The organism is Nocardioides sp. Leaf374 (assembly GCF_916862475.1).
Lineage (GTDB): Bacteria > Actinomycetota > Actinomycetes > Propionibacteriales > Nocardioidaceae > Nocardioides > Nocardioides kribbensis.
Window position 1 is genome coordinate 1 of record NZ_CAKASO010000031.1, and the last position, 50,418, is coordinate 50,418.

Annotated in this window: 45 protein-coding genes; 15 read left to right on the forward strand and 30 right to left on the reverse strand. The window is 75.1% G+C overall.

Translation table 11 applies throughout. The features are described from left to right. The first annotated feature begins 345 nt into the window (after positions 1-345). A complete protein-coding gene (locus LPA27_RS13710; protein ID WP_228942802.1) occupies positions 346-1,902 on the forward strand; it encodes an SCO7613 C-terminal domain-containing membrane protein in 1,557 nt (518 codons plus the stop codon). Positions 1,903-1,941: 39 nt separating this feature from the next. Here LPA27_RS13710 and LPA27_RS13715 read toward each other — a convergent pair whose 3' ends face one another. After that, positions 1,942-2,748 carry an alpha/beta fold hydrolase gene (locus tag LPA27_RS13715; RefSeq protein WP_228942803.1) on the reverse strand — a complete coding sequence of 269 codons (807 nt, stop codon included), beginning with the start codon at positions 2,746-2,748 and terminating at the stop codon, positions 1,942-1,944. A gap of 132 nt (positions 2,749-2,880) precedes the next feature. Here LPA27_RS13715 and LPA27_RS13720 point away from each other — a divergent pair, with 132 nt between their 5' ends. Then, the gene (locus tag LPA27_RS13720) at positions 2,881-5,763 is read left to right on the forward strand and encodes a sensor histidine kinase (RefSeq protein ID WP_228942804.1); all 2,883 of its coding nucleotides are present in this window, start codon (positions 2,881-2,883) and stop codon (positions 5,761-5,763) included. Here LPA27_RS13720 and LPA27_RS13725 read toward each other — a convergent pair. Both LPA27_RS13725 and LPA27_RS13730 read right to left on the reverse strand, forming a co-directional pair. After that, positions 5,712-6,092, reverse strand: a complete 381-nt coding sequence (locus LPA27_RS13725; RefSeq protein WP_228942805.1) for a response regulator transcription factor — start codon at positions 6,090-6,092, stop codon at positions 5,712-5,714. The genes LPA27_RS13720 and LPA27_RS13725 overlap by 52 nt on opposite strands. After that, complete coding sequence (locus tag LPA27_RS13730; protein ID WP_228942806.1) at positions 6,083-7,153, reverse strand: winged helix family transcriptional regulator; 1,071 nt, start codon at positions 7,151-7,153, stop codon at positions 6,083-6,085. The genes LPA27_RS13725 and LPA27_RS13730 overlap by 10 nt, the downstream gene beginning before the upstream one ends. A 147-nt stretch (positions 7,154-7,300) precedes the next feature. Here LPA27_RS13730 and LPA27_RS13735 point away from each other — a divergent pair, with 147 nt between their 5' ends. The 5 genes from LPA27_RS13735 (at position 7,301) to LPA27_RS13755 (ending at position 12,770) form a co-directional block, all read left to right on the forward strand. Further along, the gene (locus LPA27_RS13735) at positions 7,301-8,524 is read left to right on the forward strand and encodes a TerC family protein (RefSeq protein WP_228942807.1); all 1,224 of its coding nucleotides are present in this window, start codon (positions 7,301-7,303) and stop codon (positions 8,522-8,524) included. 110 nt (positions 8,525-8,634) lie between these two features. Beyond that, the gene (locus LPA27_RS13740) at positions 8,635-9,609 is read left to right on the forward strand and encodes a lipid kinase (protein WP_228942808.1); all 975 of its coding nucleotides are present in this window, start codon (positions 8,635-8,637) and stop codon (positions 9,607-9,609) included. Positions 9,610-9,693: 84 nt separating this feature from the next. After that, complete coding sequence (locus LPA27_RS13745) at positions 9,694-10,041, forward strand: hypothetical protein (RefSeq protein ID WP_056863355.1); 348 nt, start codon at positions 9,694-9,696, stop codon at positions 10,039-10,041. Between the two features lie 4 nt (positions 10,042-10,045). Further along, positions 10,046-11,482: a hypothetical protein gene (locus LPA27_RS13750; RefSeq protein ID WP_228942809.1), complete on the forward strand. Its 1,437-nt coding sequence runs from the start codon at positions 10,046-10,048 to the stop codon at positions 11,480-11,482. Positions 11,483-11,600: 118 nt separating this feature from the next. Then, positions 11,601-12,770 (forward strand): Glu/Leu/Phe/Val family dehydrogenase, encoded by a 1,170-nt coding sequence (locus LPA27_RS13755; protein ID WP_228942810.1) that lies wholly within the window; start codon positions 11,601-11,603, stop codon positions 12,768-12,770. A 79-nt stretch (positions 12,771-12,849) separates the two neighbouring features. On the opposite strand, the gene LPA27_RS13760 is transcribed toward LPA27_RS13755, so the two are convergent. The 3 genes from LPA27_RS13760 to purF all read right to left on the reverse strand — a co-directional run bounded on the left by LPA27_RS13760 (position 12,850) and on the right by purF (position 15,940). Continuing rightward, positions 12,850-13,038 (reverse strand): DUF3073 domain-containing protein, encoded by a 189-nt coding sequence (locus LPA27_RS13760; protein WP_056863354.1) that lies wholly within the window; start codon positions 13,036-13,038, stop codon positions 12,850-12,852. A gap of 256 nt (positions 13,039-13,294) precedes the next feature. Further along, on the reverse strand, positions 13,295-14,374 hold the full coding sequence (purM, locus tag LPA27_RS13765) for a phosphoribosylformylglycinamidine cyclo-ligase (protein ID WP_056863353.1): 1,080 nt from the start codon (positions 14,372-14,374) through the stop codon (positions 13,295-13,297). Positions 14,375-14,395: 21 nt separating this feature from the next. Further along, positions 14,396-15,940: an amidophosphoribosyltransferase gene (purF, locus tag LPA27_RS13770; protein WP_056863352.1), complete on the reverse strand. Its 1,545-nt coding sequence runs from the start codon at positions 15,938-15,940 to the stop codon at positions 14,396-14,398. 267 nt (positions 15,941-16,207) lie between these two features. Here purF and LPA27_RS13775 point away from each other — a divergent pair, with 267 nt between their 5' ends. Next, on the forward strand, positions 16,208-18,058 hold the full coding sequence (locus tag LPA27_RS13775) for an ATP-binding protein (RefSeq protein WP_228942811.1): 1,851 nt from the start codon (positions 16,208-16,210) through the stop codon (positions 18,056-18,058). A gap of 18 nt (positions 18,059-18,076) precedes the next feature. On the opposite strand, the gene LPA27_RS13780 is transcribed toward LPA27_RS13775, so the two are convergent. The 5 genes from LPA27_RS13780 to LPA27_RS13800 all read right to left on the reverse strand — a co-directional run bounded on the left by LPA27_RS13780 (position 18,077) and on the right by LPA27_RS13800 (position 24,241). Continuing rightward, positions 18,077-18,547, reverse strand: coding sequence for a (2Fe-2S)-binding protein (locus LPA27_RS13780; RefSeq protein WP_056863350.1), 471 nt, complete (start codon positions 18,545-18,547; stop codon positions 18,077-18,079). Positions 18,548-18,560: 13 nt separating this feature from the next. Beyond that, on the reverse strand, positions 18,561-20,927 hold the full coding sequence (locus LPA27_RS13785) for a molybdopterin cofactor-binding domain-containing protein (protein ID WP_056903344.1): 2,367 nt from the start codon (positions 20,925-20,927) through the stop codon (positions 18,561-18,563). 160 nt (positions 20,928-21,087) lie between these two features. Further along, the gene (locus tag LPA27_RS13790; RefSeq protein WP_056903343.1) at positions 21,088-22,254 is read right to left on the reverse strand and encodes a PucR family transcriptional regulator; all 1,167 of its coding nucleotides are present in this window, start codon (positions 22,252-22,254) and stop codon (positions 21,088-21,090) included. Between the two features lie 171 nt (positions 22,255-22,425). Then, on the reverse strand, positions 22,426-23,790 hold the full coding sequence (locus LPA27_RS13795) for a dipeptidase (protein ID WP_228942812.1): 1,365 nt from the start codon (positions 23,788-23,790) through the stop codon (positions 22,426-22,428). Between the two features lie 76 nt (positions 23,791-23,866). Continuing rightward, positions 23,867-24,241, reverse strand: a complete 375-nt coding sequence (locus tag LPA27_RS13800; RefSeq protein WP_056903341.1) for a sterol carrier family protein — start codon at positions 24,239-24,241, stop codon at positions 23,867-23,869. 206 nt (positions 24,242-24,447) lie between these two features. On the opposite strand from LPA27_RS13800, the gene LPA27_RS13805 reads away from it, so the two are divergent. Continuing rightward, a complete protein-coding gene (locus LPA27_RS13805) occupies positions 24,448-25,296 on the forward strand; it encodes an SCO6745 family protein (protein ID WP_228942813.1) in 849 nt (282 codons plus the stop codon). Between the two features lie 80 nt (positions 25,297-25,376). Beyond that, complete coding sequence (locus LPA27_RS13810) at positions 25,377-26,255, forward strand: DNA-formamidopyrimidine glycosylase family protein (protein WP_228942814.1); 879 nt, start codon at positions 25,377-25,379, stop codon at positions 26,253-26,255. A gap of 29 nt (positions 26,256-26,284) precedes the next feature. Here LPA27_RS13810 and LPA27_RS13815 read toward each other — a convergent pair whose 3' ends face one another. After that, positions 26,285-27,808, reverse strand: a complete 1,524-nt coding sequence (locus LPA27_RS13815; protein ID WP_228942815.1) for an MFS transporter — start codon at positions 27,806-27,808, stop codon at positions 26,285-26,287. Positions 27,809-27,861: 53 nt separating this feature from the next. Between LPA27_RS13815 and LPA27_RS13820 the strand changes: the two genes are divergently transcribed. Continuing rightward, positions 27,862-28,467, forward strand: a complete 606-nt coding sequence (locus tag LPA27_RS13820; RefSeq protein ID WP_228942816.1) for a TetR family transcriptional regulator — start codon at positions 27,862-27,864, stop codon at positions 28,465-28,467. A gap of 69 nt (positions 28,468-28,536) precedes the next feature. On the opposite strand, the gene LPA27_RS13825 is transcribed toward LPA27_RS13820, so the two are convergent. The 4 genes from LPA27_RS13825 to purL all read right to left on the reverse strand — a co-directional run bounded on the left by LPA27_RS13825 (position 28,537) and on the right by purL (position 32,964). Then, entirely contained in the window at positions 28,537-29,448 is a 912-nt protein-coding gene (locus LPA27_RS13825; protein ID WP_228942817.1) for an alpha/beta hydrolase family protein, read from the reverse strand. A gap of 47 nt (positions 29,449-29,495) precedes the next feature. Further along, complete coding sequence (gene arfB / locus LPA27_RS13830; RefSeq protein ID WP_056863342.1) at positions 29,496-29,918, reverse strand: alternative ribosome rescue aminoacyl-tRNA hydrolase ArfB; 423 nt, start codon at positions 29,916-29,918, stop codon at positions 29,496-29,498. A 30-nt stretch (positions 29,919-29,948) separates the two neighbouring features. Then, positions 29,949-30,515 (reverse strand): dihydrofolate reductase family protein, encoded by a 567-nt coding sequence (locus tag LPA27_RS13835; protein ID WP_056903336.1) that lies wholly within the window; start codon positions 30,513-30,515, stop codon positions 29,949-29,951. A 139-nt stretch (positions 30,516-30,654) separates the two neighbouring features. Continuing rightward, positions 30,655-32,964, reverse strand: coding sequence for a phosphoribosylformylglycinamidine synthase subunit PurL (gene purL, locus LPA27_RS13840; protein WP_228942818.1), 2,310 nt, complete (start codon positions 32,962-32,964; stop codon positions 30,655-30,657). Positions 32,965-33,192: 228 nt separating this feature from the next. Here purL and LPA27_RS13845 point away from each other — a divergent pair, with 228 nt between their 5' ends. Beyond that, the gene (locus tag LPA27_RS13845; protein ID WP_228942819.1) at positions 33,193-34,746 is read left to right on the forward strand and encodes a glycoside hydrolase domain-containing protein; all 1,554 of its coding nucleotides are present in this window, start codon (positions 33,193-33,195) and stop codon (positions 34,744-34,746) included. 181 nt (positions 34,747-34,927) lie between these two features. On the opposite strand, the gene LPA27_RS13850 is transcribed toward LPA27_RS13845, so the two are convergent. From LPA27_RS13850 to LPA27_RS13865, 4 genes are read right to left on the reverse strand one after another with little or no spacing between them, the layout of a single operon-like run. Continuing rightward, on the reverse strand, positions 34,928-35,371 hold the full coding sequence (locus LPA27_RS13850) for a DUF3817 domain-containing protein (RefSeq protein ID WP_228942820.1): 444 nt from the start codon (positions 35,369-35,371) through the stop codon (positions 34,928-34,930). Next, the gene (purQ, locus tag LPA27_RS13855) at positions 35,368-36,045 is read right to left on the reverse strand and encodes a phosphoribosylformylglycinamidine synthase subunit PurQ (RefSeq protein WP_056903333.1); all 678 of its coding nucleotides are present in this window, start codon (positions 36,043-36,045) and stop codon (positions 35,368-35,370) included. Before purQ ends, LPA27_RS13850 begins: the two co-directional genes overlap by 4 nt. After that, positions 36,042-36,296: a phosphoribosylformylglycinamidine synthase subunit PurS gene (gene purS / locus LPA27_RS13860; protein ID WP_056863336.1), complete on the reverse strand. Its 255-nt coding sequence runs from the start codon at positions 36,294-36,296 to the stop codon at positions 36,042-36,044. Before purS ends, purQ begins: the two co-directional genes overlap by 4 nt. Positions 36,297-36,305: 9 nt before the next feature. After that, positions 36,306-36,590 carry a hypothetical protein gene (locus LPA27_RS13865; protein ID WP_228942821.1) on the reverse strand — a complete coding sequence of 95 codons (285 nt, stop codon included), beginning with the start codon at positions 36,588-36,590 and terminating at the stop codon, positions 36,306-36,308. 134 nt (positions 36,591-36,724) lie between these two features. On the opposite strand from LPA27_RS13865, the gene LPA27_RS13870 reads away from it, so the two are divergent. Continuing rightward, positions 36,725-37,240, forward strand: a complete 516-nt coding sequence (locus LPA27_RS13870) for a general stress protein (protein ID WP_200918983.1) — start codon at positions 36,725-36,727, stop codon at positions 37,238-37,240. A gap of 31 nt (positions 37,241-37,271) precedes the next feature. Here LPA27_RS13870 and LPA27_RS13875 read toward each other — a convergent pair whose 3' ends face one another. The 7 genes from LPA27_RS13875 to LPA27_RS13905 all read right to left on the reverse strand — a co-directional run bounded on the left by LPA27_RS13875 (position 37,272) and on the right by LPA27_RS13905 (position 43,656). After that, positions 37,272-37,430, reverse strand: a complete 159-nt coding sequence (locus LPA27_RS13875; protein WP_228942828.1) for a hypothetical protein — start codon at positions 37,428-37,430, stop codon at positions 37,272-37,274. A 32-nt stretch (positions 37,431-37,462) separates the two neighbouring features. Beyond that, positions 37,463-39,019 carry a long-chain-fatty-acid--CoA ligase gene (locus LPA27_RS13880; RefSeq protein WP_056903332.1) on the reverse strand — a complete coding sequence of 519 codons (1,557 nt, stop codon included), beginning with the start codon at positions 39,017-39,019 and terminating at the stop codon, positions 37,463-37,465. A 47-nt stretch (positions 39,020-39,066) separates the two neighbouring features. Continuing rightward, entirely contained in the window at positions 39,067-39,492 is a 426-nt protein-coding gene (locus LPA27_RS13885; RefSeq protein WP_056903331.1) for an SRPBCC family protein, read from the reverse strand. Between the two features lies 1 nt (position 39,493). Continuing rightward, positions 39,494-40,396 carry a phosphoribosylaminoimidazolesuccinocarboxamide synthase gene (locus LPA27_RS13890; protein WP_228942822.1) on the reverse strand — a complete coding sequence of 301 codons (903 nt, stop codon included), beginning with the start codon at positions 40,394-40,396 and terminating at the stop codon, positions 39,494-39,496. Positions 40,397-40,438: 42 nt separating this feature from the next. Next, positions 40,439-40,963 (reverse strand): hypothetical protein, encoded by a 525-nt coding sequence (locus LPA27_RS13895; protein ID WP_228942823.1) that lies wholly within the window; start codon positions 40,961-40,963, stop codon positions 40,439-40,441. A gap of 58 nt (positions 40,964-41,021) precedes the next feature. Beyond that, positions 41,022-42,953 (reverse strand): 4-alpha-glucanotransferase, encoded by a 1,932-nt coding sequence (malQ, locus tag LPA27_RS13900; RefSeq protein ID WP_228942824.1) that lies wholly within the window; start codon positions 42,951-42,953, stop codon positions 41,022-41,024. Positions 42,954-43,059: 106 nt separating this feature from the next. After that, the gene (locus LPA27_RS13905; RefSeq protein WP_056863329.1) at positions 43,060-43,656 is read right to left on the reverse strand and encodes an antibiotic biosynthesis monooxygenase; all 597 of its coding nucleotides are present in this window, start codon (positions 43,654-43,656) and stop codon (positions 43,060-43,062) included. A 120-nt stretch (positions 43,657-43,776) separates the two neighbouring features. Here LPA27_RS13905 and LPA27_RS13910 point away from each other — a divergent pair, with 120 nt between their 5' ends. After that, entirely contained in the window at positions 43,777-45,252 is a 1,476-nt protein-coding gene (locus LPA27_RS13910; protein WP_228942825.1) for an MFS transporter, read from the forward strand. 72 nt (positions 45,253-45,324) lie between these two features. On the opposite strand, the gene purB is transcribed toward LPA27_RS13910, so the two are convergent. From purB to purD, 3 genes are all read right to left on the reverse strand, one after another. Continuing rightward, a complete protein-coding gene (gene purB, locus LPA27_RS13915) occupies positions 45,325-46,743 on the reverse strand; it encodes an adenylosuccinate lyase (RefSeq protein WP_056903328.1) in 1,419 nt (472 codons plus the stop codon). 70 nt (positions 46,744-46,813) lie between these two features. Then, positions 46,814-47,476 carry a hypothetical protein gene (locus tag LPA27_RS13920; RefSeq protein WP_228942826.1) on the reverse strand — a complete coding sequence of 221 codons (663 nt, stop codon included), beginning with the start codon at positions 47,474-47,476 and terminating at the stop codon, positions 46,814-46,816. A gap of 499 nt (positions 47,477-47,975) precedes the next feature. Then, positions 47,976-49,229 carry a phosphoribosylamine--glycine ligase gene (purD, locus tag LPA27_RS13925; RefSeq protein ID WP_056904184.1) on the reverse strand — a complete coding sequence of 418 codons (1,254 nt, stop codon included), beginning with the start codon at positions 49,227-49,229 and terminating at the stop codon, positions 47,976-47,978. Between the two features lie 229 nt (positions 49,230-49,458). Between purD and LPA27_RS13930 the strand changes: the two genes are divergently transcribed. Continuing rightward, positions 49,459-50,418 (forward strand): serine/threonine-protein kinase (locus LPA27_RS13930; protein ID WP_228942827.1); only part of this gene is annotated, 960 nt, incomplete at its 3' end.

Below are 50,418 nucleotides of genomic sequence, written 5' to 3' on the forward strand. Positions count from 1 at the left end.
AGGAGCAGCGCCTGCACGCCGAGCTGGCCGAGACCCGCGACGCCCTGCAGCGGTCCTACCTGCGCCCGTCGTACCGGGCTGTGGACCACGACCCACGGCCCGGCGCTGCTGGTCACCGCCGCGCTCGCGCTGCTCCCCGTCGTCTGGTCCCCGGCCCGCACCACCGGGGCCTCCACCGGGACGCCTCCCGGGTCCGTCGCCGCTCCCGACGTCCCCGCCGATGGCGGCGCCCCTGACGCGGGCGACACCTCCCGCCGTGGCCACGCAGGCCGCGCCGCCCACCCGGGCCGCGCGGACCACGCAGACCACCCGGGCCGCCGACCGACGCGGCTGCACGCCTGCGTCGTGCTGGCGGGCGCCCTGGCCTCCCTGGCCCTCGTCCTGCCGGCCCTCGACGAGGGGCCCACCGGAGTCACCCTGGCCGCCGGCGCGGTCTGCGTCGCGTGGGCCCTGGCAGCGCGGGGCGTGCCGGCCCCGTGGCGGGTCGCGGTCACCGTGCCCGCCGTCGTCGCGGCCGCACCGGTCGCCGTCACCGCCGCGACCTTGGCCGCGGCCGCCGTGGTCAGGCTGCTGGCGGTCGGCGAGCCGCTGAGCCGATCCGCCGGTGTGCGGCTCTCGGGCGAGCTGCCCGCCCCGGCGTGGCTGGTGCTGCCCTCCGCGCTCGCCCTCGGTGTGCTCGCCGCGACGCTGACGCGCCCGGGCACTCGGCCGGACGTCGCCGCCACCCCGACCCGCGCCCTCCGCGACCCGGCCCTCCGGCGCGGTGCGGCCGCGGTCACGCTGATCGCCGCGGTGCTGGTCGCGCTCACGAGCGCCCCGCTGGCGGCCGTGGTGCTCCTCCTCTGCGTCGCCGGTGGCCTGCTCACCCTTCCCGCCACCCGTCACGCCGCCGGCACCGCCGCCGGCACCGCCCCCGGCGCCGGCACCCACGAGACCCGGGACCTCCACGACACCGACGTGGGTCTGGCGCTGCTCGTCGTGGCCGTCGTGGCGGCCCTCCCCAGCGCCGCCCTCGGCGCCGTGGCCGCCGTCGCGGCCCTCGGCGTCTCCCTGGTCGCGGCCCACCGGCGCCCCGCCCCGCCGTCGCTCGTGGTGCTCACGGCCGCCTGTGGGTGGGCGGTGTGGTCGGGCGGTGACGCCGCAGGGCTGGGCGCCACCACGCTGGGCCCCGCCGTCGTGGTGGCCGTCGGGGCGCTCGCCCTGTGGCGGGCCCGGCCCGTGGTCGAGCTGACCGCGCTGACGACCGCCGTCCTCGCCTCCGCCGCGGCCGTCGACGCCGCGGCCGACGCGGCCGGTCGCGACGGCGCGGGGTCGACGTACGACGCGGCGGCGGCGGTGGCCCTCCACCTCACGCTGGTCGGCGCCCTCGTCGTGGCCGCGGCGCTGCTGCGGGTCGAGCGACGACCGGCCGGGTGGCTGGGCGGCACGCTGCTCACGGCCGCCAGCTGGGTGCGGCTGGCCGACGCCGGGGTGACCCAGCCGGAGGCCTACGCGCTGCCGGCCGCGCTGGCCCTGCTCGTGCTGGGTGCGCACCGGCTGCAGAGCGACCCCGCCGCCTCGACCCGGTCGGCGCTCGGCAGCGGCCTGCTGCTCGCCACCGTGCCCAGCCTGCTGCGGGTGCTGGTCGACGACCCGGTCAGCCCCCGCGCCCTGCTGCTCGGGCTCGCCTGCCTGGGCCTCGTGCTGCTCGGGGCCCGGCTGCGCCTCGCCGCTCCCCTGGTGGTCGGGGTCGTCGTCGGCGGCGTGCTCGTGCTGGCCGAGGCGGCGCCGTGGGCGGCGCAGACCCCGCAGTGGGTGCTGCTCGGCCTCACCGGGACGCTGCTGACCGTGGTCGGCGTGACCTGGGAGCGCCGGCTCGCCCAGGTGCGCGCCGGGTCGGCCTACCTGGCCCGGCTGCGCTGACCCGCCCGCCGGTGGGCCCGGCCCTCCCAGCGTCCCCTCTCAGCCCCCGAGGAGCGCGGCCACCTCGGCGGGCCGCTCCAGCACGGTGAGGTGGCCGGTCGCGGGCAGCACGTGGAGCGACGTCGGCAGGTGGTCGGGCCGCAGCCGCGCCATCTGCGTCGCGCGCTCGGGCGGGGTCTCCCCGTCCTCCTCGCCGAAGAGCAGCACGACCTCGCGGGGGTGGCCGGCCACCACCGCGGACGTGTCGGGCCGCGCGGCGACCGCCCTCGCGACCCAGGCGACGCCGTCGGGGTCGGCGCCCAGGATCAGCCCCCGCACCAGGTCGGCGAGCCCGGGCTGCTCGCGGCGGGCGGTCGGGCCGAGCCCTCCCTCGACCGAGTCGAGCAGCGAGGTGGTCGACCGGCTGGTCTCGACCTCCTCGGCCGTCGCCCGCCGCTCGGCGGGCACGTCGGGCTCGATGGGCCACGGGGTCGTGCTGGCGAGCACGAGGCGACCGACCCGCTCGGGTGCGAGGCCGGCCAGGCGCAGGGCGGCGTAGCCCCCGGTCGAGATGCCGAGCACGTCGGCCCGCTCGACCCCGGCGGCGTCGAGCACGGCCAGCAGGGCGGCGGCGACGTGGTCCATCGACGCCTCCTCCGTCGGCACGGCGCTGCGTCCCAGCCCCGGCAGGTCGACCACCAGCACCCGCGCGCCCTGCGCCAGCAGGGGGGCCAGCCGCTCGAAGATCCGGCCTGACAGCGGGAAGGCGTGCAGCAGCAGCCAGGTGCGCTCGCCCCCGCCCAGGTCGTCGTACGCCGGGAGCGCCCCGGTCGAGGTCGGGGCCGGGGGCGGCGTCGTCGTGTCCACCGCTCGATCATGGCGGGCGCCCGAAACCCGACGGCGCTCGCCAGCCCCGGGTGGGCGACGCCGCAGGCGTCTCGACGTGAAGGTTCTGTGTAGGAGCCTCACGTCGGACTCGGCGGGGCCGACGATGGTCGGGTGACCACGTCCGCTGCTCTCGGACGCCGCGGGCCGTCGGCGCGCGGCGGCAGCCCCGACACCCTGCTCACCCTGCTGGCCCTGGCCGCGACCTTCGCCCTCAGCGTCGCGTCGGTGACCCTGCGTCCCGAGGGCGCGCCGGTGGCGGCGTGGTGGCCCGCCGCCGGGGTCTCGGCCCTCGTGGTGGCCCTCTCGCCGGTACGCCGGTGGGCGCTGCTGGCCGCGGCCCTCGTGGGCCTGTCCTTCGCGGCCAACCTGGTCGGCGACCGGCCACCGGGGCTGGCGTTGATGTTCGGCGTCACCAACACCGCCGAGTCCCTGGCCGTCGCGCTCCTGCTCGGGGCCCACCGCCGTCGCCCCGTCCTGGCCAGCTTCGAGGACCTGGGTCGGCTGTTCCTCGCCGCGGCCGGGGGCGCGGCCGTGGCGGGTGTGCTGGCCGGCACCGCCGTCGAGCTGGTCGGCACGGGATCGCTGCTCGCGGTCGCGCGCACCGTGATGGCGACCCACGCGGCGTCGGTGCTGATCGTCGTGCCCCTCGGCCTCCTGATGGCCGGGAGGCTCACCGAGGGTGGGCCGGCGCGCGTCGCATCGTTCGAGGTGCTGGTGCAGTCGCTGGCCGCGGCCGCCACCTTCGGCGTCGTGTTCGGCGCCACCCACGAGTACCCGATCGCGTTCCTCCCGCTCCCGCTGCTGGCCTGGGCCGCCGCACGGTTCCCGGCGCGCGTCGCCGGCGGCCAGATGCTCGCGGCCGGTGTCGCGGTGACCGTGCTGAGCGACCTGGGCCGCGGTCCGTTCGGGGACCTCAGCGGCCCGGCCACCACGCTGGCGGCGCTCCAGCAGAGCTACCTCGTCATCCTCGTCCTGGTCACCCTCCCCCTGGCCATCGCCACCAGCCAGCGCGCCGCCGCCCTCCGGGTGGTCGTCGGCGAGCGCGAGCGCTACCGCCGCGGGATCCGGGAGTCGCTCATCGGCATGGTGCTGCTGCGCCACACCGACGGGGACCTCGTGGTCGTCGAGCTCAACGACGCGGCCGCCGACCTCCTCGGCGTCCCCGAGGCCGAGCTGGTGGAGCGGCCCTGGACCCGGGGCCTGGCCGCCTCCCAGCGCGCACTCCTGCGCTCGGCGGTGGGGTCGCTGGAGGCCGGGCACTCCCCGACCTGGGAGAGCGAGCTGTGGCTGGAGACCTCTCCGCCACGCTGCGTGCGGCTCGGCCTGTCGGTGGTGCCCGACGCCGCCGAGGGCCGGCTCGTGGTCGCGCAGCTGGTCGACCTCACCGCGGCCCGCACCTCCCAGGCCGAGCTCACCCACGAGCGCGACTTCACCCGCGCCGTGCTCGACAGCGTCGGCTCCCTCGTCGTCGTGCTCGACGCCGACGGAGGTGTGCTCCAGGTCAACACCGCCACCGAGTCCAGCACGGGGGCGCGCGCGACGAGCCTCGTCGGGGCGCCGGCGACGGCGGCGCTGGTGTGCCCCGACAGCGCGGCCGCCTTCGAGGCGGCACTCGCGGCGTGCCTGGCCGGGGAGACCGGCGCGGTGCACGAGCTGCTGTGGCGCGGGCGATCGGCTCGCCGCGAGGTGCTGACCACGCTGGCGCTGCTCCGGCACGACACCGGCGCCCCGCTCGTGGTGATGACCGGGCTCGACGTGACCGACCAGCGCCACACCGCGCACCAGCTGCAGACCGTGCTCGACGCCACCTCGGGCGCGATCATCGTCGGCACCGACGCCGCCGGCCTCATCACCTTCTTCAACCGGGGCGCCCAGGAGAGCCTGGGGTGGAGCGCGGAGGAGGTCGTCGGGCGCATGACCAAGCTGGCGCTCCACGACCCCGAGGAGGTGGCCGGTCACGCCCGCCGTCTCGGCGTCGCTCCCACGTTCGAGGTCTTCACCGCGCTCGCCCAGCAGCCCGACCCGCCCGAACTGGACTGGACGCTCATCCGCAAGGACGGCGGTCGCCTCACCGTCAGCCTCACCGTCAACCTCCTGCGCGACGCCTCCGGCGCGGTGACCGGCGTGGTCGGCGTGGCCCAGGACGTCACCGAGCGCCGTCGCAGCGAGCAGGCGCTCGAGATCGCCCTCGAGCACGAGCGGCAGGCGGTGAGCCGGCTCTCGGAGCTCGACCGCATCAAGACCGACTTCGTGGCCTCCATCAGCCACGAGCTGCGCACGCCGATGACCAGCGTGCTCGGCTTCACCCAGGTCCTCGACTCCGAGGCGGCCGGGCCCCTCTCCGAGGAGCAGCACGCCCTGCTGGGGCGCGTCGACCGCAACGGTCGCCGCCTGCTGCGCCTGATCGAGAACCTCCTCGACCTCTCCCGCATCGAGTCGGGCGCCATCTCCATGGCCCGCGAGCACCTCGACGTGCACCGCGTCGTGATCTCGGCGATGGAGGCCTGCTCCGAGCTCGTCCGGGCCCGGTCGATCGAGCTGGTGCACGACCTGGACACCCCGCCCGCCGAGGTCGTCGGCGACTTCGACCAGCTGGAGCGCGCCGTGATGAACCTCGTCGGCAACGCCGTGAAGTTCACCCCCGACGGCGGCCACGTCACGCTCACCGTGACCACCGTCGGGTCCGAGGCCGTCATCGAGGTCAGCGACGACGGCATCGGGATCGACCAGGCCGACCTGCCTCGGGTGTGGGACCGGTTCTACCGCTCGGCCAGCGCCTCCGACGCCGCCATCGAGGGCACCGGGCTGGGCCTGAGCATCGTCCGCTCCATCGTGGAGGCCCACGGCGGGCGCGTCGACCTCGACTCCGCGCCGCGCGCGGGCACGACCGTGCGCCTCGTCCTGCCGCTCGCCTGCTCCCCGAGCGAGCACGGTGCGACGCCTCAGGCCGGTCGACCGTCGGCGACGAGCCGGCCGACCCTCTTCACGAAGTAGCCCACGTCGAAGGGCTTGGCGATGTAGTCGTCGGCGCCGCTGTCGATGCCGGCCCTGACGTCGTCGGCGCGTGCCCGGGCCGTCAGCAGCAGCACCGGCAGGTCGGCGGTGGCCGGGTCGGCGCGCAGCGCCCGGGTCACGGCCAGGCCGTCGAGGTCGCCGGGCATCGCGATGTCGAGCACGGCGACCGCCGGGCGCCGCTCGCGGCAGGCCGCGAGGGCGGCGTCGCCCTGGCCGACGCCGACCACCTCGTGCCCGGCCTGGCCGAGGATGAGCGTGACCAGCTCCCTGAGGTCGGGGTCGTCCTCGGCCACCACGATCACCGCCACGACGACCCCCCTGCCTCCCCGACCGGCACGGCGGGCGCGAGCACCCCGGGGTCGCGGACGCAGCGCCCCTCCAGCTCCACCGCATGGGTCGCGACACGGGCCAGCAGCTGCTCGAGACGGTCGAGCAGGTCACCGGGCGCCTGGGCGGCGCCGGCCGGCGCGACCACCGCGCCGCGCAGCAGGTAGACCGTCACCCGCACCGAGCTCAGCAGCGTGCTGAGCTCGTGGACGAGCTCGCGTGCCCCCAGCCGACCGGGCCCGGCCTGCTCGAAGGCCCGGGTGTCGGCGGTGGCGCTCGGCACGGCGATCCAGCGGTAGCCCGTGCCGCTCTCGGTGCGGATGAAGGTCGGCGCGGTCGCGTCGTCGCCGAGCTTGGCCCGCAGCGAGCGGATGTGGGCGCGCAGGGCGTCGCGCGTCTCGTCGCCGTGGCTCTCGTCCCAGGCCGAGCGCAGCAGCCCGCGATGGGTGAGCAGGACCCCCGGGCGGGTGGCCAGCGGCTCGAGCAGCCGCCACTCGGTCGGGGTCAGCCGCACCTCGCGACCGTCGCGGCGCACGCTGCGCTCGTGCAGGTCCACGACCAGCGGACCGAAGCGCAGCAGCGGTCCGGTCAGTGCCGCGTCGGGGTCGGGCTCGGCCCCGCACCGCCGCTCCAGGGCCCGCAGCGCCGCCGCGAGCAGCGCGTCGCCGCACCCGAGGTCGCGGACGTCGTCGGCGCCCGCGTCGAGCAGCCGCGCCGCGAGGAGCTCGCCGGGCGCCGCGACGTCGTCGTCGCCGTCGTCGTCACCGTCGAGGTCACGGCCGAGGTCGGAGTCGCGGTCGAGGTCGGCCAGCACCAGCACGGGCAGCGAGGACCACGCCCGCAGCTCGGCGAGCAGGGGTGTGACCCACCCGCCGTCGGTGCGCTCGGCGGCCACCACCACGCACCGCGGACCCGTCGTGGCCACCGCCTCCAGCGCCGAGCCGCGGTCGGCCGTCGCGGTCCGTCGGTCGGCGGACTCGATGCGGGCCGCCACGGCGTCGGCGCGGTCCTGCCCACCGGCGACGACGAGGATGTGGGGCATCGAGCCAGGCTAGTGCCCCGCCGGGCCCGGCGGGGCGCTTCGGGCCTGCTCCACACGCCCAACCGGGGGAGCGCAGCCGCCGCCCGCCGACCCTAGGCTGTCCGCGCCGGCACACCGCCGACCCACCGAGCAGATGGAGCGTTGACGATGGAAGTCCCCACCTGGGTCTGGACCCTCACCGTGGTCGGCATCATCGGCATGCTGCTCTTCGACTTCGTGTTCCACGTGCGCAAGGCCCACGTGCCGACGCTCAAGGAGGCCTCGGTCTGGTCGGCGCTCTACGTCGGCATCGCCGTGCTGTTCGGCCTCGGGGTGCTGTGGTTCGGCGGCGGCACGATGGGCGGGGAGTACTTCGCGGGCTACATCACCGAGAAGGCGCTCAGCGTCGACAACCTGTTCGTCTTCCTGATCATCATGACCAGCTTCCGGGTGCCGCGCGAGGACCAGCAGAAGGTGCTGCTCTTCGGCATCGTCTTCGCCCTGATCGCCCGCACCGGCTTCATCTTCCTGGGCGCGGCCCTGATCAACCAGTTCGCCTGGGTCTTCTACTTCTTCGGCCTCATCCTCATCCTGACCGCCGGCAACATGCTCAAGGGCGAGGCCCAGGGCGGCCACGACGAGGACGAGCAGAACTTCGTGGTGAAGCTGGCGCGCCGCTTCATCCGCACCTCCGAGGAGTTCGACGGCGACAAACTGACCACCGTGGTCGACGGCAAGAAGATGCTCACCCCGATGCTGCTGGTCATGGTGGCCATCGGCGGCACCGACATCCTCTTCGCCCTCGACTCCATCCCGGCGATCTTCGGCCTCACCCAGAACACCTTCATCGTCTTCACCGCCACGGCCTTCTCACTGCTGGGGCTGCGCCAGCTGTTCTTCCTCATCGAGGGCCTGCTCGAGCGCCTGATCTACCTGTCCTACGGCCTCGCGGCGATCCTGGCCTTCATCGGTGTGAAGCTCATCCTCCACGCGCTGCACGAGAACAACCTCGGCTTCATCAACGGCGGCGAGCACGTCGACGTCACCGAGATCAGCACCGGGGTCTCCCTCAGCGTGATCCTCGGCATCCTCGTCGTCACCGTGGTCGCCTCCCTGGTCAGCAAGAAGGGTCGGGCCAAGACCGCGATCGGCAACGCCCAGCGCCACGTCGACGCCTACCTCGACCTCGACTACACCGCCGACACCGCCGAGCGCGAGCGCATCTTCGGCAAGCTGATCCAGGAGGGCGAGCAGATCAAGGCCCTCGGCCCGAAGTACCGCCGCATGGTGCGCGACGAGCCGGGTCTCATGGCCAAGATCGAGAAGGCCCGCCAGCAGCACGAGGAGACCGTCACCGACGGTCGCCAGCGCAACCCCCTCACCGAGGTCTGAGCGCGGGCCCGTCGGTCCGGAGCGGACCGGCGGGCGGCGCGGAGGGGCGGCACAGCGCGGGCACAGCCGCGTCTCATCGGGTCCTCATCGAGGCGACCTACCCTCGTGCCATGGCACCCGAGCCCACCCCCGGTCCCCCGGCCCCGCGTCGCCGTACGACGGTCGTGGTCAACGCCGGCTCCCGCAGCGGCGCCGCGGCGCGCGACCGGCTGCCCGCCCTGCTGGCGCGCCACGACCTCGCCGACGCGCGGGTGCTGAGCGTCACCACCGGCGCCGAGCTCGCCGCCACCCTCGAGCGGGCCCTCGCCGAGGGTCCCGACCTGCTCGTGGTGGGCGGCGGCGACGGCAGCGTCTCGTGCGCCGCGGACCGCGTGGCCGGGTCCGACGTCGTGCTCGGCGTGCTGCCGCTCGGCACCGCCAACGACTTCGCCCGCACGCTCGAGATCCCGTCGGCGCTGGAGCAGGCCGTGGAGCACCTCGCGACGGGCAAGGTCGTCGACGTCGATCTCGGCCGCTGCGACGGGCGCGGCTTCCTCAACGTCGCCTCCCTCGGGCTCTCGGTCGGGGTCACCCAGCGCCTGCGCCCCGGCCTGAAGAAGCGCCTCGGCCCGCTGGCCTACCCCGTGGCGACGCTCGGGGCCTACCGCGGCCACGAGCCCTTCACCGCCCGGCTGGAGTTCCCCGACGGCGACCACGACACCCTCGCGCTGCACGACCTGATGCAGGTCGCGGTCGGCAACGGCCGCCACTACGGCGGCGGCAACGCCGTCGCGCCCAACGCCTCGGTCGACGACCACCTGCTCGACGTCTACGCCATCGAGCGCGGCCGGCTGCGCGACCACGTCTCGATCGCCCGCTTCCTCAAGGACGGGTCGTTCGTGGAGCACGAGAAGGTCCACCACCTCACCACCCGTCGGGTCCGCGTGGTCACCGACGAGCCGCTCCCGGTCAACCTCGACGGCGAGATCGCCGCGACCACGCCCGCGACCTTCGAGGTCCAGCGCAACGCCCTGCGCGTCGTCGTGCCGCAGACCAGCCGCGCCGCCGAGCTCGACGGGCCCCGCGCCGCCGCCGACCAGGGCTGAGCGCTGCGACCACGGCCGAGCATTGTGACCAGGGCTGAGCGCTGCGACCCGGGCCGGGAGCGGGGCCCGTAGGCTGGAGGGGCCATGAGCACACCGACCCCGCCGGCCCCGCGCCGCGCCCGCCACCTCATCGACCCGGCCAACCCGCCGGCACCGCCGTCGAGCCGGTCGCTGACCAACGTGCAGCAGTGGGTCATGTCGGTGCTGGCCGTCACCACGATCATGCACCTGTCGGTGGGGCTGGTGATCTCGGCGTTCTTCCTCGACGACTCCGAGGTCTCCGCCCGGGTCGGCCTCAACGTCATCGGCGCCGCCTTCGGCGTGGTCGCGGTGGCCGCCGGGCTGGCCATCCACCGTCGCTCCCCGCTCAGCCCGTGGCTGCTGCTCGGCACCCTGCCCGGCGTCGTCGGGCTCGTGCTCGTGCTCGCCTGACCCCGTGGGCGGCGCGACGGGCCTGCCCCGCTTCGAGGTGGCGGCCCGGCTGCGACCGGTCGACCTCGTCTCCCCCGGGTCGGTGCTGGTCGACGACGCCGCACCGGGCCCCGCCTCGGCCCACCCCACTCCCCACCCGGCGCCCTACGCCGCCGTGGAGGTCGAGCTGCCCGCGGCGGGGACGGCGCCCGGCCGGGACGCCCCGGTGCGCCTCGCCCTCGCCTCCGGCGACGACGAGCTGGGAGCGCTGTGGGACCCCGCCACCGGGGAGGTCTCCCTCGAGCTGCGCGTCGGCGCCACCACGTCACGTCACCTCAGCCGGCGGCACGGCCGGCCCAAGCAGCGCCCCGTGCGGCTCGGCCTGACCCTCACCGGGGTCCACCTCGCCGTCCACACCCACGACGGGCGGGCCTGGACCACCCGCGCCCGGGTCGACCTCGGCGCCGAGCGCGCCGCCGACCGCGGCGGGGCGGGCCGGGTCGACACGCGCGACGAGCGGTGGCTCGCGGCTCTCGTCACCACCCACTCCGGCCCCGTCGCGCGGGTGCGCGCCGGCGGCTTCGGCCAGCTCGGTCTGCGCGACCTGCGGCTGGTCGGCCACGCCGACGGCTCGGCGTACCGGCCCGGGGGCGACCTGCTGCTCAGCGCCACCAGCGCCGGGCCCGGCTTCTTCGACACCGCCCACACCTCGGTGTGGTCCCTCGACCCCGCCACCCTGGCACTCACCCACCGCTCCGACCTGTTCTTCCGACGGCCCGACCGGCCCGGGGCCTTCGGCGACCACGCCACCCACCTCGTGCGCGACGGCGAGCGCTGGCTGGTGGCCACGAGCACGTGGGGCGACTTCGACCGGCGCCGCGACGACGCGAGCGTCGCCGTCACCCTCGCCCGCCCGGACGGCGACGTCGACCTGCTCTCGGGCCGCCACCTGCTCGACACCGAGCCGCTGGCCCTCCCGGTCGACGGCCTGCGCGCGGCCGGGGTCCGCTCGGTCGGGGTGTGGGACCCCCACCTCGTGCGCGACGGCGACGGCTGGCTGGTGGGCTTCGTCTCGGCCCGGCGCTTCTTCGACTTCCACCCCGCCCTCGCCACCGGGCCCGCCCTCGAGGCCCTCACCCTGCGCGCGGTCTCCGCGCGGCGCCGCGCCACCGAGGGCACCACGCTGCTGCGCGTCGACGGCGCGTGGCGGGTGCTGGTCAGCGACGGGCGCGACGGGCGCCGGGGCCAGCGCCAGCAGCACGCCGTGCTCGACCTCGACCTCGCCAAGGTCGGCGTGCTCGACGCGCCCTACCCCACCAACATCCCCTGGCCCACGCTCGTCGACCTGGGCGAGGAGGGCTGGCTGATGGTCGCCTTCGACGGCACGCCGTACGCCGGGCCGCTGCCGGGCTACGGCACCCACGGGCGGGTCGTGGTGGCCCGGTCGGTCGCCGGGACCTGAGCCGCGGGGGCCGCTAGCCTGGGACGTGACCCGCGCCACCCCTGCGGGTCGTCCGTCAGCGCCACACCACCTCGTGGCCCGAGCAGAGAGCGGCCCCACCATGCCGACCAGTCCCACCATGACGACCAGCCCCACCACGACCGGCAGCCCCACCACGACCGGCAGCCCCACCACGACGACGCAGCCCGGCCCGGCGCAGCCGGCGTCGGTGCCCCTCGACGTCTTCGAGGCCGGCGCCGAGCACGAGCAGGTCGTCTTCGCCCAGGACCCCGCCACCGGCCTGCGCGCCGTCGTCGCGATCCACTCCACCGCCCTGGGTCCCGCCCTCGGCGGCACCCGGTTCCACCCCTACGCCTCGACCGCCGACGCCGTCCGCGACGTGCTCGCCCTCTCCCGCGGGATGTCCTACAAGGCGGCGCTGGCCGGGCTCGACCTGGGCGGCGGCAAGGCCGTCATCATCGGCGACCCCGCCACCCTGAAGTCCGAGGCCCTGCTGCGGGCCTACGGCCGCTTCGTGCAGACCCTCGGCGGTCGCTACAACACCGCCTGCGACGTCGGCACCTTCTCCGAGGACATGGACCACGTGGCCCGCGAGTGCGACTTCGTCACCGGCCGCACCCAGGCCCACGGCGGGGCCGGCGACAGCTCGGTGCTGACCGCCTACGGCGTCTTCCGGGGCATGCTCGCCTGTGCCGAGCACGTGTGGGGGTCGGCCACCCTGGCCGGACGCACCGTGGGCGTCGCCGGCGTCGGCAAGGTCGGACGCCACCTCGTGGAGCTGCTCGTGGAGGACGGCGCCGACGTCGTGGTCACCGACGTGCACGGCCCGGCCGTCGACGCAGTGCTGGCCGCGCACCCCGGGGTCCGCGCCGCCGCCTCGACCGCCGAGCTCGTCGCGCTGCCGCTCGACGTCTACGCACCCTGCGCGCTCGGTGGCGCGATCGACGACGACGTGCTCGCCGTGCTGCGCGCGAGCGTGGTGTGCGGCGCCGCCAACAACCAGCTCGCGCACCCCGGGGTCGACAAGGCGATGCTCGACCGAGGAATCGTCTACGCGCCCGACTACTGCGTCAACGCCGGCGGCCTCGTGCAGGTCGCCGACGAGCTCGACCCGCGTGGCTTCTCCTTCGAGCGCGCCCGCGCGCGGGCCCACCTGATCGGCGACACCACCCGCCGGGTGCTGGGACTCGCCGACACCGACGGGGTCTCCCCCGCCGTCGCCGCCGACCGGCTCGCCGAGGCCCGCATGCGCGACGTGGGTCGCCTGCGAGGCATCTGGGTCGGCTGAGGCCGAGAGCGACACCGGGCACACGCAGACGGCCGCCGGGCAGGGCCCGGCGGTCGTCTGGTGCGTGCGTCAGACGGAGTCAGTCACGACGCGGGTCGGCGTAGTCCGACCACTTCTCGAGCTCTTCGGGCTCGAGCTCGTCGGTGCTGTCCTGGTGGTTCTCGCCATGCAGCTCGTTGGCCAGCGCCCCGAAGTCCGTCTCGTGAGTGCGGTACTTCAGGTCGCGGGCGACCTTCGTCTGCTTGGCCTTAGCTCGGCCGCGCCCCATAGGGTCAGCCCCCTCGCACGCTCGGCCGGGGCCCATGGCTCCCGGGCTGTCTCTCGAATACTCGTGGCGCCAACGCTACCTGCTGCCCGGTCGTTCCCGCACACCAGTCCGGTGTTTCGGACCACCGATCTCGTCGGTCCGCCCCGCCGCGGGGCCGCCGACGGTGGATCGTGTCGTCGAAATCACCGTGGCCGGGCGAGCCGGGCCGTGCCGGGCCGGGCCGGTCCGAGCCCCGGTCCGACCCCGCCCGGAGGCCTCACCAGCCCGGGTGCTGGCCCGTCAGCAGGACGCGTCCGCCGTCGGTGTCGCTGCTGCTCACGTGGCCCGCGACCCAGGCCCGCACGCCGTGGCCGGCGAGCACGCCCACGGCCCGGTCGACCTCGGCGGCCGGCAGCATCGCCACCATGCCGACGCCGCAGTTGAGGGTGGCCTCGAGGTCGGGCTGCGAGACGTCGCCGACGCGCCGCACCAGGTCGAAGATCGGCTGCGGGGTCCAGGTCGCACGGTCGAGCACGGCCACGAGCTCCTCGGGCATGACCCGCTCGAGGTTGGCCGCCAGGCCACCGCCGGTGACGTGCGACATCGCGTGCACCTCGACGCTGTCGGCGAGGTCGAGGCAGGCCTTGGCGTAGATCCGGGTGGGGGTGAGCAGCTCCTCGCCCAGGGTGCGGCCGAGCTCGGGCACGTCGCGGTCCAGCGCCCAGCCGGCGCCGCCGTCGGCGGGGGCGCCGAGCAGCACGTGGCGCACCAGGGAGTAGCCGTTGGAGTGCAGGCCGCTGGCCTCCATGGCCAGCACCACGTCGCCGGGGCGCACCCGGCCCGGGCCGAGGAGGCGGTCGGCCTCGACCACGCCGGTGGTCGCGCCGGCCACGTCGTACTCGTCGGGGGCCAGCAGGCCGGGGTGCTCCGCGGTCTCGCCGCCGATGAGGGCGCAGCCGGCCTCCAGGCAGGCCTCGGCGATGCCCTTGACGATCGCGGCGATGCGCTCGGGCACGACCCGGCCGGTGGCGATGTAGTCGGTCATGAAGAGCGGCTCGGCGCCGCAGACCACGAGGTCGTCGACGACCATGCCGACCAGGTCGAAGCCGATGGTGTCGTGGACGTCCATCGCCTGGGCGATCGCCACCTTGGTGCCGACGCCGTCGGTGGAGGTGGCCAGCAGGGGCCGCTCGTAGCGGGTGAGGGCGGAGGCGTCGAAGAGGCCGGCGAAGCCGCCCAGCCCGCCGATCATCTCCGGGCGCCGGGCCTTGTCGACCCACACCTTCATCAGCTCGATGGCCTTGTCGGCCGCCTCGATGTTGACGCCCGCCTCGGCGTACGCGTTGGACTCGCTCACGGGTGACCTTCCGGGGTGGTGTCAGGGGTTGTTGAGCACGGGCAGCGCCTTGCCCAGGGTCGGCGAGGAGAGGGTGGTCTCCAGCAGGTGCTTGCCCAGCAGGTTCTCGTCGGGCAGCGGCACGGGGTACTCGCCGGTGAAGCAGGCCTGGCAGAGCCGCTCGGCGGGCTGCTTGGTGGACTGGATCATCCCGTCGAGGGAGATGTAGCCCAGGGTGTCGGCGCCGACGCTGGCGGCGATCTCCTCGGGGCTGAGGCCGTTGGCGATCAGCTCGGCGCGGGTGGCGAAGTCGATGCCGTAGAAGCAGGGCCACTTCACCGGCGGTGAGGAGATCCGCACGTGCACCTCGCGGGCGCCGGCCTCACGCAGCATCCTGACCTGGGCGCGCTGGGTGTTGCCGCGCACGATCGAGTCGTCGACCACGACGATCCGCTTGCCGCGGATCATGTGCTCCAGCGCGTTGAGCTTGAGCCGGATGCCGAGCTGGCGCAGCGTCTGGCTGGGCTGGATGAAGGTGCGCCCGACGTAGGCGTTCTTGACGAAGCCCTGACCGAAGGGGATGCCGCTCTCCTCGGCGTAGCCAGCAGCGGCCGGGGTGCCCGACTCGGGCACCGGGATGACCAGGTCGGCCTCGACGGGGTACTCGCGCGCCAGCTGGCGGCCCATCTCCACGCGCGACTCGTGCACGCTGCGCCCGGAGATGGTGGCGTCGGGGCGGGCGAGGTAGACGTACTCGAAGACGCAGCCCTTGCGGTCGGGCTCGGCGAAGCGGTGCGAGCGCAGGCCGTTCTCGTCGATGACGATCATCTCGCCCGGCTCGACCTCGCGCACGACGGAGGCGCCGATCGTGGCCAGGGCGGCGTCCTCGGAGGCCACGACCCAGCCGCGGTCGAGGCGGCCCAGCACCAGCGGGCGGATGCCCTGGGGGTCACGGGCGGCGTAGAGGGTGTTCTCGTTCATCCACACGAAGCAGAAGGCGCCGCGCAGCAGCGGGAGCACCTCGAGGGCACGCTGCTCCAGGGTGGAGTCGGGGTGGTGGGCCAGCAGCGCCGTCACCAGGCCGGTGTCGTTGGTGGAGTGCTCCACCGGGCGCTGGTGCAGGTCGAGCTCGTCGTCGGGGCCGGGCAGCGCCTCGACCATCTCGCGCAGCTCGTGGGAGTTGATGAGGTTGCCGTTGTGGCCCAGGGCGATGGACCCGTCGACGGTGGGCCGGAAGGTGGGCTGGGCGTTCTGCCACGTGCTGGCCCCGGTGGTGGAGTAGCGGGAGTGGCCGATCGCGAGGTGGCCCTTGAGCGAGTCGAGGGTGGTCTCGTCGAAGACCTGGGAGACCAGGCCCATGTCCTTGTAGACCAGGATCTGGCGGCCGTTGGAGACCGCGATGCCGGCCGACTCCTGCCCGCGGTGCTGGAGGGCGTAGAGACCGAAGTAGGTCAGCTTGGCGACGTCCTCCCCCGGGGCCCAGACGCCGAAGACGCCACACGCGTCCTGCGGTCCTTGGTCCTGCGGGTCGAGGGCCGTCGTGAGCCGGCCGTCCCCACCCCTGCGCGCGCTGCTGATGAAGGGCACGGCCCCCAGTCTAGGGCCCTCCCGGGGCGGCCGCCGACCATCGCCCAGCCCGCGGCGGCCGCGGCGCACGACACCCGGCGCGGCTCGCGCCGAGCCCCCTCCCCAGGTCGGGTGCCGCCCGGACTAGGCCGATCGACCCACCCGGCCCCGGACCGAACGGACAGGAACCGGGCCTGGCCTGGGCCGATCCCGGGTCAGCGCAGCCCCCTCACCCCTACTCTCGGGAGGAGCGCCCCACCGCCGGCGGGCGCTCGGAAGGGGTGCAGGGTGACGACGTGGCGCGCAGCGCTCGACGAGCCGACGCACGCTGCCCGCACGCTCGCGACCCGCCCCGCCGACGCACCCCGCCCCACGCCCAGCCCGGCCGGCGACGGGCTCCAGGTCGTCGCCGAGGGCGTCACCCGCATCGCCGGCTTCGGCGTGGCCGCCCTGTCGCTGGTGCGCGACGTCGACCAGCTCGAGGTGGTGGCGGTGGCCGGCGACGAGGACGCCGCGGGCGCGCTCCTCGGCACCCGCACCACGGTCGCCTCCCTCGAGGCGGAGATGGAGATCGCCGACGCGTGGGGGGCGCTGCGCTTCGTGCCCCAGGAGCGCCTCGACCACCTCGACCCCGACCTGACCGTCGACGGCTGGGTGCCCGAGCTCGTGCCGCTCGAGGGCCCCGACGCCTGGCACCCCCTCGACCTGCTGTGCGCCCCGCTGCTCGCCCCCGACGGCCGGCTCATCGGCCTGCTCTCGATGGACCTCCCCCGCGACGGTCGCCGCCCCGGGCCCGCGGCGCGCCGGGTGCTGGAGGAGTACGCCCGTCAGGCCGCCCACGCGGCGCTGCTCACGCTCCAGCGCGAGGAGCTGGCCGAGCAGGTGCGCCTCGCCGGCACCGCCCGCGAGATCGTCCGCAACGCCAGCAGCCACCACGGGCTCGCCCAGATCCTCGAGGAGACCGGCTCGGCGCTGGTGGAGGGCTTCGGCGCCGCCGGCATGTGGATCCAGGTCTTCGACGCCGACGACCGCGGCGCCAGCGTGCTGCTCGCCGTCGACGGCAGCGAGGTGGTGCTGCCCGCGCGCCTGGTGCGCGTCGCCGAGGCCGCTGCCCGCGAGTGCTGGTCGCGCCAGCGGGTCGAGGTCATCGACACCGGTCGGGAGCGCCACGCCGAGCTGCCCGCCGGCGACCACGCCGCCGTCGTGGCCTTCCTCGACTCGATCGGGGTCGGCTCCATCATGTTCGTGCCCATCGGCGCCGGCCCGGAGTGCCTGGGCAACCTCGTGCTCACCCGCGCCGCCACCTGCCCGGAGTGGACCGACGTGCAGGTCGAGGCCGTGCTCGACATCGGTCACGACCTGGGCCGGGTCGTGCTCAACGCCCGCGGCTTCGAGCGCGAGCACCGGCTGGTCAAGGAGCTCCAGGCCCTCGACGTCTACAAGACCCGCCTCATCGCCACCGTCTCCCACGAGCTGAAGAACCCCCTCACCTCCGTGGTCGGCCACCTCGAGCTGCTCACGGTGCTCGACGAGCTGCCTGCCCGGGCCACCGCCTCGCTCGCCGCGATCGGTCGCGGCACGACCAAGCTGGCCCGCGTGGTCGACGACCTGCTGCTGCTCTCGCGCGTGGGTGACCCCGAGCGCCTCGTCGAGGCCGAGCGCGTGGACCTGCTCGGCGTGGTCGCCGAGGCCCACGACCTGGTGCGGGTGGAGGCCCAGCGCCGCGAGGTCGCCCTCGCGCCGCCCCGGGCCGACGGCGCACCGGCGCGGCTGGTGGTCGAGGGCGACGCCGACGAGCTCGAGCGGGCGGTCACCAACCTGCTGGGCAACGCGGTCAAGTACAGCCCCCCGGGCAGCGAGGTGCAGGTGGTCGTGGGCTCGCGGCGTACGTCGGGATCGGCGGAGGTCGTGGTCGACGTCGTCGACCAGGGCATCGGCATCTCGGCCGAGGACCGCGGTCGGCTGTTCGAGGAGTTCTTCCGCTCGACCAACCCCGAGGCGCTCAGCCGCCCGGGCACGGGCCTGGGGCTGGCCATCGTGGCCCGCATCGCCGCCGGGCACGGCGGACGCGTCGAGGTCGCCTCCGAGCTGGGCCGCGGGAGCACGTTCTCGCTGTGCCTGCCCGCGGCCGCGCTCTGAGGCGACCCCGACTGCTGCTCACATGTCGCGGGCGCCCTGCAGGATCGCCTCGCGGATGCGGGTGTAGGTGCCGCACCGGCAGATGTTGCGGATGGTGTCGAGGTCGCGCTCGGTGATGCTGCGACCCTCGCGACGCACCTTGCGCACCAGCGCCACCGCGGCCATGATCTGGCCGGGCTGGCAGTAGCCGCACTGCGCGACGTCGCGGTCGATCCAGGCCTGCTGCATCGGGTGGAGCTTGCCGCCGTCGGCCAGCCCCTCGATGGTGGTGACGCGGTCCTTGGGCTTGAGGTCGCCCACCCGCACCGAGCAGGGGTTGAAGGCGCGGCCGTTGATGTGCGACGTGCACGCCTTGCACACGTTGATGCCGCAGCCGTACTTGGGGCCGGTGACCCCGAGCAGGTCGCGCAGCACCCAGAGCACGCGCACGTCGTCGTTCACGTTCACCGTGACCGGCTTGCCGTTGAGGATGAAGGTCTGCTTCGCCATGTCGGGCTCCTGGTCAGTAGGTGAGCTTGAGCCCGTTGGTGGGCGAGGGGGGCACGGGCGGCACGAACGACTTCGGCTTGAAGGCGATCGGGTCGTCGTGGTTGATCGGGAACCGCTTGGGCAGCGTGCCGGTGGCGCGTGCGTAGGCACAGGCCACCGCGGCCGCCGTCGAGCCCACCGCGGCCTCGCCGACCCCGCCCGGGGTGTCGGAGTCGGTCTCGATGATGTGCACCTCGACCTCGGGCGGCACGTTCCACTGGCGGGTGTAGAAGTAGTTGTCCCAGCTGGCCTCCAGGAAGCGCCCGTTCTTGAAGTGGCAGGAGCTGGTGAGGGTCAGCGCGATGCCGTCCATCACCCCGCCCTGCATCTGGGCCTCGACGCCGCGGGGGTTGATCACCAGGCCGCAGTCGACGGCCACGACGACCTTGGTCACGCGCGGGCCGGTCACGGTCTCGGGACCGAGGTCGCGGTTGACCGTGGAGGGACGGGTGTCGATCTCGACCAGGATGGCCGTGGCGCCCTTGTACTCCTTGTGGATGGCCACGCCCTGGGCCACGCCGGCGGGCAGCGAGCGACCCCAGTTGCCCTCCTTCCCGACCTTGTCGAGGACGGCCTTGACCCGGTCGTTCTTGAGGAACTTCATGCGGAACGCCAGCGGGTCCATCCCCACCTTCTTCGCCAGCTGGTCGATGGTCAGCTCGGCGGCCACGGCGACGTCGGGAGAGTAGATGTTGCGCATGGAGCCGGTCCGGAAGCGCTGGTCGGTCTCGTTGAGCAGCTGCGTCACGACACCGAAGTCGTAGGGCAGCTCCTGGGTCAGGGTGAAGATCGACTGCGAGAAGGTCAGGCCGCCGAGGTAGCGACCGACCTCGGTGGGCAGCTCGTCGGCGGTGGCGGTGAGGATCTCGCCGAGCCCGTGGCTGAAGTCGGTGACGACGCTGGTGTGGCGCTGCTCGAAGCTCAGCACCTGGTCCTCGCCGGTCAGCCCGCCCTTGAGCACCGTGGCGCGCACCCGGGAGGTGGCCATCGGGTGCAGGCGACCCTGGCGCGGCTCGTCGGCGCGGTGCCACATCAGCTTCACGGGCACGCCCATCGCCTTGCTGATCTCGGCCGCCTCCAGGGCGTGGTCGCCGAAGAGCTTGTGACCGAAGGAGCCGCCGCCGGTGATGACGTTGACCTTGACCGCGTCGACCGGCAGGCCGAGCATGATCGCGATGTTCTCCTGGGCCAGGATCGGCACCTTGAGACCGGCCCAGATCTCGGCGCCGTCCTCACGCACGTCGGCGATGGCGGCGTAGGGCTCGAGGGCCGCGCTGCTGCGGAACATGAACTCGAACTCGGTCTCCACCGACTCCGCCAGCACCGGAACGTCGGGCACCACGAGGGGCAGCTCGGCGCGCTTGATGCCGGCCAGGACGGTCTCGTCGGACTCGCCGCTGGCGGTGCCGGGGTTCCAGTCCACCTGCATCTCGCGGATGGCGTCGATGCAGTGGCCGAAGGTCTTGGCCCGCACGGCGATGCCGCTGCTGATCTGCGCGACGTGGGTCACCCCGGGCATCCTCTTGATGGCGGCGAGGTTCTTGAGGCCGTTCTCCTTCGGGGTGCCCTGGTGCTCGGGGGCGCGGCACACCATGGTCGGCAGCGCGCCGGGCACGTCGAGGTCGGTGGTGAAGTCCTTCTTGCCCGTGACCGCCGCGCGGGCGTCGAGCCGGTTCTTCGGGGTGCCGATGACCCGGAAGTCGGACGGGGGCCGCAGCACGACCTCGACGGCCTCCACGACCTGGCTCGCGGCGTCACCGGCGATGTCGCCGTAGGTGACGTTGTTGCCGGCCAGGTCGCTGATCACGCCGCCGGTGGTCGTGAGGCGGTCGGCGGTGGTGCCGAACAGGATGGCCGCCGCCTCGAGCAGCTTCTGCCGGGCCAGCGCTCCCGCGACGCGCACGGGCGTGTAGGTCGAGAAGGTGGTGTTGGAGCCGCCGGTGAGCTGGTTGAAGACCAGCTCGGGACGAGCCGGGGCCAGAGTGACCTTGACCTTGCTCATCGGCAGGTCGAGCTCCTCGGCGAGGATCATCGTGGTCGAGGTGAGGATGCCCTGGCCGACCTCGGTGCGGGGCAGCTCGAACGACGCAGTGCCGTCCTCGTTGATGGTGACGGTGATCAGCTGCGAGGTCGGCAGCGCCGAGTCGGTCTGCAGGTCCTCGAGGTCGTAGAGCTCGGGCAGCTGCGGGCCCGACGGGATCGCGGCCGAGGCACGGTTGCTGCCCGTGGCGAGGTCGGCGCCGACGACGAGGGTCGTGCCGGCGAGGACGTAGCCGATGAAGCTGCGGCGGCCCAGGGCGGCCGGCGGGGCGGCCGACTGGTGGTCGTGGAGCTCGGTCATGCGTGGCCTCCAGGTGGGTGCCGGGCGCTCCCCCATGAAGCGTCCCGAGGATGACAAGACTGACAGGGAGTGCTGTCAGTCACCATGCCCACCGCGCCCACGATGTGACCACTGCCACTGTGCACCCTGCACAGCGGCGCCAGGTCGGGGCCGCGCCGGCTCAGCCGCCCGTGCGCAGCGCCCGCAGCGCGAGGTCGAGCTCGACCGGGGGTGCGCCGCCGAGCACGTCGCGCCCGGTGAGCTCGCCGACGCGGCGCAGCCGGTTGAGCACGGTGTTGCGGTGGCAGTGCACGCGCTCCGCGGTGGAGGTGGCCGAGCCGCCGGTCGCCACCCAGGCCTCGAGGGTGTCCACCAGCGGCACGAGCTCGACCCGGGGCAGTGCGAGGAGGGGGCCCAGCCACACCGACACCAGCCGGGCCGCGACGTCGGGGGCGCTCATGAGCAGCGCCTCGGGTAGGCGGCTGTCGAAGGTGGCGAGCCCCCCGTCGCGGCCCAGGGTGCGCAGGGCGAGCGAGGCCTGCCGGAAGCCGGTGTCGACCCCGGCGAGGCCGTGGACGACGGCGGAGACGCCGAGCCCGCCCGCCGCGGCCGCGACGCGCTCGAGGCGCTGCAGCGCCTCGCGCGGTGAGTCCTCGCGCAGCGCGACCAGGCCCACGACGCCGCCCGTGCGGCGCACCCAGGCCGAGGCGTGGGGCGCCACCACCGACCCGGCCTGGAGCGGGTCGACGCCGCCACCGATCGCGACGATGACGTCACCGGACACCGGCAGGTCGAGGATGCGAGCCGCCTCGAAGGCGAAGGACGCCTCCTGGGCCCGCCCGCTCAGCAGGCCCTCCCACAGCTCCGCGCGCTGCTGCTCGTCGGCGCGCACGACCGCGCGCTCGTGGGCGTGGTAGGCCGCCGCGACCTGGGCGGAGGTCTCGTCGACGACCTCCCACAGCCGGCCGCCGACCGCGCGCAGCTCCACGGAGGTGAGCGCCGCCTCGGCGTGGTCGACCAGGTCGTCCCAGATCAGGCGCCCGCCCATCCGGAAGGAGCGCAGCACGTCGTCGAGGGGCAGCCCCTGCTCGGCGCGACGGCGGCCGGTCTCGCGCGCCGCGTCGTACGCCGGGTCGTGGGCGGGGCTGCCGGTCGGCTCCTGGCCGAGCAGCTCGAGCACGCGGTCGATGTTGTCGTGGCAGGAGCGGCGCAGGTCCTCGCTCGGCACGACCCGCCGCAGCTGGTAGCCCGGGTTGCTGGCCTCGATCGTCGCGACGAGCCGGTCGGTCAGGGGGGCCAGTCGCTGCGCGCGGTGGTCGCCGAGGAAGGCGAGGGTCTCCGCGTCCATCCGCCCACCGTAGCCCGGCCCTCCCCAGGGGGCGGGCCGTCGGCACGTGCCCCCGCGTCGGCCCGGGTCGGCCCCGTCCCGGCCCTGCGTCGGACCCCGTGTCGGGCCCTGTGTCGGGCCTCGCGTCGGGCCCCGTGTCAGGCCCCGTGTCAGGCCCGGCTCACCGCTGGCTCACCGCTGGGCGAGACGCGCCAGCAGCAGCGCCTCGGCCAGCACGACGCGCTCGAACTCCGCGAGGTGGAGGCCCTCGTTGGCGCCGTGGGCGCGGGTGTCGGGGTCCTCCACGCCGGTCACCAGCACGCTGGCCTCGGGGAAGGCCTCCAGGAACTCGGCGATGAAGGGGATCGACCCGCCCACGCCCATGTCGATCGGCTCGGTGCCGTCCCAGGCCTCGGCGAAGGCGGCGCGGGCGGCGTCGTAGGCCGGCCCCGTCGCGTCGATGCGGGTGGGCTCGCCGGTGTCGACGACGGTGAGGGTCAGCTCGGCACCCCAGGGGGTGTGGGCCTCGAGGTGGGCGCGCAGGCAGGCCAGGGCGTTGTCGGCGGTGTCGCCGGGGGCCACCCGCAGGCTGATCTTGGCGCGGGCCGCGGGCACCAGGGTGTTGCTCGCGCCGTCGACCTTGGGCGCGTCGAGGCCGGTGATGCTCAGCGACGGCTTGGTCCACAGCCGCTCGACGGCGGAGCCGGTGCCCATCCAGGTGATGCCGGGCACGGCGCCGGACTCCGCGCGCAGGCGCTCCTCGGGGTAGGTGACGTCGGCGGCGGGCGACGACACCAGCCCGGCGATCGCGACGTCGCCGGCGTCGTCGTGGAGGCTGGCGATGACGCGGCTCAGGGCGATGAGCGCGTCGGGCACGAGCCCGCCCCACATGCCTGAGTGCACCGCGTGGGTCAGGGTGCGCACCTCCACGTCGGCGCGCACGAGGCCGCGCAGGCTGGTGGTGAGCGCGGGCTCGCCGATGTCCCAGTTGCCGGAGTCGGCGATGACGATGACGTCGGCGCGCAGCGCCTCGGCGTGATCGGCCAGCAGTGCGGGGAGGGTGTCGGAGCCGACCTCCTCCTCGCCCTCGATGAACATCGTGACGCTCACCGGGAGGTCGTCGCCGAAGACGCGCAGCGCGCCGAGGTGGGCGGCGATGCCGGCCTTGTCGTCGGCCGCGCCGCGGGCGTAGAGCCGTCCGTCGCGCTCGGTGGGCTCGAAGGGCGGGGAGTCCCAGTCGGCGTGGTCGTTCTCCGGCTGGACGTCGTGGTGGGCGTAGAGCAGCACCGTGGGCGCACCCTCGGGACCCGCCTTGTGGGCGATCACCGCGGGCGCCCCGCCCTCGGCGCTCACCACGTCGACGGAGTCGAAGCGCTCGGCGCGGAAGAGCTCCGCGACGGCCTCGGCGCTGCGGCGCACCTCGCCGGCGCGCGCCGGGTCGGCGCTGACCGACTCGATGCGCACGAGGTCCTCGAGGTCGCGACGGATGCCCGGCAGGAGCTCGTCGACGCGGGCACGGATGGCGGCGGAGTCGGTCAGGAGGTCGGGCTGGCTCATGCCGGCCAACCTATCGCCGTCGCCCGGCGCCGGGTCGCGCGCGGGTGGCTGCGGTCGCGCGGGGGGCAGGTCAGGATCAGGTCAGGGGCAGGTGGGGCGCGAGGTCGGCGCGCTGCCCGCTGGCGCTCACCCGGCCCGCGGCGTCGGCCTCGCCCCAGGTGAGCGAGCCGGAGGCCAGGGCGATCCACGTCAGGGCGTCGGTCTCCACGACGGCGGGCGGGGTGCCGCGGGTGTGGCGCACCCCCGGGATGACCTGCACGGCGGCGTACGGCGGGACCCGCACCTCGACCGAGTGGCCCGGCGCGCGCTGCTCGAGCACGGCGAGGAAGTGCTTGACCAGCAGCCGGAGGTCGGCGCGGTCGGGCGCCGACCCCGCGGCCCCGGCGACCTCGACGCGGGCGAGGGCGGCGGCCACGTCGGCGGCGGGGGCGACCCGGAGCCGGGCGGGCATCAGCGGCGCCCGCGGGGTCGGCCGGGGCGCGGGCGCGGTCGGTGGGTCACCCGGTCAGCCTAGGCGGCTCCGGAACCGGCGCGGTGCGGGCGCGGACCACGGGCGAGCACCGCGGGGAGCCCCGGGGAGCCCCAGGGAGCCCCCGGGAGCCCCAGGGAGCCCCCGGGAGCACAGCGGCTCGCCCCTCCGCCGTGTAGACAGACCCCATGGACCCGAAGACCTCCGGGCGCGTCGCCCGCTCCCTCGAGACCCTGCACGCCCTCTGCTACTTCGCCCCGGAGGTGTCCGACGAGATCACCGCGCTCGGCGTGCGCCCGGGCCGCGCCGCCTACTTCGCCGGGCGCTCGGCGCCGATGGGGCGCGTGGGGGCGGGGCCGGTGGCGGCGACGTTCTACGTCTTCAACCCCGACCTCGTGGCCCACTTCGTGCCGGCCTGCTGGGAGGCGGCCGCCCCCGAGGACGTCACCGCCGCACGCTACCGCGGTGTCGACGCGGCCTACCGCCGCCTGCTGGGCGAGGAGGTCCTGGCCTCCCCCGAGGTGGCCGAGGCCGCCGAGCTGGCCCGCACCGCGGCCGCCGGCTGCTCGGTGGCCGGACGCCCCCTGCACGCCGCCCACGCCGACCTGGCCTGGCCCTCCGAGCCCCACCTCGTGCTCTTCCACGCCCTCACGCTGCTGCGCGAGCACCGCGGCGACGGACACGTGGCCGCCCTGCTCGCCGCGGGCCTGACCGGTGTCGAGGCGCTGGTCAGCCACACCGCGACCGGCCGCGGCTTCACCGTGCCGGCCGCCCAGGCCACCCGCGGCTGGACCCCGGAGCAGTGGCAGGAGACGGTCGAGGCGCTGGCCGCCCGCGGGCTGACGGGCCCCGACGGCGGTCTCACCGAGGAGGGCGCCGCACTGCGCTCGCGCGTCGAGGCCGCCACCGCCGAGATGGCCGCCGCGCCCTGGGACCACCTCGGCGAGACCGGCGCCCTCCGCCTGGCCGAGCTGGGCCAGCCGCTGGTGCGCCGCGCCCTCGACCACGGCGCCTTCCCCGACGGGGTCTTCGCCTGAGCGGCCCGGGGCCCGGGGCGTCCCGGGTCCCCGCCGGACGGGTGTGGTCGCCCGCGCGCGCAGCGCGTTGACTCTGACCCGTGCCGGAGGGTGACAGCGTCCACAAGCTCGCACGTCGGCTGGAGCCGACGCTGCTGGGCCGCACGATCGCGCGCAGCGACCTGCGGGTGCCGCGGCTGGCGACCCGTGACCTCGCCGGGCGCGAGGTGCGGGAGCTGGCCACCCACGGCAAGCACCTGCTGACCCGGCTGGGGCCGGGTCGTGACGGCTCCGACGACGACGTCACGCTCCACTCCCACCTGCTGATGGACGGCGAGTGGGCCACCACCGGGCCCGGCAAGCAGCTGCCGCGGCGGATGATGCCCGAGGTCAGGGTGGTGCTCGAGACCGACCGCGGCACCACGGCCTGGGGCCTGCGCCTGCACCAGCTCGACCTCGTCGCCACCCGCGACGAGCACCGCCTCATCGGCCACCTCGGCCCCGACCCGCTGCGCGCGGACTTCGACCACGACGAGGCCGTGCGCCGGCTGCGCGCGGAGCCGGCGGTGCCGCTGGTGAGCGCACTGCTCGACCAGACCAAGGTCGCGGGCCTGGGCAACCTGTGGGCCAACGAGCTGGCCTTCATCACCGGCACCAGCCCCTGGACGCCGGTCGGCGACCTCGACGTCGACCGGCTGGTCACCAACGCCCGGCGCGCGCTGCGCCACTCCGCCCTCGTGCCCGGGGCCTACCAGGTCACCACCGGCAGCAGCCGCCGCGGCGAGGACCACTGGGTCTCAGGCCGCGCCCGCAAGCCCTGCCTGCGCTGCGGCACGACCGTCCTCGTGGTCGCCGACCTGCCCGACGACCCGGCCAACCGCCGCACCTGGTGGTGCCCCCACTGCCAGCCCGGCCCCGGACCCGAGGCGCGGGTGCCGACCCCGCGCTCGGTCCGGTACGGCGGGGGCGCCAGCGCCTGACGCGGCGCGTGACCCCGACCGGGCCGGCGTCAGGCGCTGGCGTCGCGCAGGGCGCGGCGGGTCACCACGATGGCCAGCGCCATCAGCACGACGCCGCCGGCGGCGGTGAGGCTGCTGCCGTCGACGAAGGCGGCCTGGGCCGAGGCCGTCAGCGCGGCGCCGGTGTCGGCCGGCAGGGTGGGGGCGAGGGCGAGCGCGCCGGCGAGGGTCTCGCGGGCGGCGTCGGCCTGGGCCCCGTCGAGGCCGGCCGGCACCTCGAGGTGGGAGCGGTAGGTCGCGGCGAGCAGCCCGCCGAGCACGCTCGTGCCGAGCACGGCGCCGACCTCGTAGGCGGTCTCGGAGACCGCCGAGGCCGCGCCGGCCTCGGCGGGCGGCACCGCGGCGATGATCAGGTCGTTGGACAGCGTCTCCGCGATGCCCACGCCGGCGGCCAGGGCGGCGAAGGCCACGACGAGCAGGGCGACCCCGCCGGAGCCGCCGGCCACCGCGACGCCCGCGTAGGCCGCGGCGGCCAGGCCCAGCCCCGCCGTCATGAGGGTGGCCGGGCGCCAGCGGCGTACGAGGCGCACGACGAGGAGGCTGGCCAGCACCATCGCCACCGTGCCGGGCACGAGCACGAGGGCGGCGTCGAGCGGGCTGAGACCCACGACGAGCTGGAGGTGCTGGGAGAGGAAGTAGAGCAGCCCGACCAGCGCCATCACGCTGAGCAGGTTGACCAGCACCGACCCGGCGAAGGCCGGCACGGTGAAGAGCCGCACGTCGAGCATCGGCCGGGGCCGCGCCAGCATCCGGTGCACGAGGGCGACCCCGGCGGTGACGCCGAGCGCCGCGCAGCCCAGGGCGAGCAGGTCGGGCCCGGCGACGGCGACGTGCTTGATCGCGAAGACGACCGGCGCGAGCGTGGCCATCGAGAGCACCATGCCGACGGGGTCGAGCGGCCCGGGCGCGGGGTCGCGCGACTCGGTGACCAGCACGGGCGCCAGCACGAGCAGCGGCAGCAGCATCGGCACCGCGATCAGGAACACCGCACCCCAGTCGGCCACCTCGAGCAGGACGCCGCCGACGACCGGCCCGATCGCCGCCCCGGCCGCGAAGCCGGTGGCCCAGACCGCGATGGCCAGGCGGCGCTGGGCGCGGTCCTCGAACATGCCGCGCAGCAGCGAGAGCGTGCACGGCATGAGCGCCGCGCCGAAGACGCCGAGCAGGAGTCGGGCCAGCAAGAGGGCCTCGGCCGAGGTCGCGAAGGCCGCGAGCACCGAGGTGGCCGCGAAGCCGGTGGCACCGACGAGCAGCAGCCGCCGGCGGCCCACCCGGTCGCCGAGGCTGCCCATGGTGACCAGCAGCCCGGCCAGGACGAGGGGGTAGACGTCGACGATCCACAGCTGCACGGCGGCGCTGGGGCGCAGGTCGAGCGCGATCGCGGGCAGGGCGAAGCTCAGCACCGTGTTGTCGATGGAGACCAGGAGCACGGGCAGCATCAGCACGGCGAGGCCGGCCCACTCCCGGCGCCCGGCCCGCCGGGGGGCCGCGGTCACGGGGTGGAGGGTGGTCATGACGTTCACTATACCGACTGGTCGGTATAGTGCCCAGTCGTAGGCTCCTCCCCATGACCTCTCCCCGGTCCTCCGCCCGCGAGCGGATCCTCGACGCCTACCAGGCCTGCCTCAACGACCTGGGCGAGCGCGCGGCCACCCTCGACGCCGTCGCCGCCGCCGCCGGGGTCTCCAAGGGCGGGCTGATCTACCACTTCGCCTCCAAGGAGGCCCTGGCCGCCGGGCTCGTCGAGCGCCTCGAGCGGCTGGGGCGCGACGACGTCAAAGCCATGGGCACCACCGCCGAGAGCGCCGTGGGCCACTTCATCCGCAGCGCCGCCCACGCCCAGTCGCCCTTCGGCGTGACCGCGCAGGCCGTGCAGACGCTGGCCCGCAGCGGCCACGTCGGCGCGGTGCGCACGATGCACGCCCTCGAGCAGGAGTGGTACGACGTGCTCCTGCGCGCCACCGGCGACCGGGTCGTGGCCCGCATGGCCCAGCTCGTGGGCGACGGCATCTACTACAACGCCGCCCTCGCCGTCACCGAGCCGGTCGCGGTCGACCCCGACGAAGCCGGGGAGGCCGGGGACGCCGGGGAGGCCGAGGCGCACCCCGCCCTGCCCTCGCCCGCCGAGCAGGAGGACCTCGTCCGCGCCCTGCTGCGGATGATCGGCGACTGAGGGCGCCAGCGGGCGCGGCACCCGGGTCGAGCGGCCGGGTCGGGCGGCCGGGTCGAGCGGCCGGGCGGGTCAGGCGATCGAGTCGAGCACGGCGAGGGTGGCGGTCCAGGCCTCGGAGTCGGGGTCGATGACGACGAAGTGGTCGCCCTCGACGCGCACCAGCTCGGCGCGGGCCCCGGCCGCGACGGCGGCGTCGACGTAGGTCTCGGACTGGCTGACCGGCACGATGGTGTCCTCGGAGCCGTGCACGCACCAGACCGGCACGTCGAGCGGCACCTGCGCGAGCGGGTCGACGGGGGCGTCGTCGGGGCCGTAGTCGTGACCGAGGAAGGCCTGCACCGCTCCCCCGCCGAGGTCCTGCCGCGCGGCGCCGCCGAGGTCGACGACGCCCGCCTGCGAGACCACGTGGGTCACCTCGACGCCGCCGGCCCACGGCGCGAAGCGCCCGCGGGAGGCCGCCCAGGTCGCGAGGTGGCCGCCGGCGGAGTGGCCCAGCGCGACCACCGTGGTGAGGTCGAGGCCGAGGTCGCGCAGCGCGTCGATGCCGGCGGCGACGTCGTCGAGGGTCTCCGGCACGCCCCCGCCCCCGGCCGCCCCGGTGCCGACGCGGCGGTACTCCAGGTTCCAGGCCGCCCAGCCCTGCTCGGCCAGGCTCTCCGCGAGCGGCTGGCCGAGGTCGAGGCCGTACTCCGCGCGCCAGAAGCCGCCGTGGAGCACCACGACGACCCCGCGGGGCGCACCCTCGGGCAGGTAGAGGTCGCCGAACTGGCTCGGCCCCTCGCCGTACGCCGTCCGGCCCTGGGCCGGCCTGCTCGCCTGCGGGTCCACGGGGTCCAAGCCCTCCTCCTGGTCGGCGCACGCGGTCGCGGCCAGCCCGAGCGCGCCGAGCGCGGGCAGCGACAGGAGCGTACGCCGCCGCAGCGGGCCGCCCCGGCCGGCCGGGGTGGGGGCGGAGGGGTGGCGCGGGGAGCGGGAGGGCACGGGGGGTGTTCGGAGCCGCGCCGCGGGCGGCTCGGGCGGAGGGCTGGTCAGTCCCAGCCGCCGCCGCGCCCCCGCTTGACGTCGCCGCGGCGCTTCTTGGCCGAGAGCCGGCGCTCCTTCGACCCGCGGGTGGGGCGCGTGGCCCGGCGCGGCGGCGGGGGTGGCGCGGCGGCCCGGCGCACGAGGTCGGCGAGCCGCTCGCGCGCCGCGCGCCGGTTGGCCAGCTGGGTGCGGTGCTCGCTGGCGGCCACGGTGAGCACGCCGTCGACGAGCCGGCCGGCCAGCGCCTCCAGCACCCGGGCCCGGGTGCTGGCCGGCAGCGAGGAGGCGGCGACGTCGTAGCTGAGCTCGACGCGGCTGTCGGCGGTGTTGACGCCCTGCCCGCCGGGCCCCGAGGAGCGCGAGAAGCGCTCGGCCAGCTCGGAGCCCGGGATCACCAGGGTCCTCGTCAGCGGCAGGTCGTCGGGCACGACCCCATCATCGCCGACCCGGGCGCGGGCTCAGCTCCCGGCAGGGGCGGGGGCGGGGGCGTAGCGCAGGTGGAGCACGCCGGAGTCGAGCACGGTGGAGCCGATCAGCTCCAGCGGCACCTGGCCGGTGTCCTCGAAGAGCCGCTGCCCGGTGCCGACGGCGAGGGGGTGCACGAGGAGCTCGAGCTCGTCGAGCAGGCCGTGGGCCAGCAGCCAGCGCACGGTGGTGGCGCAGCCCGACATGCCGATGTCGCCCTCGGTCTCCTCCTTGATCCGGGCGACCTGGGCCGCGACCTCGGCGTCGTCGCCGGTGACGAGGTGGCTGTTCTCCCAGTCGGTGTCGAGCGGGCGGGAGGAGAGGACGTACTTGCGGAGGGGGGTGATGAAGGGCCCGAACTCGTCGTCGTCGGGGTGGGCGGTCCAGTGCGCGGCCCACTCGTCGTAGAGCCGCCGGCCCATGAGGTAGGCCCCGCGCGTCTGCATCCCGGCGCCGATCACCTCGCCCATCTGCTCGGTGAAGTAGGGGAAGTGCCACTGGTCGGGGCGCTCGACGACGCCGTCGAGGGAGATGAAGAAGGTGGCGACGATGCGGGCCACGGGGGCCTCCTGGGTCTGGTTCGGGGGTGCGTACGGACGGGCTGACCCGCCCGGCGGCCCGGACTCATCGGCCGCGGGCGGGTCCGCTCGACGTCGGTGCCGGACGTGCTGACGTGCTGGGGTGCTGGCGTGCTGGGGACTAGGCGAGCGAGGCCTCGGTGACCGGGCCGGCCATGGCGGCGGGCAGGGTGGCCATCCAGGCGCTGCGCAGCTCGAGCAGCGGGGCCTCGAGGTGGCCCTCGACGACGAGGGTGTCGCCGCCGGTCGTGCCGAGGTCGGTCAGCGGTACGCCGTGGCGCTCGGCCAGGGCGCTCAGCCGCTCCAGGTCGCCCTCGGCGACCGTGACCAGCGCGCGCCCGGCGGACTCGGCGAAGAGGGCGACGAAGGCGTCGCCGCCCGCCACGCCGGCGAGGTCGACGCGGGCGCCGACCATGTGGCGCAGCCCGGCCTCGACGAGGGCCTGGGCGAGACCGCCGTCGGAGAGGTCGTGGGCGGAGGTGAGCAGCCCGGCGCGCTGGCCGGAGGCCTCGTGGAGCAGCTCGGCCAGCGCCTTCTCGGCCGCGAGGTCGACCCGCGGCGGCAGCCCGCCGAGGTGTCCGTGCACGACGTGGGCCCACTCCGAGCCCGAGAGCTCCTCGCGGGTCTCGCCGAGGAGCACGATCCGCTCACCCGCGCCGGCGAAGCCGCTGGGGGTGCGGGCGGTGACGTCCTCGACCACGCCGAGCACGGCGACGACGGGCGTGGGGAGGATCGCGGTCTCGCCGGTCTGGTTGTAGAGGCTGACGTTGCCGCCGGTGACGGGGATGCCCAGCTCGAGGCAGCCGTCCTTGAGCCCGCGACAGGCCTCCGCGAACTGCCACATCACGTCGGGGTCCTCGGGCGAGCCGAAGTTGAGGCAGTCGGAGATGGCCAGCGGCACGGCGCCACCCGTGGCGACGTTGCGGTAGGACTCCGCCAGCGCCAGCCGGGCGCCGGTGTAGGGGTCGAGCTTGGCGAAGCGGCCGTTGCAGTCGGTGGAGACCGCGACACCGAGGTTGGTCGACTCGTCGACGCGGATCATCCCGGAGTCCGACGGCTGGGCGAGCACGGTGTTGCCGCGCACGTACCGGTCGTACTGGTCGGTGACCCAGGACTTGTCGCAGAGGTTGGGGCTGGCCACGAGCCGCAGCAGCGTGTCGTGCAGCTCCGCACCGCCCGAGGGGCGCGGGAGGGACTCGGCGCCGTCGGCCTGGAGGGCGTCCTGCCACGCCGGGCGGGCGTAGGGACGCTGGTAGGTCGGACCGTCGTGGGCCACCGAGCGCGGCGGCACGTCGACGACGCGCTGGCCGTGCCAGTCGATCTGGAGCCGGCCGGTGTCGGTGACCTCGCCGACCACGACGGCCTCGACGTCCCACTTGGCGCACACGGCCAGGAAGGCGGCGACGTCGTCAGGCTCGACGACGGCCATCATGCGCTCCTGGCTCTCGCTCATGAGGATCTCCTCGGGAGCCAGGGTCGAGTCGCGCAGCGGCACCCGGTCGAGCTCGACGTGCATGCCGCCGTCGCCGGCCGAGGCCAGCTCGGAGGTCGCGCAGGAGAGCCCGGCGCCGCCGAGGTCCTGGATGCCGGCGACCAGGCCCGCGGCGAAGATCTCCAGGGTGCACTCGATGAGCAGCTTCTCCATGAAGGGGTCGCCGACCTGCACGCTGGGCCGCTTGGCGGGCCCGTCGGCGTCGAAGGTCTCGCTGGCGAGCACCGAGACGCCGCCGATCCCGTCGCCGCCGGTGCGGGCGCCGTAGAGGATCACCTGGTTGCCGACGCCGCTGGCCTTGGCCAGGTGGAGGTCCTCGTGGCGCAGCACGCCGACGGAGAGGGCGTTGACGAGCGGGTTGCCGAGGTAGCTCTCGTCGAAGACCACCTCGCCGCCGATGTTGGGCAGCCCCAGGCAGTTGCCGTAGCCGCCGACGCCGGCCACGATCCCGGGCAGCACGCGCTGGGTGTCGGGGGCGTCGAGGGGGCCGAAGCGCAGCGGGTCCATCACCGCGACCGGGCGGGCGCCCATGGCGAGGATGTCGCGCACGATGCCGCCGACGCCGGTGGCCGCGCCCTGGTAGGGCTCGACGTAGGACGGGTGGTTGTGCGACTCGACCTTGAAGGTCACGGCGTAGCCCTGGCCGATGTCGATGACGCCGGCGTTCTCGCCGATCCCGGCGAGCATCGCGCCCACCGGGGTCTCCTGCGGGATCTCGGAGAACTGCTTGAGGTGCACCTTGGAGGACTTGTAGGAGCAGTGCTCGCTCCACATCACGCTGTACATCGCCAGCTCGCTGGAGGTGGGCCGGCGCCCGAGGATCTCGCGGATCCGGGCGTACTCGTCGGCCTTGAGGCCGAGGTCGGACCACGGTTGCTCGCGGGAGGGGTCCCCGCTGGCGACGGCGACGGTGTCGAGGCTGCTGTGGGTCTCTGGCACGGGCGTCAATCTACCGGCGCCCGGACGGGCCCGGGTCGCCGAGGGCGGGGCCGAGACCCGGAGTCCCGCGCAGGGCCGCGGCGGGGCCGGGACCGGCGGGCGGAGCGCACCCCGCGGAGGGTGCGCGCGGGGCGACGTACAGGCCTGTGACCTGCGGAAACGTCGACCCGAACTACAGCGCTGTAGTTCACGCGAACCGCTGTTACGGGTGTGACTCGTGTGGTTAAGGTGACCCGGATCCAGCCCGCTGGGTCGTACGACGAGCTGTCCTTCCCCCAGCCCTGGAGCACCGCCATGACCCGCCCCGCCCCGCTGTCACCCGCCTCGACCACCGCTGCCGGCCGACCCGCGCGCCGGCGCCGCACCCTGGTCTCGAGCGCCCTCACCGGCGTGCTCGCCCTGGGTGCCCTGGCCGCCGTCACCGGGGTCGCCGGGAGCACCGGCCCGGGCGCCGAGCGCGCTGACGCGGCGAGCCTGACCTCCTCGACCACGGCCGCCGCGGCCCGCCGCGAGGGCGAGGTCGTCGTGCCCGGCGACTTCACCGGCTACGGCTTCGACCAGTGCCTGGCGCCGACGCAGGAGACCATGAACACCTGGTGGCGCACCTCGCCGTTCTCGGCGGTCGGCATCTACATCTCCGGTGACTCCCGCGCCTGCCGCAGCCAGCCCAACCTGACGCCGGCCTGGATCTCCACCCAGGTGCGCAAGGGCTGGCGGCTGCTGCCCATCACGCTCGGGCCGCAGGCCTCGTGCCAGCCGCGCTTCCCGCGCTACTCCGACGACCGGACGATCAACCCCTCCCCCGGCACCCAGGGCACCTACGTGCCCGCGCTCAAGATGGGCCGGCAGGAGGCCACCTCCAGCGTCGCCGACGCCGCCGCGCTCGGCATCGGCGCCGGCTCCACGCTCTGGTACGACCTCGAGGGCTACAACTCCGCCGACACCCACTGCCGCGAGTCGGCGCTGTCCTTCCTCTCGGGGTGGACCCAGCGCCTGCACGCCCTGGGCTACGTCTCGGGCGTCTACTCCTCGGCCGGCTCCGGCATCGCCGACCTCGACAAGGCCCGGATCAACCGTCCCGACCGCTTCACGCTGCCCGACCGGATCTGGATCGCCCGCTGGGACGGGGTGGCCGACACCTCCACCAGCTACATCCGCGAGGACGGCTGGCGCCCCGGCGGGAGGGTCAAGCAGTACCGCGGCGGCCACGACGAGGTCTGGGGCGGCGCCCGGATCAACATCGACAGCAACTGGCTCGACCTCGGTAAGGGTTCGACCGCCGCACCCGAGGAGCACTGCGGCGGCGTGCGGGTGAACTGGCCCGACTACGTGCCGCTCCAGGCCCCGGTCACCAAGAACGGTCGGACCACCACCTCCCCCGCCGCCCAGGTCACCGCCCTGCAGTGCCTGCTCAAGGAGGCCGGCGTCTACTCCGGCAAGCTCAACGGCGTCTACAACGACAAGCTCACCGCCGCGGTGCGCACCTGGCAGGGCCGCACCGGCGCCAAGGTCACCGGCAGCTGGTACCGCGACAGCTGGATGACGCTCCACGCCGCCGGCTCGCGCCCGGTGCTCAAGACCGGCTCCGCCGGCCCCGCCGTACGCCGCGTGCAGCGAGCCCTCAACGCCGCCAGCCCCGACACCCGCGTCGTCGTCACCGGCGTCTTCGCCGCCCCCACCGAGCGGGCCGTCAAGGCCTGGCAGCAGCGCACCGGCCAGCAGGCCTCCGGCGTCGTCAACGTCGCCACCTGGCGCAAGCTGGCCGCGGGGGCGCGCGGCTGAGGCTGCGGGTTTCACCAGCCGGCTGGTGACACCCGCACCTGTCGGCCCACGCGTCGGCCGACAGGTGCGGGTCCGGGCCGACCGGTGTGACGGCTGGGGCAGGTGGGGCCGACAGGTCCCGGGCTCCGGGCGGGGTACGCCGCTGGCGGGTTTCGCCAGCCGACCGGCGAAACCCGCGCGGTCAGCCGACCGGCGGGCCGGCGACGAGGGCGACGCCGGTGAGGACGACGACGGCCGCGAGGCCGGCGACGAGCCCGCGCAGCGGGTTGCGCAGCAGCCACGCGACGGGACGCTCGTGGCCGACCGGGGTCGCGGAGACCAGGCGCCAGGAGGCGCCGAGCTCGCCGCGGCGCTCGGCGGAGCGGTCGAACCACACCGTGAAGAACGGCGGGATCGAGGCCAGCAGGCCCAGCAGCAGCCGCTTGGTCGTCCAGCGCTGGTCGACGCCGACGACCACCGCGGTCAGGCAGTAGGCGATGAACACGATGCCGTGGAGCATGCCGCCGATGCGCACGCCGAGCTCGGTGGTCTCGGTGACGTACTTGAGGAACATGCCGCTGAGCAGCAGCGCCCAGGTGATCGCCTCGGCGACGGCGACGGTGCGGAAGAGGCGCAGCGGGCTCACGCGAAGGTCGCCCCCGCGAGCGCGGCCAGCGAGGTGAAGAAGCCCAGGCCGTCGGTGCCGGTGCCGGTGAGGGCCTCCACCGAGTGCTCGGGGTGGGGCATGAGGCCGACGACGTTGCCGCGCTCGTTGGTGACCCCGGCGATGTCGCGCATCGAGCCGTTGGGGTTGTGCTCGAGGTAGCGCGCGACCACGAGCCCCTCGCCCTCGAGGCGGTCGAGCGTGGCGGCGTCGGCGACGTAGCCGCCCTCGCCGTTCTTCAGCGCGATGGTGATCTCGGCGCCCTCGTCGTAGGCCGACGTCCAGGCGGTGGAGGCGTTCTCGACGCGCAGCCGCTGGTCGCGGCACACGAACGTGCGGTGGTCGTTGCGGATGAGCGCGCCGGGCAGCAGGTGCGACTCGCAGAGGATCTGGAAGCCGTTGCAGATGCCGAGCACCGGCATGCCGCGCTCGGCGGCCGCGATCACCTCGGTCATCACCGGCGAGAAGCGCGAGATCGCACCGCAGCGCAGGTAGTCGCCGTAGGAGAAGCCGCCGGGGAGCACGACGGCGTCCACGCCGCGCAGGTCGTGGTCGCCGTGCCACAGCGCGACGGCCTCGTGGCCGCCGATGCGCACCGCGCGCTGCGCGTCGACGTCGTCGAGGGAGCCCGGGAAGGTGACGACGCCGACCCTCATGCGGGCTGGCCGTCCTCGACACGCACGGTGAAGCTCTCGATCACCGGGTTGGACAGCAGCGTCTCGGCCATGCGGTGCACGTCGGCGAGCACGGCGTCGCTCACCTCGGCCACCTCCAGCTCGAAGCGCTTGCCCTGGCGGACGTCGAGGACGCCGCTGAAGCCGAGCCGGGGCAGCGCGCCCTGGACGGCCTTGCCCTGCGGGTCGAGGATCTCGGGCTTGGGCATGACGTCGACGACGACTCGAGGCATGGGTCGATCCTACGGGCGCGGGTCGGCGTCCGGCTCGTCGGTGGGCGTGACGTCCACGACCCGGGCATCACCCCAGGGGCTGCCGACCACCTGCGCCCCGTCGGCGGAGGCCGGGGCCGACAGCGCGAGGTTGACCGCGATGACGGTGGCCGAGGCGGTCAGCGACGCCGTCGCGAGCACCGTACGCCGCCGCCGCGGCCGCACCGGGGGCCGCGGCCCGGGGGCCCCGGAGTCGAGGGGCGGGTCGAGGGGCGGGTCGTGGGTGGGGTCGTCGGCGGGGTGAGGGGGCTCCATGTCCTCCGAGGATCCCGGCCGGTCCCGGCCGGGGCCTGACACCGGGCTGTGGTTCGGCTGAGAACTGGACCCGGGAGGCAGCTCTCACCCCTCCGGCCCTGTGCTCGGCGGCCCCGGGGGCACATGATCGACCCATGAGCATGAACTCCCCCGCCGGCCGCCGCGTCGACCCCACGTCCCCGCTCCGCCTGGAGTTCCCGCAGTCGCTGGCCGTCTACGACGACTACGCCGCCGCGCAGCGCACCGTCGACTACCTGTCGGACCAGAAGTTCCCGGTCGAGCAGGTGCTGATCGTCGGCACCGACCTCAAGCGCATCGAGCGGGTCACCGGGCGTCTCACCACCGGCCGGGTCGCGGCGGGCGGCGTGCTGTCGGGGCTGTGGCTCGGCGTCTTCGTCGGGCTGCTCTTCAGCATCTTCTCCGAGGAGCCGCTGCTGACCACCCTGCTCTCCACCGCGCTGGTCGGGGCGCTCTTCGGCGTGATCTGGGCCCTGGTCGGCTACGCCGCCACCCGGGGTCGTCGCGACTTCTCCTCGGTCACCCAGGTGGTCGCCACCCGCTACGAGGTGCTGGTGGAGCACCGGGTGGCCGCCCAGGCCCGTGAGCTGCTGGCCGGGCTGCCCGGGAGCCTGCCCGACCCGTTCGCCTGAGGCCCGCCCCTCCCGGGGTCGGTCGCCCGGGTCAGTGGCGCTTCTGGAGCACCACGATGGCCAGGGCGACCCCGAAGCCGGCGAGGATCGGGCCCACGATCGCCCAGGTGTCCTCCCCCGACATGGCGCTGCCGCCGAGGTGGCCCAGACCCTGGAGGGTCCAGACCGCCCCGGCGGCGACCATGAGCACCGCGAGCGCGAGCCCGAGGGCCTTGCGAGCGGTCAGGACAGCTCCCGCTTGAGGATCTTGCCGGTCGCGGTCATCGGCAGGTCGCCGACGATCTCGACCTGGCGGGGGTACTTGTAGCCCGCCATCTGCTCCTTGCCCCAGGCCACCAGCTCCTCGGAGGTGGTGGTGGCGCCGTCGTTGAGGATGACGTAGGCCTTGATCTCCTCGCCGTGGCTCTCGTGGGGCACACCGATGACCGCGGCCAGCGAGACGTCCTCGTGGGTCATCAGCACCTCCTCGATCTCGCGGGGGTACACGTTGAAGCCACCGCGGATGATCATGTCCTTGGAGCGGTCGACGATGTAGTACCAGCCGTCCTCGTCGCGCCGGCCCAGGTCGCCGGAGCGGAACCAGTCGTCCTGGAGCACCTCGTCGGTGGCGTCGGGGCGGTTGTAGTAGCCCTTCATGATGTTGTGGCCCTTGATGGCGATCTCGCCGACGGCCTCGGGGTCGTCGTCGATCTCCTCCCAGCTCTCGGGCTTGAGCAGCTTCATCTCCACACCGGGGATGGGCAGTCCGATGGACCCGACGCGCACCGGCTCGCCGTACTTGCTGAAGGACGCGACCGGCGAGGTCTCGGAGAGGCCGTAGCCCTCGAGGATCGTGACGCCGAACTTCTTCTCGAACTTCTTGTGCACCTCCACCGGCAGCGCGGAGCCGCCGGCCGCGGCGACGCGGAGGTTCTGGGCGATCGAGGAGATGTCGACGCCCTCCTCGACGGCGCCCAGCAGGCCCCAGTACATCGTCGGCACGCCGGCGAAGAAGGTGACCTCCTCCTTGAGCATCAGGTCGAGCGCGGCCTTGGCCTCGAAGCGCGGGAGCATCACGACCGTGCCACCGAAGGCGAAGGCGCCGTTCTGGATCACGGTCTGGCCGAAGGAGTGGAAGAGCGGCAGCACGCACAGGTAGGTGTCGGGCTTGTCGGCGTCGGCACCGAAGAGGTCGACGCCGGCGAGGGCGTTGTCGCGCATGTTGCGGTGGCGCAGCTCCGCACCCTTGGGCTGACCGGTGGTGCCCGAGGTGTAGAGGATGACCGCGGTGTCGTCCTCGTCGGTGGCCACCGACTCGAAGGTCGGCGGCTGCTGCGACATCGCGCGGCCCATGGTCTCGGTGCCCTCGATCGGCGACTCGGCCGCCGGGTCGGCGGTGATCATGAAGAACTGCTCACAGCCCTCGGCCTGCTCGAAGCCCGCGTGGCCCTCCTTGCCGATGGCCAGCTCGGGGGTGCCCTGGAAGCAGAAGTAGGCCTTGGCCTCGGAGTCGCCGAGGTGGTAGGCCACCTCGCGCGCCTTGAGCAGCACGTTGAGCGGCACGACGGTGCCGCCGGCCTTGAGGATGCCGTAGTAGACGATCGTGAAGTAGGGCAGGTTCGGGCAGCTCAGGGCGACCTTGTCGCCGGGCTGGATGCCGCGGGAGACCAGCAGGTTCGCCACCTGGTTGGCCGCGCCGTCGACCTGGGCGTAGGTGAGCCGGGTGTCGCCGAAGATGATCGCGTCGCGATCGCCGTACTTCTCGGCGCTGGTCTCGAGCAGGCTGGACAGGTTGAACACGTATGGCCTCCGTCACGTCGTGTGGTGGGGGCCAACCTACTGGTGGGTCACGAACGCCGCGACAGGATGTCCGCGGCTCGGCGCAGGTCGGCCCCGACGGCGGGCACGGAGGCCAGCGTGGCGGCCAGCCCGAGGGGGCCGAGGGCGTGGATGCGGAAGCGGTACGCGACCACGCAGGTCTGCGGCGTCGGGGCGGTGAGCTCGAGGGTGAGGTCGGCGCGCACGAAGCGCCACGTGCCCGACTCGCTCCACCGCTCGGGCCGCGCCAGCTCGGTGGTGCGCATCGCGGGCCGCAGGCCCGGCACCGTGACGTCGGTCCAGGTCTGGCCGACGCGGGGCTCGCCGTCGACGTCGTCGACGCGGCGCAGGCTCGACTGCCACTCCGCGCGGTGGTGGGGGTCGACGAGGTAGTCGAAGACGACCTCGCGGGGGGCGGCGACGTCGACGGTGCCGCCGAAGGTCCTCGCGGTCATCTCAGAACCTCTCGCCCGTGAGCAGCTCGTAGGCCTCGACGTAGCGCTCCCGCGTGCGCTCGACGACCTCGGCGGGCAGCGGCGGCGGCGCCTCGCCGGAGGCGCGGTCCCAGCCCGACTCCGGCGAGAGGGCCCAGTTGCGCACGATCTGCTTGTCGTAGGACGGCTGGGTGCGGCCGGGCTGCCAGGCGTCGGCGGGCCAGAAGCGGGAGGAGTCGGGGGTGAGCACCTCGTCGCCCAGCACGGTCGTGCCGTCGGCGCGGGCGCCGAACTCCAGCTTGGTGTCGGCCAGCACGATGCCCCGCTCGCGGGCCAGCGCCTCGGCGCGGGCGTAGACGGCCAGGGTGAGGTCGCGCAGCTCCTCCGCGGCCGTGTCGCCGATGGTGGCCGCGACGGCGGCGTAGGAGACGTTCTCGTCGTGCTCGCCCAGCTCGGCCTTGGTGGCCGGGGTGAAGATCGGCTCCGGGAGCCGGCTGCCGTCGACCAGGCCGGCCGGGAGCGCGACCCCGCAGACCTCGCCGCTGGCGGTGTAGTCGACCAGGCCGGAGCCGGTGAGGTAGCCCCGCGCGACGCACTCGACCGGCCACATCGCCAGCCGTTCGCAGACCACCGCGCGCCCCGCGACGGCCGCCGGCACGTCGGTGGACAGCACGTGGTGGGGCACGAGGTCGGCGAGCTGGTCGAACCACCACAGCGACATCCGGGTGAGGATCTCGCCCTTGTCGGGGATGGTCGAGTCGAGCACGAAGTCGAAGATCGAGATCCGGTCGCTGGCCACCATGAGCAGCTGACCGGCGTGCTCGCCCTCCTCGAGCTCGTAGAGGTCGCGCACCTTGCCCGAGTGCAGCGGGCGCGCACCCGCGATCGGGGGTGCGGTGGGGATGTTGAGGTCGGCGGCGCTCACGGGCTCAGCCTAGAGGGCGGCGCCCCGCCCGGCGGTGGGCGCTCAGCAGCCGCAGGTGTAGTAGGTGACGTCCCAGTGGTTGCCCTCGTCGGCGTACTCGTTGCCCGAGGCGGCGCGGTAGAGCGCGGCGCCGTCGCTGCGCTGGCCGACGTAGGTGTAGGTGCGCTGCACCCACGAGGTGAGGCAGGAGGTGCGGGAGAAGTCGAGCTTGTAGCCCGCGCTGTGGCTGTAGGTGCCGCCGGCGTGACCGGTCTCGGTGCCACCGGTGATGGTCAGCGCGCAGCCGCTGGCCCGCTTCAAGGTGATCGCACCGTCGACGCTGGTCTGGCGCAGGCCGTCGAAGGAGGTGCAGGTCGGCACGGTGCGGTCGGTGCAGCCGCCCGAGGAGGTCCAGGTGATGCCGGCGGCGCGGAACTGCGTCTCCGCGCTCGCCTGGGTCACCGCCGAGGCGGGCGCGGCCAGGGCGAGCGACCCGACGAGGCCGGCCAGCGCGGCCGCCGCGGCGGTCGCGGCGCGGCGCGGCGTACGACGGGGGCGTGCGGGGAGGGCGGTGGTCGAGGAGGTCATGCCCCGAGCCTGCGCGAGGTCGTGCCGCGGGGACAACGCCCCCGGCGCAGGTCAAGGGTTATCCCCGACCGGCTCCCCCGTCGGCCGCACGCCCGGCCCCGCGCCCGGCCCCATGCTCGGCCACCCGGCCGGCCACCCGCTGGGCGAGGTGGTCGGCGGGGCCGGCCACGAGGTCCTCGACGGCCAGGGGCAGCGGGAGGCACCAGTTGGGTCGCTCGGTGGTGCCCGGCACGTTGGGCCGGCGCTCCTCGCCCAGGGCGTCCTCCAGCGAGAGCGACAGCATGAGGCAGGGCGCCTGGGCGAGCCTCTCGTAGGCCGCGGCGACGGCCCGGTCGGGCCCGTCGTCGGGCGCGAGCGCGTCGTGGCGCAGCAGCCGCTCGCGCAGCTCCTCGCGGCCCGCGCGCACGGCGGCGGGGTCCATGTCGCTGCTGGCCAGCTGGTCCTCGACGTCGCTGCCGGTCCACAGCCCGGCCACGGTGGGCAGGTCGTGGGTGGTGACGGTGGCGAGGGCGCTGGTGGGCCAGGTCGCCGGCTCCTCGTCCTCGAACCACAGCACGCGGTAGGTGAGCACGTCGCGCTCGGCCAGCGCCTCGCGGACCCCCGGCTCGACGGTGCCGAGGTCCTCGCCGACCACGACGGCGCGGGCGCGGTGGGACTCCAGCGCCACGATGTCGAGCAGGTCGTCGCTGGGGTAGCGCACGTAGGCGCCCTGCGTGGGCTCGGCGCCCTCGGGGATCCACCACAGCCGGAAGAGGCCCATCACGTGGTCGACGCGCAGCCCGCCGGCGCCGGCGAGGGTGGCGCGCACGGCCTCGACGAAGGGCTCGTAGTCGGCCTCCTGCAGGCGCCAGGGCACCAGCGGCGGGGAGCCCCAGTCCTGGCCGCTGGAGTTGAGCGCGTCGGGCGGAGCGCCGACGGTGACGCCGTCGGCGAGCACGCCCTGCCACGACCAGGCGTCGGACCCCCCGCCGGAGACGCCGATCGGCAGGTCCTGCACGACGGTGAGGTCGCCGGAGGCGGCGCGCAGCTGGGCGTCGAGCAGCCACTGCAGCCAGGCGTGGAAGGTGACGTCGTCGGCGCGCTCGCGCGCCAGGTCGGCGACGGCCGGGCCGTCGGGATCGCGCAGGGCCTCGGGCCAGGTGTGCCAGTCGGCGCCGTGGTCACCGGCGACCACGCTCCACAGCGCGAAGCGCTCGAGCCCCTCGCCCTCCGCGCGGCGCCACGCGGCGAAGTCGTCCCCGGCACCCTCGGGTCGCTCCCCCGGGCCGCTGCGGTCGAGCACGGCGCGCAGGGCGCGGGCCTTGAGCGGCCACACGCGGTCCCGGTCGACCAGGTCGGTGGCGCGGGCCGCGGCGAGGTCCTCGACCAGGTCGAGCTCGGCCAGCAGCGCGTCGTCCCAGCCCGGCACGTCCTCGACGCGGAGGTAGAGCGGGTTGCGGAAGCGGCGGGTGGCCGGCAGGTAGGGGCTGGCCTCCTGCGGCACCGACGGGCCCACGGCGTGCAGCGGGTTGACCACAAGCAGCCCGCCGCCCAGGCGCTCGGTCCAGCGGCGCAGCGCGGCGAGGTCGCCCAGGTCGCCGATGCCCCAGCCGGCGCGCGAGCGCGCGGCGTAGAGCTGCACCGCCCAGCCCCAGGTGGGCTGCTCGGGGGTCCAGCAGCGACCGGGCGAGACCACCAGCCGCCGCTCGACGCCCTCGGCGGTGGTGAGGCGGTGGTAGCCCAGCGGGAAGTCGGCGGGCAGCGGGCCGTCGACCTCGTGCCGGCTCCCGTCCTCGCAGACGACCCGCACGGCGCCCAGGCCGAGGTCGCGCCCGGGCCGGGAGACCAGCGGCCCGCGGGCGGCCAGGTCGTCGGGCGGGGTGCCGATGACCTCGCGCAGCGCGGCGACCGTGGCCTCCGGCGCCTCCCGGGGCTCGTCGTCGGCGTCGAGCCAGGTCAGCTGGAGGCCGCGGTCGTCGACGCGCGGCTCGAAGGGGGTCGCGTCGGGCACGCCCCCGACCCTAGGAGCCGCGCGGTCGCCGCGGACCACCCCTCGTGGGGGGCCGTCCTGGCCCGCGGTCAGCACCTGCCGGGCGTGACGGCGGGCGCGCTGCCGCTCACCGGCGCTGGAGCGTCGTGCTGCGCCAGGGCGCGGGGCGGCCGTGGAGCCACCACTCCATCCGCCGGGTCATCCAGGGCAGGGCGAGGTAGGTCATGATCGGCGTCATCACCAGCACGGTGGCCAGCACGCGCAGCGGGAGCACGAGGTCGGCCACGACGTGGCCCGCGACCCAGTTGGCCAGCACGCTGAGCGGGTAGAACACCATGAAGATCACCGAGGCCTGCTTCCACCGCGGCGGCGCCGGCGGGGTCACCCGCAGGTCGCGCACGTCGCGGCTGGTGGGGTCGTCGAACCACCCCTCGATGCCCGTACGCCGCTCGACGCGGGACTCGGTCACCCCGAGCCCGGCCGAGGAGTCGCGCCACCACTGCCGCTCGTGGGAGGTCTCCCAGTGGGCCAGCGCCTCGGCGTCGGCGAAGCGGTAGAGCATGTGCCAGGTCTCCGAGTCGCGCTCGGGGCGCACCCACCCGGCGCCCAGGAAGCCGGGGAAGCGCTGGGCCAGCGCCGTGCCGGCCTGGAGCCAGCTGGCCATCTCGGCCTCGCGCCCGGGGTCGACGTGACGGGTGATGGAGACGGTCACCGGTGAGCCCATGCGACAAGCGTCGAGCCGCCCGGGCCCCACCGCAAATCTGGCGCCGCCGCCGCACGCCGCCGCCCGCCGCCGGGGCGGCCCACCCCTCCGGGTCTTGGGCGGTCGGGGAGGCTGGCCGGTGTGAGCGAGCGCGTGGTCCCGAGGTCGTCGACCGGCGAGGACCACCCCTCCCACCACGACGACGAGGAGCAGTGGGAGCCCGACCCGCGCCGCTGGCGCATCCTCGGGGTGTCGCTGGTGGTCGGCTTCATGTCGCTGCTCGACGTCTCCATCGTCAACGTCGCCGTGCCCTCCATGCAGGCCGGCCTCGACACCTCGGCCGGCACCATCCAGTGGGTCGTTTCCGGCTACGCGCTCACCTTCGGCCTCGTGCTCGTGGCCGGCGGCCGCCTCGGCGACGCCTACGGCCGTCGCCGGCTGATGCTGATCGGGCTCACCGGCTTCGTGCTCTCCAGCGCCGCGGTGGGACTCGCGCCGACGGCGGAGACCGTGGTCGCGGCCCGGCTCCTCCAGGGCGCCACCGCCGGCCTGCTCACCCCGCAGAACTCCGGGCTGATCCAGCAGCTCTTCCGCGGTCCCGAGCGCGGCCGTGCCTTCGGGCTCTTCGGGTTCACCGTCTCCTCGGCCTCCGCGGCCGGCCCGGTCATCGGCGGGGCGATCATCGCGCTCGCCGGTGAGGAGGACGGCTGGCGCTGGCTCTTCCTCATCAACGTGCCGATCGGCGTCGTCGCGGCGATCGCGGTGGTGCGGATGGTGCCCAAGCGCGTCCGCCGCGAGGACGACGACGACCCACGCATCGACGTGCCCGGCGCGCTGCTGCTCGGCGCCACGGTGCTGTGCCTGCTCTACCCCGTCGTGAGCGTCGAGAGCGGCGCGCGCCTGCCGCTGCTGCTCCTGCTCGGCGTGCCCCTCTTCGCGTGGGGCTTCGTGCGCTGGGAGCGCCGCACCGTGGGCCGCGGGCACCCGCCGCTGCTCGACGTCGCGCTGCTGCGCCGCCTGCCGGGCTACGCCAGCGGCCTCAGCGTCGGCACGCTGTACTTCACCGGCTTCACCGGGCTCCTGCTCGTGCTCTCGGTGCACCTCCAGGAGGGCCTGGGCTGGACCCCGCTGATGGCCGGCCTGCTGCTGGTGCCCTTCGCGCTCGGCTCGGCCACCAGCGCCCCGCTGGTGGGCCGCTGGATCTCCACGGTCGGCCGACGGATCACCGTGGCCGCCCTGGTCACCACCATGGTCGGCGTCGTCGCCGTGGCCCTCGTGGCGCCGGGCCGCGAGGGCACCACGCTGGTCCTGCTCGCGGCGCCCGCCCTGCTGCTGGCCGGCCTCGGCGGCGGCGCGGTCGTCTCCCCCAACATCACCCTCACCCTCGCCGACGTGCCGCCCCGCATCGGTGGCGCGGCCGGCGGAGCGCTGCAGACCGGCCAGCGCATCGGCGCCTCGATCGGCGCGGCGCTGCTGATGACCGTCTACCAGGTGGTCGCGGGGTCCTTCTCCCCCGGCGCGGGCCTGCGCGCGGCGCTGCTCACCGGCGTGCTGCTGCTGGGCGTCGCGCTGCTGCTCGCCGTACGCGCGCTGCGCCTGGAGCGGGCCCGCGCCTGAGGCCGGCACCGGCACGGCAGGGGCCCTGCCGTGCCCTGCCCACGGTCGGGTCCGGGGCGAGGCGGGCCTCGGTCAGAGGATGGCGCCGGGCGCGTACGCCGCCGCCGCCGGGTGCCGCTCGACCAGCGCGGCCACCTGCCGGCAGACCTGCTCGACCTGCTCGACCGCGGCGCCGGTGAAGGTGATCGGGTCGGCCACGAGCGCGTCGAGCTGCTCGGTGGTCAGGCCGAGCCGCTCGTCGGCGGCGAGGCGGGCGAAGACGTCGTTGTCGGCCTGGCCGCGGCGCATGTCGAGGGCCACCCCGACCGCGGCCTCCTTGATCGCCTCGTGGGCGCTCTCGCGGCCCACGCCGTTGCGCACGGCGCTCATCAGGACCTTCGTGGTGGCCAGGAAGGGCAGGTAGCGGTCGAGCTCGCGCTGGATCACCGCGGGGAACGCACCGAACTCGTCGAGCACGGTGAGGAAGGTCTGGAAGAGCCCGTCGGCGGCGAAGAAGGCGTCGGGTAGGGCCACCCGGCGCACCACCGAGCAGGAGACGTCGCCCTCGTTCCACTGGTCGCCGGCGAGCTCGCCGACCATCGAGAGGTAGCCGCGGGTGACCACCGCGAGGCCGTTGACCCGCTCGCAGGAGCGGGTGTTCATCTTGTGGGGCATGGCCGAGGAGCCGACCTGGCCCTCCTTGAAGCCCTCGGTGACGATCTCGTTGCCGGCCATCAGCCGGATCGTCGTGGCGAGGTTGGACGGTCCGGCGACCAGCTGCACCACGGCGGAGAGCACGTCGAAGTCGAGCGAGCGGGGGTAGACCTGGCCGACGCTGGTCAGCACCCGGTCGAAGCCGAGGTGGGCGGCCACGCGCTGCTCCAGGGCGGCCAGCTTGGTGGCGTCGCCGTCGAGCAGGTCGAGCATGTCCTGCGCGGTGCCCATCGGGCCCTTGATGCCGCGCAGGGGGTAGCGCGCGAGCAGCTCCTCGACGCGCTCGACGCCGATGAGCATCTCGTCGGCGACGGTCGCGAAGCGCTTGCCCAGCGTGGTGGCCTGGGCGGCGACGTTGTGCGAGCGGCCGGCCATCACGGTGCTCTGGTGCTCGGCGGCCAGGCGGGCCAGCCGGGCGACGGTGGCCACGGCCCGGTCGCGCAGCAGCTCCAGCGACTGCTTGAGCTGCAGCTGCTCGACGTTCTCGGTCAGGTCGCGCGAGGTCATGCCCTTGTGCACCTGCTCGTGGCCGGCCAGCGCGCAGAACTCCTCGATGCGCGCCTTCACGTCGTGGCGGGTGACCCGCTCGCGGGCGGCGATCGAGGCCAGGTCGACCTGCTCCACGACCGCCTCGTAGTCCTCGACCACGCCGTCGGGCACTGCGATCCCGAGGTCGCGCTGGGCGCGGAGGACAGCGATCCACAGCCGCCGCTCGAGGACGATCTTGTGCTCGGGCGACCAGATCTCGGCGAGGTCGGCGGCGGCGTAGCGGGTGGCGAGGACGTTGGGCACGGTCACGTACCTCATCCTCCCACGGTCGCGCCGCCCGTCCGCTCCCCGACGGCGGGGCCGGACCTCCTCGCGCCCCTCACCCGGCGCGGGGCGGCCGGACCAGCCGGTTGGCCGACCACCCGGTGCCGAGGAAGACCCAGGAGGGGCCGGGGCCCGCGGGGAGGCGGGTCTCGAGCAGGTCGCTCGCCCACCGCCCGGGCGGCTCGAGCCGGAAGTCGCTGGTGCGGCTCCCGATCCGCACGACGGCGCGGATCTCGGCCGCGACGGCCACGAAGCCGCCGGTGGTGCCGACCAGGGGGAGGAAGCCCTGGCGCCCCACGCGCTCCTTGAGCATCACCGCGCTGAAGGGCGACATGGCCCACTCCCGGCTCAGCCCCGCGACCTGGTCGTCCCAGGACGCGTCGGCCGGCACGACGCGGCGGGCCAGGAAGAGCCCGAGCGGGTACGCCGCTGCCAGCTCCTCGTCGGTGGGCACGCGCCGCCGCGCGAGGGCGAGCACTCGGTGGGCGTCGAAGAGGTGCGCCGAGCCGGCGCGGTCGGGGCGCCCCGCGAGCCCCGAGGCGAGCACCACCCGGGCCTGGCGCTCGGGCAGCCCGGCCCGGCGCAGGGCCGCCGTGGCCTCCCGCCCGGTCATGAGCGGGCGGGCCCGCCGCTGGGACGCACCCGGCGAGTCGCCCTCGGTGCCTCCGGCGGGGCCTCCGGGGGCGTCCCCGGGGGAGCCGCCGTCGGAGTGGGACACGGCAGGACGCTACGACGGCGGCGACCCCCGCCGCACGCCGCGCTGGGCGGCCTGTGGACGACGGGGCGAGGGCGCGGTAGGTCACAGGGTCACGGGGACGACCGGAGGGCCCCGAGGAGGAGGGAGTCCCTGAGAGGTGGTGCAAGCGTGCTAGGGGGAGGGGCACGGTCGTGCCCCTCCCCCTAGCACGCGGACGAGGCCTCTCGGGGCGCTTGCGACCCGGGCGCCCTCCGCCCGCCTGCCGCAGACCCGCGCACCCCGGGACCTGCAGGTGGCCCGGGGACCCGGGGGCAGCCGGAACCGAGGCAGCCGGGAACCGCGTCAGGGGCCAGACGCCCGGCACGCAGCAGGCGTACGGCGCCTCGGCGGCCGCGGCGGCCTCGACGGCCTCGGCGGCCTCGGCGGCGAGGCGGCGAGGCGGCGAGGCGGCGAGGGCTCTCACGCCCCGATCGCCGCGAGCCGCCTCGGTCGCAGGCCGGGCGCCACCCCAGGCGCTACCTCAGGCGCCGCCTCCCGCCGCGGCACCCGCGGCGATGTCGGTGCGGTGCTGCGCGCCGGGGAAGTCGACGGAGGCGACCCCGTCGTAGGCCGCCCGGCGGGCGGCGGCCAGGTCGGCCCCGGTGGCGACGACCGCGAGCACCCGACCGCCGGCGGTCACGAGGTCGCCGTCGCGCAGGGCCGTGCCGGCCTGGACGACGTGCACGTCGGGCAGGGCCTCGGCCGCGTCGATCCCGACGATCACGTCGCCCGACGACGAGGTCTCCGGGTAGCCGCGACTGGCCATCACGACCCCGACGGCCGCGCCCGGGCGCCACGCCGGCGGGGCGACGTCGGCCAAGGTGCCGGTGGCCGCGCCGACCAGCAGCGGCGAGAGCGGCGAGTCGAGCAGCGCCATCAGCGGCTGGGTCTCCGGGTCGCCGAAGCGGGCGTTGAACTCGACCACGCGGGTGCCGCGCGAGGTGAGGGCGAGCCCGGCGTACAGCAGCCCGGCGAAGGGGGTGCCGCGGCGGGCCATCTCGTCGACGGTGGGCTGGAGCACCGTGGCCAGCACCTCCTCGACGAGGTCGTCGGGGGCCCACGGCAGCGGGGTGTAGGCCCCCATGCCGCCGGTGTTGGGCCCGACGTCGCCGTCGCCGATGCGCTTGAAGTCCTGGGCCGGCTGGAGCGGGTAGACCGTCGCGCCGTCGGTGAGCGCGAAGAGCGAGACCTCCGGGCCGTCGAGGAACTCCTCGATCACCACGCGTCCGCAGCGTGCGGCGTGCTCGACGGCCTCGTCGCGGTCGAGGGTCACCACGACCCCCTTGCCGGCGGCCAGGCCGTCGTCCTTGACGACGTAGGGCGGGCCGTAGGCGTCGAGGGCGGCCTGCACCTCGACCGCGGAGGTGCACACCCGGGCGGCCGCGGTGGGCACCCCGGCCGCGGCCATGACGTCCTTGGCGAAGGCCTTCGACCCCTCGAGCTCGGCGGCGGCCCGGGTCGGGCCGAAGACCGCGATGCCACGGGCGCGGACGGCGTCGGCGACCCCGGCCACCAGCGGCGCCTCGGGCCCGACGACGACCAGGTCGGCGCCCAGCGACACCGCGAGGTCGGCGACGGCCTCGCCGTCGAGCGCGTCCACGTCGTGCAGCGTGGCGACGGCGGCGATGCCGGGGTTGCCCGGGGCGGCGTGCACCGCGGCGACGCCCGCGTCGTGGGCCAGGGCCCGGGCCAGCGCGTGCTCGCGACCACCGGGGCCCACGACCAGGCAGGTCAGCGGACCGGTCGGCACGGTGCCGGTCACGTGGGGTGCGGGACCGGTCCCGCCGTCGGCGCCGTCGCGAGACGCGGCCTGGGGCGGGGCGTGGGTCGGGTCCTGGGGCGAGGGGTCGGTCACGGTGCACCAGGGTAGTGGCCGCCGCCGGCGCCCCGCGCCGCAGCGACCCCGGTGAGCCGGGTGCTCCCGGCGGGGTTCAGGTCGCCTGCGAGGGGGAAGGACGCCCACCATGGCCTCACTCCCCCGCGTCGGTGACCAGTTCGACCGCTACCGCATCGACCACGAGATCGGCCGGGGCGGCATGGGCGTCGTCCTCGGCGCCACCGACCTGTCGCTGCACCGCCAGGTGGCCCTCAAGGTCGTCTCGGCCGAGCTGGGCGACTCCGAGGAGTTCCTGCGCCGCTTCGACCGCGAGGCCACCCTCCTGGCCCGGCTCGACTCCCCCCACGTCATCGAGATCTACGACCACGGCGAGCACGAGAACTGCCCCTACATCGCGACGCAGTACGTCGCCGGCGGCGACCTCGGCGGCCAGCTGCGCGCCCGCGGCCCCATGCCCCCGCAGCTGGCCGCGACCCTGTGCGCCCAGGTCGCCGACGCCCTCGCCGACGCCCACCGGGCCGGCGTGGTCCACCGCGACATCAAGCCCAGCAACGTGCTGCTGCGCGACGCCACCGCCGCCGACCTCCACGTCTACCTGTGCGACTTCGGCATCGCCCGCGCCGGCGACGAGGCCGACCACCTGACGGCCCCCGGCGCGGTGGCCGGCACCTGGAGCTACCTCTCGCCCGAGTGCGGCGAGGGCCGCGAGGCCACCCCGGCCTCCGACCTCTACTCCCTGGGCTGCCTCTTCTGGGCGGCACTGACCGGCACGGCCCCCTACGTCGGCTCCGACGTCGAGATCGCCATCGCCCACCAGACCTCCCCGGTGCGCCAGCTCACCGGCAGCGACGACTTCACCCGGTGGGCCAACGCCATCCTGGCGCGCAGCATGGCCAAGGACCCCGCCGACCGCTACCCCGACGCCGAGGCCATGCGCCAGGACCTCCTGGCCGCCGCGGCGACCCCGCTCGCTCCCGGCAGCGGCATCACCCCCGTGCCCGTGCCCGCTCCCGCCACGCCCACGGGGGCGTCGGGCCCCTCCGGCTCCGCCGGCTCGGGCTCCAGCGCCGCCGCTGCCGCCGCGGCC

Excerpts from the sequence above, each read along its gene's own strand:
- LPA27_RS13820 (WP_228942816.1), top strand. The coding sequence starts at position 27,862 with ATGACCTCTCCCCGGTCCTCCGCCCGCGAGCGGATCCTCGACGCCTAC.
- LPA27_RS13795 (WP_228942812.1), bottom strand. The coding sequence starts at position 23,790 with ATGAGCCAGCCCGACCTCCTGACCGACTCCGCCGCCATCCGTGCCCGC.
- purS (WP_056863336.1), bottom strand. The coding sequence starts at position 36,296 with ATGCCTCGAGTCGTCGTCGACGTCATGCCCAAGCCCGAGATCCTCGAC.
- LPA27_RS13735 (WP_228942807.1), top strand. The coding sequence starts at position 7,301 with ATGGAAGTCCCCACCTGGGTCTGGACCCTCACCGTGGTCGGCATCATC.
- LPA27_RS13740 (WP_228942808.1), top strand. The coding sequence starts at position 8,635 with ATGGCACCCGAGCCCACCCCCGGTCCCCCGGCCCCGCGTCGCCGTACG.
- LPA27_RS13815 (WP_228942815.1), bottom strand. The coding sequence starts at position 27,808 with ATGACCACCCTCCACCCCGTGACCGCGGCCCCCCGGCGGGCCGGGCGC.
- LPA27_RS13790 (WP_056903343.1), bottom strand. The coding sequence starts at position 22,254 with ATGGACGCGGAGACCCTCGCCTTCCTCGGCGACCACCGCGCGCAGCGA.
- LPA27_RS13785 (WP_056903344.1), bottom strand. The coding sequence starts at position 20,927 with ATGACCGAGCTCCACGACCACCAGTCGGCCGCCCCGCCGGCCGCCCTG.
- LPA27_RS13800 (WP_056903341.1), bottom strand. The coding sequence starts at position 24,241 with ATGCCCGCCCGGCTCCGGGTCGCCCCCGCCGCCGACGTGGCCGCCGCC.
- LPA27_RS13760 (WP_056863354.1), bottom strand. The coding sequence starts at position 13,038 with ATGGGGCGCGGCCGAGCTAAGGCCAAGCAGACGAAGGTCGCCCGCGAC.
- purQ (WP_056903333.1), bottom strand. The coding sequence starts at position 36,045 with ATGAGGGTCGGCGTCGTCACCTTCCCGGGCTCCCTCGACGACGTCGAC.
- LPA27_RS13780 (WP_056863350.1), bottom strand. The coding sequence starts at position 18,547 with ATGGCGAAGCAGACCTTCATCCTCAACGGCAAGCCGGTCACGGTGAAC.
- LPA27_RS13730 (WP_228942806.1), bottom strand. The coding sequence starts at position 7,153 with ATGCCCCACATCCTCGTCGTCGCCGGTGGGCAGGACCGCGCCGACGCC.
- LPA27_RS13895 (WP_228942823.1), bottom strand. The coding sequence starts at position 40,963 with ATGACCTCCTCGACCACCGCCCTCCCCGCACGCCCCCGTCGTACGCCG.
- LPA27_RS13745 (WP_056863355.1), top strand. The coding sequence starts at position 9,694 with ATGAGCACACCGACCCCGCCGGCCCCGCGCCGCGCCCGCCACCTCATC.
- LPA27_RS13755 (WP_228942810.1), top strand. The coding sequence starts at position 11,601 with ATGACGACCAGCCCCACCACGACCGGCAGCCCCACCACGACCGGCAGC.
- LPA27_RS13870 (WP_200918983.1), top strand. The coding sequence starts at position 36,725 with ATGAGCATGAACTCCCCCGCCGGCCGCCGCGTCGACCCCACGTCCCCG.
- LPA27_RS13885 (WP_056903331.1), bottom strand. The coding sequence starts at position 39,492 with ATGACCGCGAGGACCTTCGGCGGCACCGTCGACGTCGCCGCCCCCCGC.
- LPA27_RS13865 (WP_228942821.1), bottom strand. The coding sequence starts at position 36,590 with ATGGAGCCCCCTCACCCCGCCGACGACCCCACCCACGACCCGCCCCTC.
- LPA27_RS13805 (WP_228942813.1), top strand. The coding sequence starts at position 24,448 with ATGGACCCGAAGACCTCCGGGCGCGTCGCCCGCTCCCTCGAGACCCTG.
- LPA27_RS13905 (WP_056863329.1), bottom strand. The coding sequence starts at position 43,656 with ATGGGCTCACCGGTGACCGTCTCCATCACCCGTCACGTCGACCCCGGG.